Source organism: Rhodococcus sp. 06-1474-1B (assembly GCF_002258885.1).
GTDB lineage: Bacteria > Actinomycetota > Actinomycetes > Mycobacteriales > Mycobacteriaceae > Rhodococcoides > Rhodococcoides fascians.
The window spans coordinates 402613-460283 of the sequence record NZ_NOYR01000023.1; the positions used below are offsets into that span (position 1 = coordinate 402613).

Sequence of the window (57671 nt, forward strand, 5' to 3'; positions counted from 1 at the left end):
GATCGGTGCCCCGGCACCGCTTCCGGTTCAGACAGGATGCACCGTATGACAGACACAGATGGACCCGATCGCGTCGTACCCTCGCGAACCGCCGAGGAACTCGGACGAACCGAGCGGGCGGTGATGACCGAGCTGGATCCGGGAGCGCGAGCCATGGTCGTGGCCGGGCTGGTGCTGGTCCTGTTGGTCACGTTCGCGTTGCCGCACACCGGATCGGCCACCGGCTTCGACGTGCTGACGGGCAGCGACGCAGCAGCCGCGGAATCGATTGCCCTGCCGTCGCGCGTTTTCGTCGTGCTGGTGCTGACGTTCGGTGTGGTGATGTCGGTGCTGGCGCTGGTCACCCGCGTCTGGGCGCTGGCCTGGGCCGCCCTCGCCGGGTGTGCGGTGTCGTCGGTGTACGGGATGCTCTCGATATGGACGCGGCAGACCGTGCCGGACAACCTGCAGGGCGGCGGACCGGGCATCGGTCTCGTCATTGCGTGGATCGCGGTTATGGTGCTGACGTTCCATTGGCTCAAAGCCGTATGGAACAAGACCAACTCTCAGCTCGCCGCTCAGGAACAGCGCCGTATCGCGGCGGCGTCGGGCGAGCAGAAGCTACGCCTGTGGGACGGCCACTCGAACCCCTGAGTTCGTGTGGCCGCCCGCACCGCAGGTCACAACTCGTCGACAGCACTTTCCGCGGCATCGGCCCATTCACGCCACTGCTGGGCCTGCGCACGCGCCCGCTCGGCGTCCTTGGTCTTGCCTGCCGCCGTCGCCTTGGCCGCTTGATCCTCGAACTGGGCCACTCGCTCACGGAACTGAGCCGCGCGGGCAACCGCCTCGGGGTCGGACCGACGCCACTGAGACTCCACGGCGTCGTGGACGGACTTCTCGATCGCGCGGAGCTTGCCTTCGAGTTCCTGCATCTTCTCGCGCGGAACCTTGCCGATGGCGTCCCACTTGTCCTGCAGATCGCGCAGCGCCGCACGAGCAGCGTCGAGGTCCTTGCTCGGATCGATATATGTCTTCGCCAACAACGCTTCCTTGGCCTCGGCGTTGGCCTCGAATTCCGCGTCGCGCTCCGACGCCGCGGCGTTGCGTGCCGCGAAGAACACGTCCTGGGCGGCCTTGAAGTTCTTCCACAATGCGTCGTCGGCGTCCCGCGGAGCTCGGCCCGACGCTTTCCACTCCACCAACAGGTCTCGGAATGCGGCTGCAGTGGGACCCCAATCGGTGGACGAGGACAACGCTTTTGCGCGCTCGACCAGCTCTTCCTTGCGGGTCTTGGCTGCTCCTCGCTCCCGATCGAGATCGGCGAAATGCGCACCACGACGCCGGTTGAAGTTCTCCCTGGCCTTCGAGTACCGCTTCCACAGCGCATCGTCGATCTTTCGATCCACCCCGCGGATCGTCTTCCATTCGTCCAGAATTTCGCGCAGCCGATCCCCGGCATGCTTCCACTGCGTCGATTCACTGCCGATCTGCTCGGCTTCGGCGGCGAGGGCTTCCTTGCGGGCAGTGTGCTCGGCGCGTTCGAGCTCTCTCTCCTGCTTGGCGACCGCCGCTGCTGCGTCGGAGTGCTCGACGACGGCGTGGAGTCGGCGAGCCAGCAGATCGAGGTCGCCGATCACCGCAGCCGTCGGCAGGCTCTCCAGTAGCGCCGAGGCCGCAGCCTTGGTTTTCTTGGCATCACCGGTACCCGACGTCAGTCGGGCTTCGAGCAGTCCGACCTCGGTGGCCAGATCGTCGTAGCGCCGCCCGAAATGCGCGAGGCCTTCCGCTGCGTCGCCCGCTTGCCAGGAGCCGACCTGACGCTCGCCGTCCGAGGTGCTCACCCACGCGGTGCCGTCGTCGTCGACCCGGCCGTACTTGCTCGGATCGCTCGCCGGCGCGACCACGGTGGGCACATGCGCGGCCGTCGGGTGTGGCTTGGCTGCCGAGGAGCCACCGGGGCGGGGTGCGCCGGGACGAGGAGAAGCAGAACTCGGTCCGCCGGGCTTCGGTCCGCCGCCGGGCTTGGGGCCGCCACCTGGCTTGGGTCCTCCGGTCGGAGGTGTACCGGTCGCGTCACCGCCGGAGTGATCGGCGGGTGCAACCGACGACGGGGCGTCGGGGGTGGTGGGGGTGCCGGCGTTCGGGTCGGTCATTGTTCCTCATCTCTGCCGCGCGTCACGGCTGCCTACGATCGCGATCTGGACACCATTGAACTCGGTGACGACCGATCGGACCATTGAAACAGCTCAGACGGTTCGAGGTGGACTCGTCCGGCCAAGTCGCGTCACCGACTAGCGTGATACGTGTGTTCTGTGCCGCGGCCCTGGTGCCCTCTCCGCCGTTACTGGTCCCCGAACTGATGGGCCGGGCAGCCGCCGAGGCAACCGAGCTTCGGGCCGCTGCTGTGTCTGCCGTCGAGCAGCTGTCCTCGGTGGCCGACCGGTGGCTGGCGGTCGGCGTCGACGACGGCGAGGGGCGTTACGACGAGACGACGGTAGGCACCATGCGTGGGTACGGCGTCGATGTGGAGGTGCGGCTGTCAGGTTCGCCGGCACGGTCCGGGCCGGACCCCGAGTTGCCGCCGGCGGTTCTCCTCGCCGGCTGGCTGCGCGGTGCGGCGGCGGCCGACAGGGCAATCGAGGTCCGCACGGTACCCGCGGACGCGAGCGCACGGTGGTGCTCGCACACCGGGATGGAACTGCGCCGCGAACTCGACGCGTCCGACGACAGGTGGGGAGTGTTGGTGCTGGCAGACGGCGCGAACACCCTCACCCCGAAGGCACCGGGGTCGTTCGATTCGCGCGCCGCGGACGTGCAGCGTCGCATCGACGATGCTCTTGCCACCGCCGACGTCGACGCCCTCGCGGAGCTCGACGAGGGCCTCTGCGCAGCCATCGGCGTGCGGGGCCGACCGGCCTGGCAGATGCTCGCAGCACTCGCGGGAACCGACGCCGTCTCGACGACCGAGCTGTATCGGGGCGCACCGTTCGGTGTCGGATACTTCGTCGGAGTCTGGTCCCGTGGCTGACGGAACCGACGCGACTGCCGGGGATTCGGCCACGACACCGGTGGCGGTGATCGGACCGACTGCTGCAGGCAAGTCGGATCTGGCGCTGGACCTGGCCGAGGAGCTGGGCGGGGAGATCGTCAACATCGACGCGATGCAGCAGTACCGGGGGATGGACATCGGTACCGCGAAAGTGACCGTGCCGGAGCGCCGCGGCATCGTGCACCATCAGCTCGATGTGCTCGAGGTCACCGATATCGCGACGGTGGCGCGTTATCAATCGGCTGCAGTCGCCGACGTCGAGAACATTCGATCCCGTGGCCGTCGGCCGATCATCGTGGGCGGTTCGATGATGTACGTCCAATCACTGCTCGACGAATGGGCCTTTCCCGCCACGGACCCGGTCGTCCGGGCCAAGTGGGAGGCGGTGCTCGAACGCGACGGAGTCGACGCGATCCACCGCGCTCTGACGGAGGTCGATCCGGACGCTGCCGCGTCGATCCTGCCCACGGACGGACGGCGGATGGTGCGGGCCTTGGAAGTGGTCGAATTGACCGGTCGGCCGTTCGCGGCCTCGGCCCCCGTCATCGGTGAACCGCGCTGGGGCACGGTGGTGCTCGGCGTCGACCGTGAGACCGCAGAGTTGGACGAAAGGATCGATCTGCGTACTCGGCGCATGTTCGATTCCGGGTTGCTCGACGAGGTCGAAGCGTTGCTGGAGCTCGGCCTGCGCGACGGAGTGACGGCGTCACGGGCGATCGGATACGCCCAGGCGCTCGATGTGCTGGCCGGGGAGTACGACGTCGACCATGCGCGGGAGCGGACGTTCATCGGCACCAGGCGCTATGTGCGTCGCCAGCGGTCGTGGTTCCGCCGCGACGAACGAGTGCGGTGGCTCGACGGCGCATCGCCCACCCTGCGGTCGGATGCGCTGTCCGCGATCGAACTCGGCTAGGTCGGTCCCCGTAGACTCGCCGACATGGAATTCGCCAAGGGCCACGGAACGCAGAACGATTTCGTCGTGCTGCCGGATCCCGGTGCCGAGCTCGAACTCACCCGCTCGGCGGTCGCGGTGCTGTGTGATCGACGGCAGGGGATCGGTGCCGACGGGATACTGCGCGTCGCGCGCGCCGGGGTGCTGCGGGACGCGGGTGTGCTCGATCGAATCCCGGCCGGTGTCGAGGCCGACGACTGGTTCATGGACTACCGCAACGGTGACGGCACCATCGCCGAGATGTGCGGAAACGGGGTCCGAGTCTTCGCGCACTACCTGCGAGTCCACGATCTCGAGCAGCGCGACCAGTTCGTGGTCGGCTCCCGCGCAGGCGCACGTGCGGTGACGGTGCATTCGTACGACGAAAGCGATGCCGACGTGACCGTGGCCATGGGCGATGTCACCCTGCTGGGTTCGAGCGCGACGACCCTGGCCGGTGCAGCGTACGAGGGGATCGGTGTCGATGTCGGGAACCCGCATCTGGCCTGCGTCGATCCCGCGCTGAACCGCACCGCGTTGCGAGCATTGGACTTCACGGCTCCGCCGACTCTCGATACCGAGTTCTTCCCCCACGGTGCGAACGTCGAGATTCTGACCCGGCTCGACGACGGCGCAGTCGAGATGCGCGTCTTCGAACGCGGCGTCGGAGAGACACGCTCGTGTGGCACCGGAACCGTCGCTGCCGCCGCTGCCGCGCTCAGTTACGAGGGGCTCGAGACCGGAGACGTGAGTGTCGGTGTGCTCGGCGGTCGGGTCCGAGTGGCCATCGACCACGTCGGTGCAACCCTGCGCGGACCGTCGGTACTGCTCGCCCGGGGAGAGGTCGACGACCGTTGGTTCGCCGGTCAGTCCTGAACGTCGCGCCGGCTCCGAGCGAAACCCGCGTGCACACGCTGGGCTTTTCGTGGATCATGGGTGTTGTATGACGAACTCACATGAAACATCACCTGCGGGCGAACCGGTCGACCATGATGCCGACGGTTCACCCGATACCGCATCTGCATGGACCCGCGAGGAGTCCGACGCATGGTCGAGGCGGCTGGCGCGCTCACCCCTCGACGACGACTCCCCGTCCTCGGGCGATATGCAACTCGAGGAGCGGACTGCGCTGCGACGAGTCGCCGGACTGTCGACCGAGCTCGCCGACGTCACCGAGGTCGAGTACCGGCAGTTGCGCCTCGAACGCGTCGTACTGGTCGGAGTATGGACCACCGGTACTGCGGCACAGGCCGAATCCAGCATGACCGAACTGGCCGCGCTCGCCGAGACTGCAGGCTCCGAAGTACTCGAGGCGCTGATGCAGCGTCGGGACAAACCCGACGCGGCTACCTACATCGGCTCGGGCAAAGCCAAGGAACTGCGCGACATCGTGCTCGCGACCGGGGCCGATACCGTGATCTGCGACGGCGAACTGACGCCCGCCCAGCTCAATGCGCTGGAAAAGGTCGTCAAGGTCAAGGTCATCGATCGAACCGCACTGATCCTCGACATCTTCGCGCAGCACGCGACGTCACGAGAAGGCAAGGCACAGGTCGCCTTCGCCCAGATGGAATACATGTTGCCCAGGCTCCGCGGCTGGGGTGAATCCATGTCGCGTCAGGCCGGTGGACGCGCCGGTAGCAACGGCGGCGTGGGTCTTCGTGGACCGGGTGAGACGAAGATCGAGACCGATCGCCGACGCATCCGTGAGCGCATGGCCAAGCTCCGCCGTGAGATCAAAGGCATGAAGCAGGCTCGCGACACCAAACGCGAGCAGCGGCTCAGTGGCACGGTGCCGTCGATCGCGATCGTCGGTTACACCAATGCGGGCAAGTCGAGTCTGTTGAACGCGCTGACCGGTTCCGGTGTGCTGGTTCAGAATGCGCTGTTCGCAACCCTCGATCCGACGACCCGGCAGTCGACGCTCGAAGACGGCCGCGCGATCGTGCTGACCGATACCGTCGGATTCGTCCGGCATTTGCCGACCCAGCTGGTCGAGGCCTTCCGCTCCACGCTGGAGGAAGTGACCGACGCCGACCTGCTGCTGCACGTGGTCGACGGTTCCGATCCGCTACCGATCGATCAAATCAAAGCAGTACGCGAAGTGATCACCGAGGTGGTCCGCGAGCAGGACGCGAAGATGCCACCGGAGTTGTTGGTGGTCAACAAGATCGACGCCGCAGATCCGGTCCAGCTGACGCAGTTGCGTGGCCTGCTCGACGGCGCGCGATTCGTCTCGGCCAAGACCGGTGAAGGCATCGATGCGCTGCGGGATCACCTCGGCGACATTCTGTCCGAGCCCGATGTGTTGGTCGACGTCCTCGTCCCGTACACCCGCGGCGACCTGGTCGCCCGGATCCACACCGACGGCCGAATAGTGTCGTCGACGCACGAGGCGGACGGCACGCGCGTCGAAGCTCGTGTGCCGCACTCACTTGCGGCCGCCCTCGTCGAGTTCACCGCGACCGTACCCAGCGCCTGAGTTCGGTGAATCCGCGCGCAGTGGTGCGTGGTGGTGCCGCGGCCGTGGTCGGCACGGCGATCGTGCTGACCTGTGCATCGACCGCCCTGGCCGCGCCGGTCGACGTTGCAACCTACTGTCTACCAACCGATCCCGGACTCGAAGAGCTGTCCGGTGCGACGGTGCTCGACGGCACCGTGTACGGGATCGGCGACAGCGGTGCCGACGATCGGGTCGCGGTGCTCGACGCGAATTGTGCGGTGCAGCGCTGGATCGACGTTCCCGTCGACCCGTACGACGTGGAGGACATGGCGTCGTACGACGGCTCACTGTGGTTGGCCGACATCGGCGACAATCAGTTGCGCCGCGACACTGTGGCACTGACGCGAATGGACCCGGAAACAGGCGCGGGCGAGCTGTATCGACTGGCCTACCCCGACGGCGCACACGACGCCGAGACACTGCTCATCGAACCCGGCGGTCGGCCGGTGATCGTCACCAAGGAACTCTCGGGTGTCAGCGGGGTATACGTACCGACCGGAGACGAATCCGTCACCGATCTGAGCAGTCCGGGCCCGACGCCGCTGCGCAAGGTCGGTGAGACGGCTTTCACGGCCACCGGTACGGCCGGTGGGCCGCCGTTCGTGGTCGGCTCGATCCTGGCGACCGGGGGAGCGATGAGTGCAGACGGATCGACCGCCGTGGTGCGCACGTACACCGATGCGTATGTGTTCCGTCCGCCCGACGGGGACGTCGCGTCGGCGCTGGTCGACCCCGCCTCACCCCGAGCCGTCGTCGCGCTACCGGCTCAGCCGCAGGGCGAGGCGGCGACGTTCCTGGACGACGGTTCCCTTCTGCTCGCGTCGGAAGCCGGGTTCGGACCGACCGACGGAACGCTGCCGCCCATTCTGCAGATTCCGAACGTGACGTCGGTGGAGCTGTCGACACCCGCATCCGTCTCAGCTGCGCCGGCGTCGCCGACCCTCGATCCTGCTGCTCCTGCGGCTCCTGCACAGACGACGACAGCGACGGACTCGGAATGGGAATTCCGAGCTGCCGTCGCTGCCGGGGTGGTGCTGATCGCCGGAGCGGTGGGATTCACCGTCCGGCGATCGATGCGCTCTGGTTAGGCGTCCAGGTCTGCTTCGACGAGTGCTGCAACTTTGTCGAGTGCTGCTCGGTCGTCGCTCGTGACGGTGACTTCGGTGCCCTTGGTGGCGCCGAGGGTCATGATCATCAGCGCCGAACCGGCGTCCACCGGCTCGGAGTCCGCTGTTGCCAGTGTGACGTCGACTCCGGCTTCGGCTACGGCATCGGCGATCAGTGCTGCGGGGCGGGCGTGCAGGCCGATCGAGGATCCGACTGCGACTGTGGTGCTGGGCATGTGCTGCTCCTTGCGTAGTGGGTTCGTTGGATCGTATCGAGCGTCAGACGGTGGCGAGTGCCGGGTCGAGTTCGGCGTCGGTCGGTGCGTTCTTGCCCTTGATGAACTGCTTGGCGGAGACCACCAGGAACGCGGAGACGATGGTGCCCACGGCCAGCGACACGATGAACCACAGGATGTTTCCGATGGCGAAGAACACGAAGATGCCGCCGTGGGGCGCACTGAGGGTCACGTTGAAGGCCATGATCATGGCCCCGGTGACTGCGCCACCGGCCATCATCGACGGGATGACGCGGAACGGATCGGCCGCGGCGAACGGAATTGCCCCCTCGGAGATGAATGCTGCTCCGAGGAACCATGCAGCCTTACCGTTCTCGCGCTCGGCCTCGGTGAACAGACGCGAACGAACGGTCGAGGCCAGTGCCATGGCCAGGGGCGGCACCATTCCTGCGGCCATGACCGCTGCCATGATGCGCAGTGAGGCGGTGTCGGTGACCGACAGGCCTGCAGTGGCGAATGCGTAGGCCGCCTTGTTGACCGGTCCGCCGAGGTCGAAGCACATCATCAGGCCGAGAATGATGCCGAGGATGATCACCGAGGAACCGCTGAGTCCGTTGAGCCAGTCGGTCAGTCCGCTGGTGATGGCGGCGAGCGGCTTGCCGAGCAGCAGGAACATGATGGCACCGACGATGAGTGTTGCGAACAGCGGAATGATGACAACCGGCATCAGGCCGCGCAGAACTGCGGGGATCTTCCACTTGCTGATCCACAGTGCGACGAAGCCGGCGATCAGGCCACCGACGAGACCGCCGATGAAGCCTGCGCCCACGAGCACGGCCACTGCGCCGGCGGTGAAACCTGGTGCCAGACCTGGTCTGTCGGCAATGGCATAGGAAATGTAACCGGCCAGCGCGGGCACCAGGAAGCTGAAGGACAGCGCGCCGATCTGGAACAGCACGGCACCGAGGTAGGCGGCGATTCCGCCTTCGGGCAGCGAAGTGATGGAGTTGTTGACGACGATGTCCTCGGCGACATCCTTGATTTCGTACCCACCGAGCAGGAATCCGAGGGCGATCAGGAGTCCACCGGCGGCGACGAACGGAATCATGTAGCTGACACCGGTCAGCAGGATCTGACGCAGGCGGGTGCCCCATCCGAGCTCACCGGCAGAGTCGGTGGAGCCGGCCGCGACAGCGGTGCCGCCGACGCGAGCAGCATCCGGATTGAGAGCTGCGCGGAGCGCTTCGGTGACCATGACGTCGGGCTCGTTGATGGCGCGCTTGACGCCGGAAGAGATGACTGGCTTACCGGCGAATCGCTCACGGCCCTTGACGCCCACGTCGGTGGCGAAGATGACGGCCTCGGCACCGGCGATGAGTGCGGGGTCGAGGGGCGTGCTGCCGCTCGAGCCCTGAGTCTCCACGTGCACCGTGACGCCCGCGCGCTCGCCTGCGGCGACGAGTGAATCGGCAGCCATGTAGGTGTGCGCAATTCCGGTGGGGCAGGCGGTGATTGCCACGATGTGCTTGGGCGAGGCGGTTGTTGCCGTCTCGGGGGTGGCTGCAGGCGCACTGTGTTTCGCGGTGTCGACCGGCGCAGCTGCAGCGGTTGCGGCAACCGGCTTGGCGGCCGGGTTGATGACTCCGTCGACCAGCGAGACGATCTCGGCGGGCGAGGACGCGTTGCGCAGTGAGGTGACGAACTCGGGCTTGACCAGTGCCCGAGCCAGGCTCGAGAGCAGCTTCATGTGCGCCGAACCGGCTCCGGCCGGTGCAGCGATGAGGAAGACGAGGTCGGCGGGGCCGTCGGGGGCGCCGAAGTCGACCTTGGGGTTCAGGCGGGCGAAGCCGAGCGAGGCGCTCGTGACCGCCTCGGAACGGCAGTGTGGAATTGCGATGCCGCCGGGCAGGCCGGTGGCCGACTGAGCTTCGCGAGCAAGGGCTGCGTCGCGCAGGGCGTCGGTGTCGGTTGTGCGACCCGCGTGGGCCAGCACGCCTGCGAGGCGTTCGATGACGGCAGCTTTGGATTCGCCCAGATCGGCGTCGAGGAGGATCAGATCCTCGGCGATGATCGGCTGATCTTCGGTGGGGGTGGACATGGGGGCTCCTAGAGACGGTTCGAAGAAGGGGAGAGCGTGGACGGGGTGACGGACGTGGAGATGTCGAGCGCGCGAACCGTCACCGAAGTCGGATGGGTCTGCTCGGGCAGGGGAAGCGTGGTGCCTGGAAGTGCGGTGGCTGCCGTTCCGTAGGCGACGGCGCGGCGAAGTTTGTCTGCGTCGGAACAGTTCTCGACGTCGGCCAGAATGTAGCCGGCCAGCGAGGAGTCTCCTGCGCCGACGGTGCTGACGGCGGTGATCGGAGGTGGGCTGGCGTACCAGGCACCGCCCTGGGTGACCAGGACTGCTCCGGCGCTGCCGAGCGTCGCCAGTACGGCACCTACTCCTCGGCCGAGAAGAATCGTTGCGGCGGCGACAGCGGCCGATGGATCACCCTGTGCCGCAGCGCTTTCCAGCTCCACGGAATCGTACCCGGTGAGCTGGGCGAGTTCCTCCGAATTGGGCTTGATCAGGTCGGGTGCCGATTCCGGAAACCGATCCGCGAGAGCGAGCAGCGGCTCGTCGGAGGTGTCCACCGCAACTTTGGCCGTGGTAGCGCGAAGGGCGACAACCAGTTCCGCGTACCACTCTACGGGCAGGCCGGGAGGAAGCGAACCCGACAGCACCACCCACTCGGCATCGACAGCGAGCGTGAGAATCCGGTCTCGCAGCTCGGCGCGTGTCTGCTCCGACACCGTTGCACCCGGCTCGTTGATCTTGGTGGTCGTGCCACCGATTTCGCTGACGGTGATGTTGGTGCGCGCCGGTCCGGACGTCGGAACTGCGGAGTATCGAACGCCTTTGGCGGACATCGCGTCGAGTAATGGATCGCCGACGTTGGCCGGCAGGACGGCCAGCGCCTCTACTCCCGATCCGCCGATGACGCGAGCGACGTTGACGCCCTTGCCACCCGGGTCGACGGCCGAGGACGACGCCCGGTGCACTCCGCCGCGGGTCAGTGGCGTCTCGAGCGTGACCGTGCGGTCCATGCTCGGATTGGCCGTGAGCGTGACCATCATGCGATCACCACCTCGATTCCTTTGTTGCTGAGTTGTTTACGGTCTTCGTTCGAGATGTCGCTGTCGGTGACGATGACGTCGATGGTGTCTACTCGGGCGAAACTCACCAGGTGCTCGCGGCCGATCTTCGACGAATCTGCCAGCACGACAACATGGTTCGCGGCGTCGACCATGGCGCGCTTGACCGCGGCTTCGTCGCTGTCGGGGGTGGACAGTCCGTGTCCGACGCTGATGGCGTTGGTTCCGATGAACGCAACGTCCACCCGTAGCCATTCGAGGGCGCGCAGTGCCTCGTCGCCCACAGCGGCCTGTGTCGTTCCTCGAACACGCCCGCCGAGCAATCGAAGACTGATGCTCGGCATGGTTGCGGCCCGGGCTGCGATCGGTACGGAATTGGTGACCATGGTGAGTTCGCGATCGTGCGGTAGCAGTCCCGCCAGGCGGCCGGTGGTGGTGCCCGCATCGAAGACCGCACTGCCGCCGACGGGTGGGAGGAACGACAACGCAGCCGTTGCGATCGCGTCCTTCTGGTCCGCGCGGGTGAACTCTCGTTCCGAGACGCCCGGCTCGAGTGTGGTCAACGCCGAGGCGGGTACCGCTCCACCGTGCACGCGGCGTACCACTCCCAGTCGATCGAGGGTGGCCAGATCGCGTCGCACGGTCTCGGTGGTGACGCCGTAGTTGGCGGCCAGGTCGTTGACGGAGACGCGTCCTTGCGTGCTGATCAGCTCAGCGATGGCGTGCTGTCTTTCTTCTGCGTACACCTGCGTCTCCTTCCCGGTTGATGTTGCTTTATGTTGTTTTACGCCCGTGTGTGTTGACATGTCAAGGGTTTGGAGTAATCTCGGTCACAACATCATCGGGAAGCCAGGTGCGGCACACTCATCTGACATCCGGGACGACAGACGTACACGCAGGATCCGAGGAGGACCACATGACGGGATCGGTCAGCACCGCATCGACCGGACACACCGATGCAGCACCTGCTGCAGATGGGACGTCGTCGATCGGAGCGGAGTCCACGACACTGCGCGGCACACCCGTCGTGCCCGGAGTCGGCTACGGACCCGTCATCCGTCCCGGGGCACGTCCGGCCATCCCGGCCGACACCGGTGAGGTGGCCGAAGCCGATCGGGAGTCCGAGAAGGCTGTGTTCGATGCAGCGGCGAACGCCGTCGCCACTCGATTGCGCGGACGCGCGGAGCTGGCGACGGGAGCCGCTTCGGAGGTGCTGTCGGCCAACGCCGCGATGGCAACCGACCGCGGATGGCTCGGTGCCGCTCGCGCCTCGATCGCCAAGGGCAGCACCGCCGTCACCGCCACTGCTGCCGCGACCGAGAAGTTCGCCGCCATGTTCACCCAGCTCGGCGGATTGATGGCCGAACGAGTGACCGATCTGCGCGACATTCGCGATCGCGTCATCGCCGAAATTCTCGGTGTGCCCGAGCCGGGTGTTCCCGTGCCGGCCGAACCGTCGGTACTGTTCGCCGACGACCTGGCACCCGCCGACACCGCGGGCCTCGACCCCACCCTCATCGTCGGCCTCGCCACCTCACTGGGCGGCCCGACCAGTCACACCGCGATCATCGCGCGGCAGCTGGGGATTCCCTGCATCGTGGCCGTCGCAGGCCTCGACGACATCGCCGCCGGCACGCATGCATCCGTGGACGGAACCAGCGGACGCATCGAACTGGAACCGGATGCCGACACCGCCCGCGCAGCAGTCGTCTCGGCCAGGGACGAATTGGACCGAGTGTCTCGGTGGACCGGGCCGGGCGCGACCTCCGACGGACATTCCGTCGATATCCTCGCCAACGTCCAGGACGGAGCCGGTGCCCGCGCAGCGCGCTCCAGCGCAGCCGACGGGGTGGGATTGTTCCGCACCGAACTGTGCTTCCTGGACCGCGATTCCGAACCGACCGTCGACGAGCAAGCCGAGATCTACGGCCAGGTCCTCGACGCGTTCGCAGGTAAGAAGGTCGTCGTCCGCACCCTCGACGCCGGCTCGGACAAACCACTTCGATTCGCCAACCACCCCGACGAGGCCAATCCGGCGCTCGGCATCCGCGGTATCCGTATCGCCGAAGCCGACCGCGGCATCCTGTACCGCCAGCTCGACGGCATCGCCGCGGCAGCCAAGGCGACCGAGTCCTCGCCGTGGGTGATGGCACCGATGATCGCCACCGCGCAGGAAGCACAGGACTTCGCCGCGGATGTACGCGAACGCGGACTGACCCCGGGCGTCATGATCGAGATTCCCGCTGCCGCTCTGCTCGCCGAGCACATCCTCGAGCACGTGGACTTTCTGTCCATCGGTACCAACGACCTGGCTCAGTACACGATGGCCGCCGACAGGATGTCGGCGCAGCTGGCCGGTCTGACCGATCCGTGGCAACCGGCCGTGCTCGCACTGGTGGCGCACACGGCCGCGGCCGGCGCGAAGGTGGGCAAGCCCGTCGGTGTCTGCGGCGAGGCTGCCGCCGACCCCCTGCTGGCCTGTGTGCTGGTAGGAATGGGCATCACGTCGTTGTCCGCGGCCTCCGCCGCCGTCGCCCACGTCGGGTCCAAGTTGGCGACCGTGACCCTCGATCAGTGCAAGGCCGCCGCTGCCGCTGCACTGAAGACCGACAGCACCGCCGCAGCCCGTGAGGCAGTGAGCGCGATCCTCGGGTGACGCAATAGTCTCTTCCCATCATGAGAACTATGGGTTGGACGCTGCACGGAAACGGACGAACCGTCGACGCTGGGGCGGTGGTCGCACCGGACGAACGGTTGTCGTGGCCACGCACTGTCGGCATCGGGATGCAGCACGTCGTCGCGATGTTCGGGGCGACACTGTTGGTTCCGACCATCACCGGGTTCCCGGTCTCGACGACGCTGCTGTTCTCGGGCATCGGTACTGCGCTGTTCCTGATCATCACGCGCGGGCGGGTGCCGAGCTACCTCGGGTCGTCGTTCGCCTTCCTGGCCCCGCTCGGTGCGACCGCAGCCGACGGACCCGCCGCGCAGCTCGGTGCCGTTCTTTGTGTCGGCGTCGTGCTGGCTGCGATCGGCTTCGTCGTGAAGTTCGCCGGAGCGCGGGTACTCGACGCAGCGATGCCGCCCGTCGTCACCGGCGCGGTGGTCGTATTGATCGGGCTCAATCTGGCCCCTGCCGCGACGACCTCGTTCGAGGCGCAACCGCTCGTCGCGGCCGTCACCCTGGTGGCGATTCTCCTCGCGACGGCCGTCGGTCCCGGTCTGGTGGGTCGGCTCGGAATCCTGCTCGGTGTCGTCGTGGGCTGGGTATTCGCTGCCGTCACCGGCGGTATCGCGCAACCACGACTCGATGCTCTGAGCGCCGCGAGCTGGATCGGGTTACCCGAGTTCCGTGGCCCATCCTTCCAGCTGTCGGTGATTCTGGTGGCGCTGCCGGTGGTGATCGTCCTCGTCGCCGAGAACGTCGGACACGTCAAAGCCGTCGCGGCGATGACCGGAAAGAACCTCGACGACGTCGCCGGTGACGCTCTGATCGCCGATGGGTTGGCGACCACCCTCGCCGGTGCGGCCGGTGGATCGGGAACCACCACGTACGCGGAGAACATCGGCGTCATGGCCGCCACCCGCGTGTACTCGACCGCCGCGTACTGGGTTGCCGCGATCACCGCGATCGTGTTGGCGTTCTCGCCCAAGTTCGGTGCGCTGATCTTCACCGTCCCGGACGGTGTCATCGGTGGAGCGACACTCGTGCTCTACGGACTCATCGGACTGCTCGGCGTTCGAATCTGGACCGATGCCAAGGTGGATTTCACCGATCCGGTGAACCTCACCGTCGTCGCCGCCGCACTCGTCGCCGGAATCGGCGACCTGACGCTCTCCGTCGGATCGGTCGAACTCGGTGGTATCGCGTGGGGATCGCTGGGCATCCTCGTGGGATACCCGATCGTCTCGGCGTTGGCCCGAGGGAGAACGACCCGACGACGCTAGCAGGGGCGGTCACGGATCGCGCACGTTTTGGTCATCGACCCCCGGTGCACCGCGAACGTACTGTTGAACCGTGACGTCAGTCGCACCGACGACCGCGCTGTGACACCCCTTTCTCGCGGTCAACGACGGTGCGCACCGAACAAGGAGACCCGCGTGGAACGCACACTTTTCGAGCCCGAGCACGAGCTGTTCCGGGAGTCGTACCGGAAGTTTCTCGAACAGCACGTAGCCCCCAATCACGCGAAATGGGAAGAGCAGAACATCGTCGACCGCGGCGTCTGGGTAGAGGCCGGCAAGCAGGGCTTCCTCGGGACTGCCGCACCGGAGGAGTTCGGCGGCGGCGGCGTCAAGGACTTCCGCTACAACGCCATCGTCACCGAGGAAACCACCCGCGGCGGCTACAGCGGCATCGGCTTCACCCTGCACAACGACGTCGTCGCGCCGTACTTCATCGAGTTGGCCAACGACGAGCAGAAGCAGCGGTGGCTGCCCGGATTCTGCTCCGGTGAGCTGATCACCGCGATCGCCATGACCGAGCCGGGTACCGGTAGCGACCTGCAGGGCATCAAGACCAAGGCCGTTCGGGACGGCGACGACTGGGTACTGAACGGCTCGAAGACGTTCATCACCAACGGCATCAATGCCGATCTGATCATCGTCGTAGCGTGCACCGACCCCGAGAAAGGTGCCCAGGGCTTCAGCCTGTTGGTCGTAGAGCGCGACATGCCCGGATTCGAGCGTGGCCGCAACCTCGACAAGATCGGCATGAAGGCCCAGGACACCGCGGAACTCAGCTTCACCGACGTTCGGGTTCCTGCAGCCAACCTGCTCGGCGAAGAAGGCATGGGCTTCATCTACCTGATGCAGAACTTGCCTCAGGAGCGGCTCTCGATTGCCGTCGTCGCCGCTGCGGCCATGGAATCGGCACTGGAGATGACCATCCAGTACTGCCGTGACCGCAAGGCATTCGGTAAGTCGATCGGAAAGTTCCAGAACACGCGATTCGTGTTGGCGGAACTCGCTACCGAAACCACCGCCACCCGCATCATGGTCGACAAATTCATCGAACTGCTCAACGACGGCAAGTTGACCGTGCAGGAAGCTGCCATGGCCAAGTGGTGGACCACCGAGAACCAGGTCAAGCTCATCGACCGATGCCTTCAGCTGCACGGTGGGTATGGCTACATGAAGGAGTACCCGATTGCCAAGGCGTACATGGATTCTCGGGTACAGACCATCTACGGCGGCACCACGGAGATCATGAAGGAGATCATCGGTCGCGGACTGAATCTCTGATTCTGCCGATCGTTCAGGACCGACGAGAAGGGCCGCAGCATCTGTGCTGCGGCCCTTCTTCGTTGTGTCGGAACAGAGTTCAGAGCTTGCGCATCACGGTGACGACCTTGCCGAGAATGGCGGCATTGTTGCCCGGGATCGGCTCGAACAGTGGGTTGTGCGGCATGAGCCACACCTCACCCTTGGAACGCTTGAACGTCTTGACCGTGGCCTCACCCTCGATCATCGCCGCGACGATGTCGCCGTTGTCGGCCACGGACTGTTGACGCACCACCACCCAGTCGCCGTCGCAGATCGCCGCGTCGATCATGGACTCGCCGACGACCTTGAGCAAGAACAACGATCCCTGACCGACCAACTCGCGGGGGAGTGGGAACACGTCCTCGACGGCTTCTTCCGCCAGAATCGGTCCACCCGCGGCGATCCGTCCGAGAACCGGCACGAACGTCGGCGTCGGCAACCGATCCTGCTCGTCGGACGCTGCCGAACCGTCCACCGCCGCCGCGGCCTGGTCGGCCTGCACCTCGTCCAGGCCGCGGACGTCCACAGCGCGAGGGCGGTTGGCGTCGCGCCGCAGGAACCCCTTGCGTTCGAGGGTGCGAAGCTGATGTGCGACGGACGACGTCGACGTCAGGCCCACGGCATCGCCGATCTCTCGAATGCTGGGTGGGTATCCGCGCTCGGTGACCGAGGCCCGGATGACCTCCAACACCTTCCGTTGGCGCTCGGTGAGCCCTGCACTGATGTCGGTGCCCACCTCCATGGCCTTCGGGGTCGGCTCGGCAGCCGGCTTTCCGGCTGCAGCCTTGCCGACCGTCGAGGATCCGGCTCGCGTGGAACCAGCTTTCGTGGAACCCGTCGTACTGGAACCGGTGATGGACCTCGTCGAGGTCTCGTCCTTCATGCTGTCGGCCTCCTGCTGATGCGGCTGGATTCGGTCTACGCGGTATCGATCCACGCGGACTGGAGTTGATGATGTCGACTCGTGTGGCGTGTGGTTTCTGACACGAATCTAGCGTGTATCAGCTGTTGAATCAAACATCTGTTCGACTCGTGTCGCGTTTTCTACAGACTTTGTCGGAGGCGCGTGATAGAACTTCGAACAAGCGTCCATCGAACGCCTGATCGAACAATCGATCCAACGAGCGAAGACGAGGTTCCGATGACCATCACCACCGATCGTCCCACCACTGCCGGTATGCGTTCGCGATCCGGTGTCGTCGAGCGTCGTCGGCGCTCGCGGCCCGTGCTGCAGAACCACGCGCGTCGGACGCAGAACGGCCCGTGCTTGCCTGTCGTGGACGAGTCCTGGACCGACATCACCGATCGCGAGATGGCGGATCGAGACTTCGACGACACCTCGGCCCATTTCGCGAGCCAGACCGTGCGCCCACGCTCTCTCGTTCTGTGGATGTTGGCTGTGGTCGTCGTGGCCGGCGGTCTGATCGGCATCGCGAATCTGAGCGCGACCACACCCGACGCGGCCACTCAGCCCGCCGGCGCGGTCATGGTTCACGACGGAGCGCTCGTCGAGTACGCACCCAGCAGATGACCACCGGCACCATGGTGCCCAGCGTGGCTGAGTATCCTCGAAGACTGCCCCGACGCGCACGTTCGTCGTCGGAGTATCGGCTACGACGGAGGCTCCCTCATGCATTGCCCGTTCTGCAGGCACCCCGACTCACGCGTGGTGGATTCGCGTGAAATGGACGAGGGTCAGGCAATACGGCGACGCCGGTCCTGCCCCGAGTGCGGTCGACGCTTCACCACAGTGGAGGCTGCCGTGCTCGCCGTCGTGAAACGCAGTGGTGTGACCGAGCCGTTCAGTCGGGAGAAGGTCGTCAAAGGAGTTCGTCGCGCCTGCCAGGGCAGAGACGTCGACAACGACGCGCTGAACCTGCTGGCTCAGCAGGTCGAAGACAATATTCGCGCGGCCGGTTCGGCCGAGATTCCCAGCAACGAAGTGGGCCTGGCCATTCTCGGACCGCTACGCGATCTCGACGAAGTGGCCTACCTGCGTTTCGCATCGGTCTACCGGTCGTTCAGTTCGGCAGAGGACTTCGAGAAGGAAATTCACGAACTTCGCAAACATCGAGAGTCCGCCGACGTCGAGTGAACCGCGGGCCGATCAGCGAGACTGATCGGCGATCGCCTTCTCGATGCGCTTCTCCGATACCGGATACGCGGTACGAATTCCCTGCGCGAACAGCCCCACCCGCAGCTCCTCGATCATCCAGAACAGCTCCTGCACACCCGGGCTGTTCTTCCTACTCTCCGGAAGCGAATCCAACAGCCGCCCGTACGAGCCATACACCCGGTCGAGAACGTCCATCGCCGCAGCGTCGCGGCCCGCGCTGCTCGGCAGCGTGGACAGTCGCTTCGTCGCCGCAGCGAGATAGCGTGGCAGATCGGCCAACCGTCGAGAACCGAATTCGGTGACGAAACCGCGAAAGATCAAGCCGTCGAGCTGTTCTCGAACATCGTCGGCCGGCTCACCCGATGCGCTCTGCAACTGGGCCGACAGAGCCAACGCGGCCGTCAGGACCGGTCGAACCAGTGCGAGAACAGCAGCAGTACGCCGCGGAACCTCCGCGTCCACCAGTGCCCTGAGCTTGTCGAACTCGGCCGGATCGCGAACCGGTCCGCCGTGCGCGTCCATCGCTTCTTCCACAGCGAGCGCACGGCATTCCTCGAGCAGCGCATCGACGCCGCCGTACGGGTTCTGGCCGAGCGCAAGACGTTCGGCGGTCGGCAGCCCGGCCAACAGCGCCTTCGTTCCCTTCGGTGCCGTGGCGAGCAGCAGAGTACGGGTGCCCGCGCGCATGGCTGCTCGTTGCTGGGCGGGGGTACTGAGCACTCGCACCGCCACGCCCGAACCCTCGGGCACCAACGCCGGGTACCCGGTGACCTTCTGCCCACCCACGTCTCGGGTGACCGTGGGTTCCAAGCGGCCCAACGTGCCCGAGGTCCACGCCAGCGTCGGGGCGCGCTCCGCGTCGCCGACCGCACGTGCGACCTGACGGCCGACCTCACCGGCCAGACCGGCGCGCAACGCAGTCAGATCCTTGTTGCTGCCGAGCACGGTCCCGGACGGGTCGACCGCGGCGAACGTCATTCGCAGGTGATCGGGTAGCGCCGCAGTGTCGAAGTCCTTCGCGGTGATGTGGCACTGTGCGGCCCGTGAGAGTTCTCGGGCCAGAGCCGTCACGAGTGTTTCGGCCCGCGGTTTCATCACTGCCAACGCTGCCGCAGCGAAGTCCGGAGCCGGAACCACGTTGCGTCGCAATGCCTTCGGTAGCGTCTTGATCAAGGCGGTGACGAGCTCGGCGCGCATCCCGGGCACCAGCCAGTCGAAGCCGACCGGCTGTACCTGAGCGAGCAGTGCGATGGGAATCCGCGCGGTGACGCCATCAGCGGCCGTGCCGGGCTCGAATTGATACGTCAGTGGGAATTGAATGTCACCCTGTCGCCACGCGTCCGGATACGCACCCGTCAGTACCGACGCGGCGTCCGAGTTGACGACGGTGTCCGTAGTGAAGTCGAGCAGGGACGGATCTTGCCGGCGGGCCTTCTTCCACCAGGTGTCGAAGTGTCGCGCAGACACGGCTTCCGGGGCGATGCGGGCATCGTAGAAATCGAACAGTGCGTCGTCGTCGACGACGATGTCCCGTCGCCGAGCACGATGTTCGAGCTCGCCGACGTCGTCGAGCAGAGCCCTGTTCTTGTGAAAGAACCCGTGCTGGGTCTTCCATTCGCCCTGAACCAGTGCATGCCTGATGAAGAGCTCACGAGACGCCTCGGGATCGATGCGGTGATAGTTGACCGGGCGCTGCGTCACCAACGGGATGCCGTACAACGTCACCCGTTCGTAGGCCAGCGCCGATTCACGCTTTATCGACCAGTGTGGTTCGGAATACGTGCGCTTCACCAGATGCGGTGCCAACCGTTCGGCCCATTCCGGTTCGATGCGGGCGGCCATCCGGCCCCACAGTCGTCCGGTCTCGACCAGTTCTGCAGCCATGACCCAGCGCGGTGGCTTCTTGAACAGACCTGACCCGGGGAAGATCGCGAAATGTGCTCCGCGGGCACCCAGAAATTCACGCTTGTCGCCCTCTCTGAGGCCGACGTGCGAGAGCAGGCCGGACAGCAGGGACTGATGCAGTGCGTTCTCGCTCGACTCTGCGTCGGGCACTGTCCATCCGAGGCCGCGAGTGATCTGGCGGAGTTGTCCGTGCAGGTCCTGCCATTCGCGGATCCGCAGGTAGTGCAGGAACTCGGTGCGGCACATGCGTCGGAACTGATTGGAAGACAGCTCGTCTCGCTGCTGCCGCAGGTACTTCCACAGCTGCACGTACGCCAGGAAGTCCGAATTCTCGACGGCGAAACGGGCATGCTTCTCGTCTGCAGCCTGTTGGTGCTCGGCGGGACGCTCCCGCACGTCCTGAATCGACAACGCCGCCACCACCACCAGCGCGTCACGAAGCGATCCGTTGCCGTTGGCCTCGACCAACATTCGTGCCATTCGAGGATCGACAGGAAGGGCGGACAGTTCGCGACCGATCGGGGTGAGCTCGGCAGTGCCGTCCTTCGTGGCCGGCTTCAGTGCTCCGAGTTCTTCCAGCAAGCCGGTACCGTCGCGGATGCTGCGTGGATCCGGCGGCTCGACGAAGGGAAACGCGTCGATCTTGCCCAATCCGAGCGCGGTCATCTGCAGAATGACCGAGGCCAGATTGGTGCGCAGAATCTCCGGCTCGGTGAACTGCGGACGAGACTCGAAATCCTCCTCCGAGTACAACCGGATACAGATCCCGTCGGCGACGCGTCCGCAGCGACCCGCCCGCTGGCGCGCAGACGCCTGTGAAATCGGTTCGATGGGCAGCCGCTGCACCTTGGTGCGCAACGAGTATCGCGAGATGCGCGCGGTGCCCGGGTCCACGACGTAGCGGATGCCGGGGACCGTCAGCGACGTTTCTGCCACGTTCGTCGACAGCACGACCCGGCGTCCCGAGTGCGGTGAGAACACCCGATGCTGTTCGGCGGCAGAGAGTCTGGCATACAGCGGCACGATCTCGGTGTTGCGGAGATTGCGATCGGCCAGCGCGTCCGCGGTATCGCGAATTTCGCGTTCACCGGACAGGAACACCAAGATGTCGCCGTCACCCTCGGACATCAGCTCGTCGACGGCCTGGCAGGTGGCATCGACGGGATCGAGGTCGATCGTCGTTTCTCCCGCGTCGACCGTCAGAGGTCGATACCGCATCTCGACCGGGAACGTACGGCCGGATACCTCGATGATCGGTGCTGCGACCCCGTCGCGTGCGAAGTGTTGCGCGAATCGCTCCGGATCGATGGTCGCCGACGTGATGACGATCTTGAGATCGGGTCGCCGGGGGAGCAGTTGCGCGAGGTATCCCAGGATGAAGTCGATGTTCAGGCTGCGCTCGTGCGCCTCGTCGATGATGAGGGTGTCGTACTGGCGGAGCAGTCGGTCGCGTTGGATCTCGGCCAGCAGAATGCCGTCGGTCATCAGCTTGACGAGGGTCGAATCGGAGGACTGGTCGGTGAATCGAACCTTGTAGCCGATCGATTCGCCCAGTGGTTGACCCACCTCCTCGGCGATGCGCTCGGCAACGGTGCGCGCCGCCAACCTTCGCGGCTGTGTGTGACCGATCGAGCCGCGGATTCCGCGCCCCAGTTCGAGGCAGATCTTGGGAATCTGGGTGGTTTTGCCGGACCCGGTTTCACCGGCGACGATGACGACCTGGTGGGCAGCGATCGCTGCGGCGATATCGTCCTTGCGCGCGCTGACGGGCAACGCCTGCGGATATTCGAGGGTGGGCACTGCCGCCTGGCGTGTGGAGATGACGGCTTCTGCGCGAGCTACATCGCGTTCGAGCGCGGCGACGGCGTCCTCGGTGCGGGCCTTGTCGAGACGTCGTCGGAGCCGGTTCTCGTCGCGGATGGTGAGCTGTGCAACACGTGCGGCGAGTGCTCGTCGATCACCGGACGAATTCGAGGTAGACATACTCGTACCAGGATATCCGTTACGCGGTACTCGCCCGAACTCCGTCCGGGAACGAACCGATGCACTCGCCGAATTCGACGTGACTACTGTGTAGCGCATGTCTTCCGACCTCGATTCAGCCGCCTCCACACACACCTCCGCTCTGTGGCACGGCTTCGCCGACATGGGCAACGTCACCGCCAATGGGCCGTTCGTCGTCTCGCGAGGCGAGGGTGCGTACATCTTCGACAACGAGGGCAACCGATACCTCGACGCCACCGCCGGTCTGTGGTTCACCAACGTCGGTCACGGTCGCCGCGAGATCGCCGACGCCGTTGCCGCGCAGCTGAGCTCGATCGCGCACTACTCCAACTTCGGCGATTTCGTGCCCGAGACCACGTTGGCACTGGCCGATCGTCTCGCCGCCATCGCACCGGTGCCGGGCAGCAAGATCTTCTTCACCTCGGGCGGATCGGACTCCATCGACACCGCGGCGAAGCTTGCGCGCCGCTACTGGGTCGAAATGGGACGGCCGTCCAAGAAAATCATCGTCGGACGGCAGAAGGCCTACCACGGCATGCACGTCGCCGGCACCGCGCTGGCCGGCATTCCGGTCAACAAGGAGAACTACGGCGAGCTGATGCCCGACGCCAGAACAGTGGCGTGGGACGACGCGAAATCGCTTCTCGCGCTGATCGAAGAGGTCGGAGCCGAGAACGTCGCCGCCTTCTTCTGCGAACCGGTGATCGGAGCGGGTGGAATCTACTTGCCGCCCGAGGGCTACCTACGCGAGGTACGGCAGATCTGCCGCGACAACGACGTGCTGTTCGTCGCCGACGAAGTGGTGACCGGATTCGGCCGGATCGGCGGTAGTTGGTTCGCCTCCACCCGCTTCGAGCTCGAACCCGACCTGATGACGACCGCCAAGGGGTTGACGTCGGGCTACGTCCCGATGGGCGCAGTGTTCATCGCTCCGAAGATCGCCGAACCGTTCTTCGCAGGCGGAGTCTGGTGGCGTCACGGCTACACCTACGGTGGCCACGCAGGTGCAGCCGCCGCAGCGATGGCCAACCTCGACATCATCGAGCGCGAGGACCTGCTGAGTCACTCCAAGCGCATCGAAGCCGCACTGCACACCCACCTCGCGCCGCTGGCCGACCACGAGCGGGTCGCGGAAGTCCGCAGCGGCATCGGCGCTGTCGCTGCCGTTCAGCTCGCCGACCCGGCGGAGGCATTACCGTTCGTGAAAACGTTGAGAGCTCATGGTGTTTCGGGCCGCGCGGCCGGACAGGGTGCAATGCAGATCTCGCCGGCGTTCGTCATGACCGACGCCGAGATCGAGGATATGGCCTCGCGCATCCTCAGTGCGCTCGGCTGAACCGGAGTCTGCTCAACAGCTGCTTCCCCCGCGAGAGCGGGGGAGCAGGTTCGGGTTCCGGCTCGGCGGAGATCGCGGCGAACCGCCGGTGCAGCTGATCGCGCACTTCGTCGGGCGCATACGCGCGCCGCTTGCGCTCGGACCGCACCACCAACGCCCCGGTGGCCGCAACCCCGGCCATCCCGGCGAGACCGAGAGCTTTCCAGACGTTCATGCGGCAACCGTACCGCCACGAGATCTAGGGTTGGTCCATGAATCCGTCGCGAGTCAGCCTCGATACCGCTGTGGATGCCACCAGAACCGGCGATATCTGGATCTTCCGTGGCCATTCTTCGGCGGACCGCGCAATTCAGGCTCTGACGAACAGCCCGGTCAATCACGTCGGTATGGCCGTCGTCCTGGACGACCTGCCGCCGCTGATGTGGCATGCAGAGCTCGGAAAGTCGTTGCAGGACATGTGGACCGGAAACTTCCAGCGTGGAGTGCAGCTGCACGACCTACGCGCTGCCGTCACGCACTGGGCCCAGCGGTATCAACAGCGTTGTTGGCTGCGGCAATTGGACGGATACGCCGGTCGTTCCCCAGGCTCCACTCCGGCCGTGACGAAGGAGCAGGAAGACGCGCTGCTTCGCACCATCGCGCGGATGGACGGAACGGCTTTTCCGACCACCGCGGCGCTCGCCGGTCGGTGGTTCCGTGGACGCGTGCCGGCGCTCCGAAAGAACGCGCAGGAGAGCGCTGCGCTCGAAACCGCGTACTGCGCCGAAGTTGTTGCGATGACCTACGACTCGATGGGTCTGTTGACGGGAAACAAGAAAGCCAACTGGTTCGATCCAGGAAAGTTCTGGAGCGGCGACCGTCTCCCACTGGCGGAAGGGGTGCGTCTGGGTGAGGAAATCGAAGTGGACGTGCCCGTCACACCGTGATCGAGTCGTCGTCGACGCTTCGGCCCCCGAGCTCCACCCACCCGTCCTCGTCGACGGTGGTCCACAGCGCAGACCCCGCACCCTGGACGATGTTCAGGCCCCGACCGAGCTCGGCAGTGAGCCGGACGGCGGCAGCACCTGTTGCCTCGTCCTCGGCGATTCCCATCATCGGCGCGAACATGCGCGAGCGCAGTTCGGCGCGCTGCTCGTCGGTCCAGGCCCAGATGTAGTGGTGGCCACTGTCGTAGGTGTTCGGATCTGCCGCTGCCACCTCGGCTGCGTCGTGGACCTGATGAAACGTGAACTGCGGAGTCCACTCGGCGCGTGCACGCACCCAGGTGAGCTCGCCGTCGTAGCGGATGTCGAGCGTGGCAGCGGGGACGGCGAGCGTCTGCACCGAATGTCCGTTGTTGCGAAGCCACCACGACAGTCCGACCGTCGGATGTCCGGCGAACGGGAGCTGCGTAGCCGGGGTGTAGATCGTTGCCGACGCGGTACCAGGTGACGAGCGATCGACGAACACCGTCTCGCTGAAACCCAACTGCCTAGCAACATCCTGCCTGTCGCTCTCGCCTACAGCCTGTGCGTCAACGATGCCCAGTGGATTACCGAACCTGCCGTCGGCATCGGTGAACACTCGGACGACGGACACTTCGATAGCCATGCGGGGACGTTACCAATACGTCGTCGGGGCGTCTCGATCGACGACGAACGGGGACCCGCCGCAGCGGATCCCCGTTTCGACCTGTTCAGCGGAACCTCAGACGGAGGCACCGTCGAGTACGCGGCCGGCCTCGACGGCCTGCGCGACACCCGCGACGATCGATGCGGCGCGAATCGCCTCGAAGATCTTCTCGCGGTCGACGCCCTCGGCGCGCAGAGTCTTCTCGTGCGCCTCGAGGCAGTGGTTGCATCCGTTGACGGCCGAGACCGCGAGCGACCACAGCTCGAAATCGGCTTTCTCGACGCCAGGGTTGCCGATGATGTTCATGCGCAAGCCGGCGCGTAGATCGTCGTACTTTCCGTCCAGGTAGCCCTTGGTGCGGTAGAAGACGTTGTTCATACCCATGATCGACGCGGCACCCAGAGCGGCGTTGTACGCCTCGGCCGACAACGAGTCGGCGGCGTCCTCGGCGATCTCCTTCAACGTGGTCGCGGACTTCGACGCGGCGGCCACCGAAAGCAATGTGCCCCAGAGCTGTTGCTCGCTGAGCACGGTGGACCGCACCATCGAACCGAGGTTGAGCTTGAGATCCTTCGCGTATTCGGGGACGGCGTTCTTCAAATTGTCGATCGACATGTCAGACGCTCGCCGTCAGTAGTTCGCCGGCGTCGATGGTGGGATCGCCCTTCTTCCAGTTGCAGGCGCACAGCTCATCCGACTGCAGTGCGTCCAGTACTCGAAGAACCTCGTCCACATTTCGACCGACCGATCCGGCGGTGACCGAGACGAACTGGATCTCGTTGTTCGGGTCCACGATGAAAGTGGCCCGGTCGGCGACGCCGTCGGCATTGAGAACACCGGTGGCAGCGGCCAATTCGCGCTTGAGATCCGAGAGCATCGGGAAGGGGAGCGTCTTGAGCTCGTCGTGCTGCGCGCGCCACTGGAAGTGCACGAATTCGTTGTCGACGGAGGCGCCGAGGACCTGCGCGTCGCGATCTTCGAACTCGTCGTTGAGCTTGCCGAATGCTGCGATCTCGGTGGGGCACACGAACGTGAAGTCCTTGGGCCAGAAGAAGACGATGCGCCACTTTCCGGCGTGGTCGTCGCTGGTGACGGTGGTGAAGTAGTCGTCGGGCTGCTGCGCGTTCACCTTGGACAGGTCGCCGCCGATGACGGCGGTGAGATTGTATGCGGGGAACTGGTCGCCGATTGTCAACAGTGCCATGTGGTCTCCTCGTGTCGAAATGATCGCGTCGGTTCCGTCGGGAAGCGGCTCGGCTCGGTGGCGATTGTGCAGCCGCACGAGCTCGACCGACCTGGACGAGTGTGCCAAAAATGGGCCGAAAGGTAAACGTGATGAGTGGCACTGGACCGACAGGCGTGCCCGATCGACGCTGTCGACCGACGCAGTCTTGTGCGCGCTCCGTTCATTACCGCCACTTCGTAACGGCGACAACGCAATTGAAGTCGACCCCGTTTCGAGTCGTCGAATACTCGGTACCTGTCCAACCTGCCGAATGTACGGAGCATTTCGTCTCCGTCGTACTGTCCGGTCGTGTACTCGGCGGACGCCCCCCGACCTTTGCCGCGCAACGCAATTCGGGTCGAGAGCACGGAACGGGTCGGCCATAGCCGACTTCGCCACGCTCGCAGGCCTTCTCGCGCACGAGGCGCATGCATCAGCCGGGCGTGACGACGATCTCGTCGAACACGATTTCTCCGGCCGCGTCGGATTCGGCGAGGTCGATGACAGCATCGAGGGACCAGCCGTGGTCGCCGTCCGGATCTTCGAGTACTTGGCGGACCGTGGTGGATTCCGCACCGACGTTCAGGGTGAACAGCGCCGGCCCGCGAGCCGAGGGGCCGGTGCCGATGAACCCGTACTCGGCGAAGAACGGCTCCAATTCCTCCTCCCAATCCGGCCCGTCGTCCAGGTCGTCGAGCGCGTTCCATTGACGACGCGCCGCCAGATCGACCCTTCGAAAGATCGCGTTACGGGCCAGGATTCGGAAAGCCCGTGGATTCGCCGAGATCGGACGCGGCGCATCGGACCCGTACGCCTCGACCAGGGCTTCCGGTTCGGCACCGGGATCGGTCAGGTTCTCCCACTCGTCGAGCAGGCTGGAATCGACTTGCCGAACCAGCTCGCCCAGCCACTCGGTGATGTCTTGGACCTCCTCGGTGCGCGATTCCGGCGGAACCGTCTGGCGCAGAGTGCGGTACGCGTCGGCGAGGTAGCGCAGTACCAAGCCCTCCGAGCGCATGAGGCCGTAGTGACTGATCAGCTCCGCGAAGGTCATCGCGCGCTCGACCATGTCACGGACGACGGACTTGGGCGACAGGCCCACCTCGGAGAGCCACGGGTGAGACCCGCGGTAGATCTCGAAGGCCGGAACGAGCAGCTCGGCAAGGGGTTTCGGCCAGGTGACCTCTTCGAGGAGTTCCATCCGCTCGTCGTACTCGATGCCGTCGGCCTTCATCTGGGCCACCGCTTCGCCGCGTGCGGCATGTTGCTGCGCCATCAACACCTGCCGAGGATCGTCGAGCGTCGACTCGATGATCGACACCACGTCGAGCGCGTGGGTGGGGGAGTCGACGTCGAGCAACTCGAACGAGGCCACCGCGAACGTCGACAACGGCTGATTGAGCGCGAAGTCCGGCTGCAAGTCCACCGTCAGCCTGGCATGGCGCCCGTCCGCGTCCGGCTCGGCCAACTGTTCGACGATTCCGGCCTCCACCAGGCCGCGGTACAGCGACAGCGCACGCAGGATGTGCTTGCGCTGAGCCGGCCGGGTCTCGTGGTTGTCCTCGAGCAGATGACGCATCGCGTGGAAGCAATTGCCCGGCCGCGCAATGACATTGAGCAACATCGCATTGCTGACCGAGAACCGGGACGTCAACGGCTCCGGGCTCGCCGCGATGATGCGCTCGAACGTCGGCTCGCCCCACGAGACGAAGCCGTCGGGTGCCTTCTTGCGCTGTACCCGCTTGAGCTTCTTCGGGTCGTCACCGGCTTTGGCCACGAGCCGCGCATTCTCGATGTCGTGCTCGGGTGCCTCGACCACGACGGTGCCGAGGGTGTCGTACCCCGCGCGGCCCGCGCGTCCCGCGATCTGATGGAACTCGCGCGCTCGAAGCTTGCGTGTTCTGATGCCGTCGTATTTGGTGAGTCCGGTGAACAGCACGGTCCGGATGGGAACGTTGATGCCCACGCCCAACGTGTCGGTACCGCAGATCACCTTCAACAGACCGTCCTGCGCCAGTTTCTCCACCAGCCTGCGGTACTTGGGAAGCATGCCGGCGTGATGCACCCCGATACCGTGACGAACCAGTCTGGACAGCGTCGACCCGAAGCCGGTGGTGAAGCGGAAATTGCCGATGGCCTCGGCTATCGCGGCCTTCTCTTGCTTGGACGCGACATTGATGCTCGTCAGGGCCTGAGCGCGTTCGAGTGCCGCTGCCTGGGTGAAGTGCACGACGTACACCGGTGCCAGGTGCGTCTGCACCAGCTCCTCGATCGTTTCGCCGATCGGGGTGGTGACATACGAGAACATCAACGGGACAGGCCGCTCGGTACCGGAGACGACGGTGGTCGTGCGGCCGGTACGTCGGGTCAGATCGTCGCGGAAGAACGAGACGTCGCCCAACGTCGCCGACATGAGCAAGAACTGGGCGTTCGGCAGTTCGATCAGAGGTACCTGCCAGGCCCACCCCCGGTCCGGCTCGGAGTAGTAGTGGAACTCGTCCATGATCACTTGGCCGATGTCGGAGTCGGCGCCCTGCCGCAGTGCCAGGTTCGCGACGATCTCGGCAGTGGCGCAGATGATCGGCGCACCGGAATTGACCGACGCGTCGCCGGTCATCATGCCGACGTTCTGCGCTCCGAAGATCTCGCACAGGGCAAAGAACTTCTCGCTGACGAGCGCCTTGATCGGCGCGGTGTAGAAACTGCGAATGCCTGCGGCCATGGCCGCGAAGTGGGCGCCGATGGCGACCATGGACTTTCCGGAACCGGTCGGCGTGGCCAGGATGACGTTGGATCCCGACACCAGCTCGATCAGCGCCTCTTCCTGCGCGGGATACAGCGTCAGGCCCCGGTCCGAAGCCCAGGTGGTGAACGTATCGAACAGGACGTCCGGGTCCACGCCGTCGGAGGTGGCGGCGGAAACGTCGGGTATCAGTTCGGTGAGGAGCACCTCTACAGGCTATGTGTCGGTGACGGCGGTTCCCGAATCGACACCGAACGCCTGCGACGGGAGCGTCAGGTCGCGCTTCGCTCGTCGGACCCCATGGCCCCGAGCACGGCCATCCTGGTGCTCGAGCTGCCGCTGATCATGTCCTCGCCGACGCCGGTGATGAGCAGGTTGCGCCAGCGCACCTCGTCGAAACTGAGCGAGGGAGTCGAGTCGATGAAGTCCTCGAGGACCTGAAGGAAGCGCATCGGATCGTCGCGAAACGGGAAGTGTCCGGAATTGTCGAACACTTCCAGCTTCGAACCGGGCATGGCGGAATGAGCCAGCCGGGCGTGCGCCACCGGGATCACCGAGTCCTGTTCACCCCAGACCAGCAGCACCGGCAGGTTCTCGGTGAGATAGCAGCGGTCCAGCATCGTGACCACCTGGCCACGCCAGTCCACCACGGCACGCAACGTCCGTAGGTAGGCCTCGTACGTCGTCGGTGCAGGCAGTTCGCTCAGCACTCGGATCAGATCGGGGGTGTCGTGCAGCATCGACCCCGGTCGCAGTGGGGAGCTGTGCAGTTTGCTCAACAGGCCGCCGGCCAGCTTGACCGCCGGTATCGCGCCCGGCAAGCGCAGCAGCTTCACCGCCTCGGACAGGAACGGCATCGACGCCAGTCGCAGAAGGGGGTGCACGTCCTTGGTCACTCCGCCCGAGGACACCAACGCGAGGCGATCGACCATGTGCGGGAACTGATAGGCGAACTGCATCGCCACCCCGCCGCCGAGCGAGTGGCCCACCACGGTGACGTGCTCGATGCCCAGAACGGACATCAGATCGCGCATACCGTTGGCGTACGCGGCAACGGAGTAGTCGGCCCGAGGTTTGTCGGAGCGGCCGTGGCCCAGGAGATCGGGTGCGATCACCGTGTAGCTCTTGGCGAGGTGCGGGATGACCTCGTTCCACGTCTCGGAATTGTCACCGATCCCGTGGATCAGCAGCAGCACAGGGCCTTCACCGGCCATGCGAAAGGCCCGCCGATAGCCGTGAATGGTCCGAAAGATCAGCCGCGGTTCCTCGTCGGGAACCGGCCGGAGCTTACGACTGCGCGGAGTAGTGGACATTCGCGCCTCCTGATTCCCTGGTGCGCCGACGTACGGCGCAGTACGGCGTCGCTGCTCACGAGAGCGCAGCAACACAGACGACGGTTGTGTGTTGCTACGACTCTCGCACGAGATCGCGCTCGGGGCAGAGCATCGGGCGTATTGCGGGTTACAGGTATGTTGCGATCCGCCGGGGCTGTCGCATATGACTGGATCCCACTGCTTTCGCTGTGACCAGCTCCACAACTACCGGGGTGCTTGCCCGTCTCCGTCGTCGAGGCCGGCCTGCTCGGCCAGGAACCGCTCGAACTCGGCACCCAGCTCGTCGCCGCTGGGGAGCGGCTCGTCACTGGCCAACAGCGTGGACTGTTGTTCCTGCGCGGCGACATACGTGTCGTACTGGCGCTCGAGTGCCTGTACGACCGACTGCACTTCCTCGTTTCCGGTGATGTGCTCGTTGACCTGCTCCCGGACGCGAGCCGCGGCCTCGCCCAACGCTGCCAACGGTAGATCGAGCTCGGCGGCCTCACCGACGTTCTCGAGCAGCGTTTCCGCAGCCCCCGGGTAGTCCGTCTGCGCGAGATAATGCGGGACGTGTACCGAGAACCCCATCGATTCGTGGCCGTGCTGTGCCATCCGTAGTTCGAGCAAGGACGACGCACTACCGGGCACCTGCAGCTCGCCCGCCCAGCTGTTGCCTTCCTTGACCAACGCCCTGTCGCTCGCGTGCGCGGTGACGCCCAGCGGGCGGGTGTGCGGAATGGCCATCGGAATGGAGCCGAGACCGATCGTGCGCCGCACTCCGAGCTGCTCGGCAAGCAGTCGCACTGCCGTCGTGAACTTCTCCCATCGCAGATCGGGCTCCATGCCTGCCAGAAGAAGGAAGGGGGTCCCCACGTTGTCCTTGACGGCGTACAAGTTGAGCTCGGGAGCGTCGTAATCCGAGAAATGATCGGACTTGAACGTCATGGTCGGCCGACGGGACCGGTAATCGATCAACTCGTCGACATCGAAGGAGGCCACCAGCTCGGTTTCGAGACTCTCCCGCAGATGGGTCGTCGCAAGCTTCACGGCATGGCCGGCGTCGGAGAATCCTTCCAGCCCGTGCACCAGCACGGGCCCGACTCCGTCGTTGGAGAAAATCTGAGGTGCCGGAAATTCCAGCTCGTACATCTTCGACTGTTCGGTCATGGCCGGGCCCCTTTCGGATCGACTCGTCGATGCCTCGACGCGAGCATCGGGTCAGAATACGCGGACCGTCTGCTCGAGCCGCATACACGCCGACGTCGATCGTGGTGAATCACTACCCGACAGAACAACCGCGGAACCGTCGTTCATTCCCGGTCGGCGATTCGGCCCCCGCGTCGACGCATCAGCGGTCGAAATTTGCCAGGGCTCGGATCTTGTTGGTGACGTCCAGTGCGGCGACCTTGTACGCCTCGGACAACGTCGGGTAGTTGAAGACCGCATCGACCAGGTAGTCGACGGTGCCGCCGCACCCCATGACGGCCTGACCTATGTGCACCAGATCCGTGCCTCCCGAACCGAAGATGTGCACGCCGAGAATCGAACGGTCCTCGGTGGAGACGAGCAACTTGAGCATCCCGTACGAGTCCCCGGCGATCTGGCCACGGGCGAGTTCGCGGTATCGCGACACACCGACCTCGTAAGGAATGGATCCCTTCGTCAGATCGACCTCCGTCGCGCCGACGTACGAGACCTCGGGGATGGAGTAGATGCCGATCGGTTGGACGTCGGTGAGCTGCGCGCTCGGTTCCCCGAACGCGTGATACGCCGCCAACCTGCCCTGATCCATCGACGTCGCCGCCAACGCCGGAAACCCGATGACGTCGCCGACGGCATAGATGTGGTCCACCTTGGTCTGAAAATGCTCGTCGACGAAGATGCGCCCACGGGCGTCCGCTTCGAGGCCCGCGTTCTCGAGTTCGAGGGGCGTGGTCAGCCCCTGGCGACCCGCCGAGTACATCACCGTCTCCGCCGGGATGCGTTTGCCGCTGGCAAGGGTCGTCACCGTGCCGTTCGGCCCGACGTCCACCGCGGTGACTGCTTCACCGAAGCGGAACGTCACCGCGAGATCGCGGAGGTGGAACTGCAGGGATTCGATGATCTCGCGATCGCAGAAGTCGAGCATCGAATCGCGTTTCTCGACGACGGTCACCTTGGTGCCCAGGGCGGCGAACATCGAGGCGTACTCGATGCCGATCACGCCGGCACCCACGACGACCATCGACGCCGGGATGAACTCCAAGTTCAGAATGCCGTCGGAGTCCAACACCCGGTAGTCGTCGAATGCGACGTCGGCGGGTCGCGCGGGGGCGGTGCCGGTGGCGATCACCACGTTGGCGGCCGAGACCGTGATGCGCTCGCCCCGGGCCTCGTCCTCGATGACGATGGTGTGTGCATCCAGAAACCTGCCGACCCCGGTGATCAGCTCGATGCGGTTACGGAGCAGTTGCGAGCGCACCACCTCGATTTCCTTACCGATCACATGCTGGGTTCGGGCCAGCAGGTCGGCGGGAGTGATGTCGGCCTTGACGCGGTAGCTCGCGCCGTACAGCTCTCGCTGATTCATCCCCGTCAGATAGAGAACGGCTTCTCGGAGTGTCTTGGACGGAATGGTTCCGGTGTTGACGCACACGCCGCCGAGCATGTGGCCCTTCTCCACGATCGCCACTCGCTTTCCGAGCTTCGCGGCCGCGATCGCGGCCTTCTGGCCGCCGGGGCCCGAGCCGATGACCACCAGGTCGTATTCCATGGGTGCAGACATCGTTCATAGGTACCGCTCGCACGAGAAGACTGTGTGCCCGCTCGGTCACGAGCGTGTGAATTCCGCGGCTCGTCCCACCGAACGAATGCAGATGTCGCCACGTGACGATGCGTTGTGCGAGGCTGAACCGAGCACGCAACACACGATTTTCAGTGGAGGAATACATGCCGCAGCAGGTCCGCGCCGTCGTCGCCAAGAGCAAAGGCGAGCCCGTCTCGATCGAGACGATCACCATTCCCGATCCCGGCCCGAACGATGTCGTGGTCACCATCGCCGCGTGCGGGGTGTGTCATACCGATCTGCATTACCGCGAGGGCGGCATCAACGACGAGTTCCCGTTCCTGCTCGGCCACGAAGCCGCAGGCACCGTCGAAGCGATCGGCGACGCTGTCACTCATGTCGAGGTCGGTGATGTCGTGGTGTTGAACTGGCGGGCGGTGTGCGGGGAATGCCGAGCCTGCAAGAAGGGCACCCCCTGGTATTGCTTCGACACCCACAATGCGTCGCAGAAGATGACTCTCGCCGACGGCACCGAACTCTCTCCGGCGTTGGGGATCGGGGCGTTCGCCGACAAGACCCTCGTCCACGAAGGCCAGTGCACCAAGGTCGACCCGGACTCCGATCCGGCGGTGGTGGGGTTGCTCGGGTGCGGGGTGATGGCCGGGTTGGGTGCGGCGATGAACACCGGGAACGTTTCCCGCGGGGATTCGGTGGCGGTGATCGGGTGCGGCGGTGTCGGTGATGCTGCGATCGCCGGGGCCCGCCTGGCGGGGGCGTCGACGATCATCGCCGTCGACCGCGACAAGAAGAAACTCGACTGGGCTCTCGATCTCGGTGCCACGCACACGGTCGATGCCTCGCAGGTCGATGCCGTCGAGGCCATCCAGGAGCTGACGGGTGGGTTCGGGGCGGATGTGGTCATCGATGCCGTCGGTCGTCCGGAGACGTGGAAGCAGGCGTTCTACGCCCGCGATCTCGCCGGGACCGTCGTCCTCGTCGGGGTGCCGACGCCGGAGATGACGGTGGAGATGCCGTTGATCGATTTCTTTTCCCGGGGTGGGTCGTTGAAGTCGTCGTGGTACGGCGATTGTCTGCCGGAGCGGGATTTTCCGATGTTGGTCGATCTGTACGAGCAGGGTCGGTTGCCGCTCGAGAAGTTCGTGACCGAACGGATCGGTCTCGGTGATATCGAGGCTGCGTTCGAGAAGATGCATCAGGGCACGGTGCTGCGTTCGGTGGTGGTCCTGTGAGTTGGCAGTTGCGGGTCGAGAAGGTGGTCACGTCGGGGACGTTCGCGCTCGATGGTGGCGAGTGGGAGGTCGACAACAACATCTGGTTGGTCGGTGACGACGACGAGGTGGTGATCGTCGATGCTGCGCATACGGCCGGTCCGATCGTCGATGCTGTCGCCGGTCGGCAGGTGCGGGCGATCGTGTGTACGCATGGTCACAACGATCATGTGACGGTCGCGCCGCAGTTGTCGGGGGAGTTGGATGCGCCGATTCTGCTGCATCCGGCCGATGACGTGTTGTGGGAGCAGACGCATCCGGGCATCGGGCATTCGGTGCTCGAGGACGGTCAGCGGATCACCGTCGCGGGGACGGAGATCGTGGCGTTGCACACTCCCGGTCATTCGCCGGGGTCGAGTTGTCTGTATCTGCCCGAGGCCGGTCAGTTGTTCTCGGGGGACACGTTGTTCTCCGGTGGGCCCGGTGCGACGGGTCGGTCGTATTCGGATTTCCCGACGATCATCGGCTCGATCCGGGATCGGTTGTTCGCGTTGCCCGCCGAGACCCGGGTCAACACCGGGCACGGAGACGGGACGAGTATCGGGGACGAGTCCCCGCACCTGGAGGAATGGATAGCCCGCGGGAACTGACACCGACGACACTGCCGTAGCTCGCCTGCCGCGTTCGAGGTAGGTGGAATGAGACAGTGGTGGGGACGCCGAAGCGCTCGCTGCGGCGTCCCCACGAACTCGAAGAGGACTTCACGTGAGCCGCGCCGCACAGACCCGCCTGACCATCGCTGCCACGTCGGCGGCGATCGGAGCATTCGTGCTGGTGGGGTGCAGCTCGACCGTCACCGGAACAGCCGAGCCCACTGCCGGTGGCACCACCGCATCGCAGCCCGACACGGACCTGAACACACTGCTCATCGACCCGGCGAGCTTCCCGGCCCCGTACGACGCGTTGGTTTTGCCTCAGCAGGCCATCTCGCAGGCCGCTCCCGATCTCAGCGGAATACCGGCCGGCGCCGAGGTCAGCCCGGCGGGGTGCAAACCAGCGGACCAGGACTTCGGCCCGACCGGTACGGCGATGATCGTCGGCACCGACAACGACAGTCGATCCACGATCTCCATCGAACTGACCGCTGTCGACCAGCCGCTCTCGGCGCGCAAAGAGCAGCTCGAACAGTGCGGCGAAGTGACCGCAACCAAGTCCGGTGCCACCTCCACGGTCACGTCCACGCTGACACCCGCACCGCCGATAGACGCTGACGACACACTCGCCGTGCGGCAGACCGTCTCGTCGGGCACCGGCGGGGATGCCGTCACCCAGTCGATGTTGACCCTGATGGCGCAGGTCGACGACGTGCGGATCTCGGCGACATTCATGTCCTTCGGGTCCGCCACACCTGATGCAATGACGTTGGACGAGCTGTTCACGGCCGCGGTGCAGAAGGTGAACCAGAGCTGACGTTCTCCCGCCGCGGTGGCGGCCTCTCTAGCAGAGCCGACCGACACGGTCCGCTCGGCGGAGGCGGGTGGACGCCGTTTCATCCACAGAGAGTCCGGCATGCACAGGGTGCTGCTCGGCCCCTGGTCGAGCCGGGAAGGCACCACGGAGCCTCGTAAGACTTCGAGGCATGTACACACCGACGAACTCCCACGACCCCTTCTCCGGTCGACACCGCGTACGGATCGGTGACGCGAGCGAACTGTTGGCCGCGATCCCGGCGATGCTCGGCTTCGATCCCCATCGATCGATGGTGCTGATCGCGCTCGAGGACGGCGGCACCAGCATCGGCCCGACGATGCGGCACGACCTCGTGCTGGCCGGCGAACACACCGATCGACGTGCGGGTAGCGACACTCGCGCCACGCCGGACATGCTCGACGTCATCGACTACCTGGCGGGCTACTGCGCATTCGAGAACATCGTCTCGGTGATCGCTGTGTTCGTCGACGACAGACTCGGCCGCAACGAGCGAACGCACTACACACTCGACGTTCAGGATCTGGTGAACGAGCTCGAGGTCACCCTCCCGACGTTCGGTGTGCGGCTCGAAGCCGCCTTCGCAACCTCGGCCATTGCCGATGCCGCGCACTGGTGGTCGCTACAGGGACCACGGCAGCACGGTCGTATGGCCGATCCGACGGCATCGCCGCTGACGGTGGCCAGAGTGCTGGACGGCTATCCGGTGCGACGCTCGAGAGACGAGCTCGCCGAATTCATCGCACCCGGCCCGGTCGAGACGGTGCAGGCAGTCGCCGCCGAGATGGCAAGGTTTCGGCGCAGCGGTGCACTGTCGCTGACCGACCACCTGACAGCGGTGTTGTCCTACCTCGCGCGGTCTCCCTACGACTCCGAGCTCGAGACCACCGACTTCGCGCGGGTCGCCGTCGCGATCGGGCATGTGCAAGTCCGGGACGCGGTGCTGGCACTGACTCTCGGTGAGGATGCAGATGTCGTCGAGGAATTCTGGGCGCACCTCGTCCGTGTGGTTCCGAACCGCGAAAGAGCAATAGCAGCAACACTTCTCGCGTTCAGTTCCTACGTGCGAGGAGACGGACCGATGGCCCGAATCGCGATCGATGCGGCCCTGAAGGCAGACAGCTCCCACAGTTTGGCGTCGCTGTTGGACCGGTCGCTCAGTGTCGGTGCCAGTCCTGCCCTGGTTCGCGAAGTCGCCGAGAGTGGGTTCGCCTGTGCGCGAGCCTGTGGCATTCGGCTACCGGGCGACCCGTTCGGTCGACGCTGATCTGGAATCTGCTCAGCGAGCCGCGTGAGAACGGTCGCCGAGCTGCTGCAGAAAGTCCCACGCATCGGACACGATGCGATCGAGATCGGTCAACTCCGGCGTCCAATGCAGTTCCTCGACGGCACGGGCGCTCGATGCGATCAGCACGGCCGGATCACCGAGCCTGCGGGGCGCATGTTCGACGGCAATGGGCAGTCCGGTGACGCGCTTGCACGACGAGATGACCTCGTCGACGGAGAATCCCGTTCCGCTGCCGAGGTTGTAGATGGAGTGCCGACCGGGCTGGGCGGCATCGACGGCGAGGATGTGTGCTTCGGCGAGATCGGCGACGTGGATGTAATCGCGGACGGCTGTGCCGTCGGGAGTGGGCCAGTCCGTGCCGAACACCGAGATCTTCTCTCGCTGACCGAGGGCGACCTGTAATACGAGGGGGATGAGATGGGTCTCGACGACGCGGTTCTCACCGAAACCCTTGTATGCGCCGGCCACGTTGAAGTACCTCAGACTGGTAGCGGCGAGACCGTAGGCCGCTGCATACGAGGTGATGGCGTGGTCGATCGCGAGTTTCGTCGCACCGTACGGGTTGGTGGGACGGGTGGGGTCGTCCTCGGTGATGGGAGTCTTCTCGGGCTCACCGTAGGTGGCCGCGGTGGAGGAGAACACCAACTTGGGGGTGCCGGAGGACCGGATCGCGTCCAGAAGAGCCAGGGACGTCACTACGTTCCCACTCCAGTACTTGTCCGGCGACACAACCGACTCGCCCACCAACGACTGCGCTGCGAAATGCAGAACTGCATCGAAGTCGCCGCCCGTCAATACTTCCGCCGCGACGTCTTTGATGTCACCCTCGACGAAAGTGACCCCGGCGGGAACGGCATCCCGATTACCGGTGGACAGGTTGTCCACGACGACGACCTCATGGCCGCGTTCGTCGAGTACCGCCGCGCACACACTGCCGACGTACCCTGCACCACCGGTAACGAGAAGCTTCACTGTTCGATCTCCCTCACACGCGGCAGAGGCCGTCCGTGGGAAGAGATCAGACCTTCTTCACCTGAACGGCATGCGCCATTTCGTCGGATATGTCGACACCACTGTGTCCTGGCACCGTGATCGTCACCGACCCGGGCTTGGCTTCGACTGTAACCCGGGCATCGGGAACCACGCCCGCCTCGCGTAGCTGAGCGATGACCTCGGGGTCGGACTGAACGTGCTCGGCCAAGCGGCGAACGACGACCGCCGTAGGCTCGCCGAGCGGTACGTCGGTGAGACGAATGAGAGCCTCCGGTGCCAGTGTCGTCTGACCCAGGCCCAGCTCCGCCAGACCAGGGATCGGATTACCGTAGGGCGAGGTCGTCGGGTTGTTCAACACGGTGACCAAGCGGCGCTCGACCTCCTCGCTCATCACGTGTTCCCAACGGCACGCCTCGGCGTGCACATCTTCCCAGCGCAGTCCGATGATGTCGACGAGCAGACGCTCCGCGAGACGGTGCTTGCGCATGACCGCGACGGCCAAGCTGCGGCCCTTCTCGGTCAGCTCCAGATGCCGGTCGCCGGCGACGGACAGAAGACCGTCGCGCTCCATTCGGGCGACGGTCTGACTGACGGTGGGACCACTCTGCTCCAGCCGCTCGGCGATCCGCGCGCGGAGCGGGATGACGCCTTCTTCTTCCAAATCGTAGATCGTCCGGAGGTACATCTCCGTGGTGTCGACCAGATCCTTCACACTCAACCCCTTCGTCGGGTTCGATCCTACCGTCAGCGGCTCTGAATCGGCGCTGCACCCGATGGCGGCGGGCGCGGCGCATCACAACCCCGGAAGCCGCTCGCCGTGGCGCGTCACAACCGGGTACCGAAGACAACACCGGAACCCGGCAACACCATCCCGCGCGGCAACGTAGTTTTGTCCGTATGTCTGATCAGGCGACACGCGCCGCCGTATCCATTCCGAACCGTCCCGAGGACATCGTCGTGTGGAGCGCGGACTATCTCGGTTACCGGTGGAGCGACGACCATCCGATGAACCCGACGCGGCTCGATCTGACGATGGCCCTCGCCACCGATCTCGGTGTGTTGGCGGGCGTGGAGCTCGTCGAACCGTCGGCGGCACCGGACTCGGAGCTGCTGCGCTTTCATACCAGCGCGTACATCGAGGCCGTCAAGCGCGCGCCGTCGCAGGGTCCGGCCCTGCGAGACCCCGACGACGTCGTCCACGGTCTCGGTTCCGACGACAACCCGGTGTTCGAGCACATGCACGAAGCCAGCGCGATGCTGACCGGCGGCTCCTTGGCGGCCGCGCGGGAGATCGCGTCGGGGCGGGCCAGGAGAGCCGTGAGTATCGGCGGTGGAATGCACCACGCGATGGCCGATTGGGCCTCGGGCTTCTGCGTCTACAACGACGCCGCCATCGCGATTTCGTGGTTGCTGGACAACGGGTTCGATCGCATCGCCTACATCGACGTCGACGCACACCACGGCGACGGCGTCCAAGCAGCGTTTCTCGGTGATCCTCGGGTTCTGACGGTTTCGCTGCACCAGCACCCGGCAACACTGTGGCCGAACACCGGATGGTCGACGGAGGTAGGAACCGAACGCGGCGAGGGTTCCTCGATCAACGTCCCGCTGCTGCCCGGTACCGCGGATCGGCTCTGGCTCCGTGCATTTCATGCGATCGTTCCGGGCGCGATCGGAGCGTTCCGGCCGCAGATCATCGTCAGTCAATGCGGCGTCGACAGTCACCGCGAGGATCCGCTTGCAGATCTCGCGCTCACCGTCGACGGGCAGAATGCGGCCTTCCTGGCGATGCGCGACCTTGCGGACCGATACTCGGAGGGTCGGTGGTTGGCCGTCGGGGGAGGCGGGTACGGCCTCGTTCGGGTGGTTCCACGGGCCTGGACTCATCTGATCGCCGCTGCCCTCGGCCGCGACATCGATCCGATGGCACCCCTACCCGACACCTGGCGCGAGCGAGTGAGAACCATGGCACCGAGCGTGGATCTGCCCCAGACCATGGGCGACGGTGGGGATGTCGACTATCCCGCCTGGGACGGTCCCGGCGGATCGTTGGCCGGAACGGACGGCACCGACCGGGCACTCGAACGCGTCGACTCGGCCATCATCGCCACTCGTCGAGCAGTGTTTCCGCTGCTCGGACTCGATCCGGAGGACCCGCGTGACTGATTCCACCGGTACCGACCCGGCCGCCGAACAGGCCGCCGCGACAGACGAGAAGAGCAGCAAGGAACTGGCGCGAGAGCGCGCGGAAACAGAGTTTCCGCGGCACTGGGTCGCCGACGTTCTCACGTCGGACGGCGGCGTCGTGCACCTGCGGCCCATCGTGCCCTCGGACTCCGAGGCCATCGTGGCTTTTCACGGACGACTGTCGGAGCGCACCAGATACCTTCGGTACTTCGGCCCCTATCCGACGATGCCGCAGCGGGACGTTCTGAACTTCACCACTGTCGACCATCACGACCGCGTGGCCTTCGTTGCAGTACTGGGCGACGACATCATCGCGGTCGGCCGTTACGAGCGGCTACCCGAGGGCGACGGCAACTCGGCCGAGGTTGCATTCGTCGTCGCCGACGCCCACCAGGGCCGCGGACTCGGACCCATCCTGCTCGAGCACCTTGCGGGAGCGGCCGCCGAGAACGGCGTCAACATGTTCGTCGCCGAGGTACTTGCCGAAAACCGCAACATGGTCACCGTGTTCCGGGAGGCCGGATATCAGGTCAGCCGTTCCTTCGAGGGCGGCGTCCTACGGCTGGAATTCGCGATCGATCCGAGCGAGGCATTGCTGTCGGTGCGAAACTCTCGCGAGCGCGCAGCCGAGGCCCGTAGCGTTCGCAACGTACTCAGCCCTCGATCGGTCGCCGTGATCGGCGCATCGACCGACAGCTCCAAGGTGGGCAACGCGGTGCTGGCGAACCTGCTCGCCGGTAACTTCACGGGCCCGGTGTACCCCGTCAACGCCGACCACCGCTCGGTGCGCGGTGTGCGCGCGTACGCCACGGTGCACGACATCCCGGACCCGGTCGACCTTGCTATCGCGGCGGTTCCGGCCGATGCCATCGACGCGGTGCTCGACGACTGCCTGGACAAAGGTGTCAAAGCGCTGCTCGTGGTGTCGGGTGGATTCGGCGAGACCGGGCCTGCGGGGCAGGAGAGCGAGCGCAGGCTGGTGCTCGCCGCCCGTGCCCACGGGATGCGATTGATCGGGCCCAACGCGCTCGGCGTCGCGAACACCGACCCTGAGTTCGGGTTGAACGCCACATTGGCGCCGCATCTGCCGACCCCGGGCAACGTCGGCTTCTTCTGCCAGTCCGGCGCGCTCGGCATCGCAATTCTCGACGAGGCAGCCAATCGCCGACTGGGTCTGTCGACGTTCGTCTCTGCCGGCAACCGAGCGGACGTCTCGGGCAACGACCTGTTGCAGTACTGGGACTCCGACCCGGCGACCGAGGTGATCCTGCTGTACCTGGAGAGCTTCGGAAATCCCCGCAAATTCACCCGAATCGCTCGACGGGTCGCGCGCAGCAAGCCGATCATCGCGGTCAAGAGCGGCCGCGGAGCCGTACCACCCGCACACGCCATCGGTGCCGACATCGACGATTCCATCGTCCGAGCGTTGTTCGCCCAAGCCGGAGTGATCCAGGTCGACACCATCTCTGAACTGTTCGACTGTGCAGTACTGTTCGGCAACCAACCCTTGCCGGCCGGCCCACGCGTGGCCGTCGTGGGCAACTCCACGGCCCTGGGAGTCCTGGCCGTCGACGCCGCTCGCGCCAAAGGCTTGCATGCCGATATCCCGACCGACGTCGGACCGCAGGCCGGTCCCGAGGATTTTGCCGCGGCCGTCTCGTCGGCACTGGCCGCCTCCGACATCGATGCAGTGATCGTCGTGTTCGTGCCCCCGGTCGCGGTCGAGGTAGAACCGTTCGCGACTGCGCTGGGCAATGCGGTCCGGGGATCCGACAAGCCGGTGCTGTCGACATTCCTTGCCACCGAAGGTATCCCGGATGTGCTGGCTGTACGCGGGCCCGGCGGGCACCCGGTTCGGGGCTCGGTTCCGTCGTACTCGAGCCCCGAACGAGCCGTGGCGGCACTCGCTGCCGCGTGGCGGTATTCGTCGTGGCGCTCACGGCCGGTGTCGAATCTGGTTCGGCCCAAGAGCATCGACGGCGATCGCGCCAAGCAGCTGGTCCGGGATTGGCGTTCGGCAGGTGGCCAAGGGCGCTGGCTGTCGGATTTCGAGACTGCCGAGCTGTTGGCCTGTTACGGCCTCGATGTCGTGGCGTTCCGCGCCGTCACCGACGAGAACGAGGCCGTCGCGGCGGCCGACGAACTGGGGTACCCGGTTGCCGTGAAGGCGACAGGGAAGCGGTGGCGGCACCGGCCCGATCTGGGCGGTGTTCGCTTGGACGTCGCCGACGCCTCGGCAGTCCGTGTGGCATACCGCAACCTGGCGGCCGAGTCCGGAGAGCCGCTACTGCACGTCCAGCGCATGGCAGTCAAGGGAATCGGCTGCGTGGTGCGGGTTCAGGACGACCCGTCGTTCGGATCGCTCATCTCGTTCGGTCTGGCCGGAGTGATCTCGGATCTGTTGGGCGACCGTGCCTACCGTGTGCTGCCGTTGACCGAGGACGAAGCGGCACAGTTGATCGACGCGCCGAAGGCTGCTCCGCTGTTGTCGGGCTACCGAAACGCCGTGCCGGTCAACAAGAGTGCGCTGATCGACCTCGTCCAGCGCATATCTGCGCTGGCCGAGGACATTCCCGACATCCGTGAGATTTCTTGCGAACCGGTGCTGGCATCCGCCGACGGCGCATACATCACCGATGCGCGAGTACGAATCGGGCCCGAACCGACGAAGGCAGACCTGGGTCCTCGACGATTGCGTTGACGAGGACTGCGTCGCCGAAAACGAGAGAAGCGGCGACCGAGCCGACGTCCCGAAGGGAAAGAACGTCGGTTCGGCCACCGCGTCGGATGGCGCGAACGGGAGTGGTCACCGTCGCTCCACCGGTCGGAGAACCGGAATCAGCTGGCGTACGAACGCAACTTCTCGGCGCGGTCACCCTGGCGAAGCTTGACCATCACCTCGCGCTCGATCTGACGTACGCGCTCGCGAGACAGTCCGAAGAGCTTGCCGATCTGATCGAGGGTGCGCGGCTGGCCGTCGTCCAAGCCGTAGCGCAGACGAATGACCTGCTGCTCACGTTCGTCGAGGGTACCGAGCACGACGCGAACATCGCTGTGCAGCAGCCCGGCGATGACGGCGTTCTCGGCGGACGTGGCTTCCGAGTCCTCGATGAAGTCACCCAGCGGCGCTTCCTCGTCGCTACCCACCGGCATGTCGAGGCTGACCGGATCCCGGCTGTGGTCGAGCAGATCCGCAATCTTCTCGACTGCGATGCCCGATTCACTCGACAGCTCTTCGTCGGTTGCCTCGCGTCCGAGCTGCTGATGCAGCTCCCGCTTGATCCGGGCGAGTTTGTTGACCTGCTCGACGAGGTGGACAGGGAGCCGAATCGTTCGGCTCTGATCTGCCATGCCGCGAGTGATGGCCTGACGGATCCACCACGTTGCGTAGGTCGAGAACTTGAAGCCCTTCGCGTAGTCGAACTTTTCCATGGCGCGAATCAGGCCCAGGTTGCCCTCCTGGATCAGGTCGAGCAACGGCATTCCGCGACCTGTGTAGCGCTTGGCGAGCGAGACGACCAACCGGAGGTTTGCTTCGAGCAGATGGCTGCGCGCCGCGCTTCCGTCCCGCACGATGATGGCCAGGTTGCGCTTCTTGACTGCGCTCAACCGTTTCGTGTTCTCGAGAACCTGCTTGGCGTACAGACCTGCCTCGATCCTCTTGGCCAGGTCGACCTCTTCTTCAGCCGTCAGCAACGCGGTGCGGCCGATGCCGTTGAGGTACACGCGAACGAGATCGGCTGCTGGGCTCTGGGCGTCCAGATCGGCATCGGTGGGCCGCGGACGAATCGTGGTGCTGGGGCTGGTCATGACTTGCCTCCTGGTCGGTGGTGTCTCACAGGTTCAACGCTCGGGACACTCCGATAAGTTCCCACGCCGATCCTTGTGATACCCGCCTGACCAGGGAATACGGCGGGTCCGTCCTGAGAAGTTGCTGAGAACGTTCGCAGCGGGAACGGCAGCGCAGCCCCAGGCCCGTTCAGCGAGCCGGCAACACGAGTCCGTGCCGCACCAGACCCTGCATCAGCGTCACCGCATGCCCCGCCAGTTCGTCGGCATCCTCACCGTGCGCGGCGGCGAGCAGCTCGACCAGTTCGCCCACCGCGAGCCCATCCGGACGCAGGCCCGCCAGAAGCGCGGCACCGAGCTCGTCGACGTCGTGCTGCCACTGTGGTCCGTTTCCCCGGTGGACACGGATCGCCACTGGAGCCCAGCCCTCGTCGCCGGGAAGAAACACCCGTTCGAGCGCGGTGTTGGGGTCGAGAGTCAGTACCGAGTCGAGAATGTCGTTGTCACGGAGCCACTCGAGCCGAGAGAAATACTCGAGCGACTCGTTCCCGAGCGGGTCGGAGAACCCGTGCGTCAACTCCTCGGCGAGCAGATCCGTCGGAGAGTCCGTCTTGCGTAGATAGACGAACCCGAAACCGACGCCCTCGACACCCGCGGCGGCGAAATGATCGAGCCAGGACTGGGCCACCGCGGCCGCATCGGGGTCGCGCGGGTCCAAACCGCCGTCGCGCATCCAGGTGCCCACATACAGAGCGGGGTCTGCCACGTCACGCTCGACCACCCAGGCGTCGACGCCGTGGGCGGGAAGCCAGGACGCCACTCTCGTACGCCAGTCCTCGCCCTCGATGTGCACCCACGACGCGAGGATGGCAGCAGTCCCACCGAGGGTGAGGTGCTCGGGTGCCTGGGCGATCATCAATGCGCTCGCGCCGTCGAGGTCGAGGCCGGAATCTCGGTACGAGTGCAGTACTTCGGCTCGTCCCACGACGAACGGGGGATTGGCGACGATCCGATCGAACGTACGTCCGGCCACCGGCTCGAACCACGAACCGTGCAGCAATTCGACGTCGAGACCGTTGAGGGCCGTCGTCGCTGCCGCCAGATCCATCGAACGCGGGCTGATGTCGGTCGCGGTGACCGTCGTTGCGTAGTCGCACGCGTGGACGGCTTGGACGCCGCATCCGGTTCCGACGTCGAGGACGGTGTCCACTGGCGAGGTCGGTGTACCGCGCAACAACGACAGCGACGCCTGGCCGACGCCGAGCACATGATCGGTGGCCGTGTCGGCGACGCGCATGCTGCCGTCGGGATCGGAGACGATCCACCGGGTTCCGTGCCCGGCGTCGAGGGGCCGGATGTCGAGCAGGGTGCGCACCGTGGATCCGGTACGAGTGAGAATGCCGGCCGAGATGGCTTCGGGGACGGTCAGCGGTGCGAGAGCGGCCGCGACCTCGTCCTCGGGGCAGTCGTCGACCAGCAGGAACAATCGCACCAGGACACCCAGATCTCCGCCGCCGAGGCTCGCATTGCGGACCGGTACCGGTTCGCTGCGTCCCAGTGCGGCGTGGGCGTCGGAGCCCAGCAACCTCAGGACGCCGTCGGCGTCGTAACCCGCGCGATCGAAGGCTTCACGGAGGGCAGCGGCGGCAGCGACCAGTGGGGAGAGAGAAATCTGTGCGTTCACCGAGCAAGTGTCGCACCGCCTGTCGGCTTCCTGTCAGTCCTCGCCGGCTTCGATCACGCGGTGATTGCTCGATTCGATGGCCGGACTGTCGATGGTCCGGTAGTCGTACCGGCTCATTTCGTCCTTGGTACGCGGCGGCCGATCGTTCGCGATCAACACCGCCATCCATGGGAGCGGAATGGACAGACCGACGATCGCCATGGATATCCATGGGTTCATCCACATTCCGTATGCCAGTGCAGCGAGCACCAAGGCCGGTATGCGGAAGGACATGATGAACATGTACTTGCGGACACGCGCTTTGTGCTGCTCTTCCACCGACTGTTGCGCCTCGGTGATCAGGACGGGCCCATCCGGCGAGTCGCTGTACGCGCTTCCGTCGAACCCTGGGGTTCTCGTCATACCTCCACTGTGGCACTACCGCTCACAGATTGCATACGACGAGCTGTGCGACCGGTTCGAACACAGTGTGGCGACGGATTAATCTGTGTTCATGAGCACTCAGACGAAGGACCGTCCCGACATCGCTCCGGACGAAACCACCGACGATGACCGGCCGAAATTCTTCCATTACGTCAAGAAGAACAAGATCGCCGAGAGCGCCGTCATGGGTACCCATGTGGTAGCGCTGTGCGGCGAGGTGTTTCCGGTCACCAAGTCTGCAAAACCGGGCTCACCGGTGTGCCCGGACTGCAAGAAGGTCTACGAGGGCCTCAAGAAGGGCGAGTGACGGCTCACGTTCGAGGGTGACTCCGCCGGACCCGACCGTCACTGAGACGGTTCGGGCCGGTCGGATCGCTGCCGATCGCCGACCACTTTGATCGGGCCTGTGGCCAGACGCCGCGCTACCGCGGTCACCGGTCCCGACGGCTTGTCGTCCGCCGCTGCCTGCGCTGCGAGCCACTCACGCATTTGATCCATTCGGGTTGCTCTGGCCGGCCAGAACTCCTGGATCGTCGCGTTGAACTCGGCTCCGAGGACCACGGCGAAGCCGAGAAAGAACGTGAAGAGCAGAAACGCGATCGGAGTTGCCAGCGCACCGTAGGTGTAGCCGGTGCTGGTGACCCAGGTCAGGTACCGGCGGAGTACGGCGCTGGCAATCATGAAGAACACCCCGGCCAGCAGTGCTCCGCCGAGCAGACGATGCCAGGGCAGTGACGTGTGCAACGCCAGCTTGTACAACGTGGTCAGTCCGATGATCAGCAGCAAGCCGACGGCCGGGTAGTACAGGAAGTCGACGAGTTCGCTGCCGACGGTCAGCCACGAATCGGGCAATATCTGCTGGACGTACACCGGTCCGAGTGCGACGAGCGGAAGCACGAACACCGCGATGATCAGGAAGCCGACGTACAGGAGCAGCGCGAAGAACCGCTGCCAGACGGGATTTCGAGCGTCGGCCTGCCCGTGTGCTTCGACGATGGAGTCCACGAACGTCGAGATCGCCGACGAGCCCGCCCACAGCGAGAGCAGAAAGCCGACCGAGACGATTTCACCGCTGCCCTGTGCGAGGACGTCTCGGACGGTCGGCGCGATGATCTGATCGACGACACTGCTGCTGAAGAGCGTGTTGCTGAAGGTGATGATCTTCGACTCGATGATGTCGACGGTGTTGGGGCCGAACCATCCTCCGACGAAACCGAGACTGCCCAGCACCCCGAGCAGAAGGGGAGGTAGCGACAGCGTCTGCCAGAAGGCGGCGGTCGCGGCCTTGCTGAAGATCGAATCGTCCCAGGCCTTGCCGAGCGTGCGCAGAGTCACTTTCCACACCGCACGTAGCGGGTTTCTCGCCGACAATCGCGGCGGTGTGGGAGTTGGGCCTGCAGACTCGCTCATGGTGCCTCCAGCATTCCTGACCGATGCCGACTTCGCCTAACGACCGACGCGCCGTGTCGCGTCCGACATCACCCCAGCGATGCGGGATCCGTCGGTACGGAGCGATAGGCTCCTCGGCGGACACTGCAGGGCTACCGAGAGCGCGAGGAATTTACATCGATGCCAGGAACCGGCGGCCAGTGAGCGCTGACATGTTCGATCCCACACCACCATCCACCGATCAGACGGCTGCGCCCGTCGCCGGCGGGGCACCGCTACGTGCCTGGCAGCGACGCGCGCTGACGAAGTATCTCGTCGCCTCGCCCAAGGATTTCCTGGCGGTGGCGACCCCGGGTGCAGGTAAGACCACGTTCGCCCTGCGCGTCGCCGCCGAACTGCTCGCGCACCGCACCGTCGATCAGGTGACGGTGGTGGCACCCACCGAGCACCTCAAGCATCAGTGGGCCGAGTCGGCGGCGCGGGTGGGCATCGCGTTGGACTCGCGCTTCTCCAACTCGACCGGGCAGACCTCGAGTGACTACCACGGTGTGGTGGTGACCTACGCGCAGATCGCCTCGCATCCGTTCAAGCACCGAGTGCGCACGGAGGCCCGCAAGACTCTGGTGATCCTCGACGAGATCCACCACGGTGGTGACGCGAAGAGCTGGGGCGAGGGCATCCGCGAAGCGTTCGGCGACGCCACCCGACGCCTTGCGTTGACGGGTACTCCGTTCCGCAGCGACGACAGTCCCATTCCGTTCGTCAATTACGAACCGGATCAGGACGGCCTGATGCGGTCGAAGGCCGATCACGCGTACGGCTACTCCGACGCCCTCGCCGACGGAGTCGTTCGCCCGGTCGTCTTCCTCGCGTATTCCGGGGAGGCACGGTGGCGGGACAGCGCAGGCGAGGAGTACACCGCTCGGTTGGGCGAGCCGCTGAATGCGGAGCAGACCGCACGGGCGTGGCGTACCGCCCTCGACCCGCAGGGCGACTGGATGCCCGCGGTGCTGTTGGCTGCGAACACACGATTGGCACAGTTGCGGTCGGGCGGTATGCCCGACGCAGGTGGTCTCGTGATCGCAACCGACCAGACGGTGGCGCGGGCCTACGCCAAGCTGATCGAGGTGATCACGGGGGAGACGCCGACCCTCGTCCTCTCCGACGACCCCACATCCTCGGCTCGTATCGCCGAGTTCGGCAAGAGTGATCAGCGGTGGATGGTTGCCGTTCGCATGGTGTCCGAGGGTGTCGACGTTCCGCGTCTCGCCGTCGGCGTCTACGCCACCAGTGCATCAACTCCGCTGTACTTCGCGCAGGCAATCGGCCGTTTCGTGCGATCACGCCGCAAGGGCGAGACGGCGAGCGTCTTCCTGCCGTCGGTACCGGTCCTCCTCGACCTCGCCTCACAGCTCGAGGCTCAGCGCGACCATATTCTCGGCAAGCCCCACCGCGAGAAGGACGGCTTCGACGACGAGCTGCTGGCCGACGCCAACAAGCAGAAGGACGAGCTGGGCGAGGAAGAGAAGGCGTACACCTCCCTCGGCGCGGATGCCGAGCTCGATCAGGTGATCTACGACGGGTCCTCGTTCGGGACCGCGACGTTCTCGGGCAGCGACGAAGAAGCCGACTATCTCGGGCTCCCCGGCCTGCTCGACGCGACGCAGATGCGCGACCTGCTTCGCCAGCGTCAGCAGGAGCAGATCGACAAACCCGCTGCGGGCCCGGCGGTACCCGCGCCTGCCGTCGTCAACGACAGGGCCACCAGTGCCGGCCAGTTGGCCGGCCTGAGGCGGGAATTGAACAGTTTGGTTGCGGTGTACCACCACCGGACGGGGAAGCCGCACGGCGTCATTCACGGCGATCTGCGTCGAATCTGCGGTGGCCCGCCGACGGCGATGGCATCGGCGGAGCAGCTGGGTGAGCGAATCGCGCAGTTGCGCAAGATGTAGCACCTGACGGACGAGTGCTGCCGGCGAACTGAGCCGGTGACACGACAACGACGGACGGTCCAGAGACCGTCCGTCGTTGTGATCGTGCGTTGATGCAGTTGTATCGGTACAGCTGTGGCGAACTGGCGTCCCCCGACGAGTCGGTGGGTTACACCGTGGAGTCCGATTCGGTCATCACCGTTGCGTTCACTTCACGCAAGCGGGCTTCGTGCTCGGTGGCGTGGTGACCGCAGAAGAGAAGCTCTCCACCGGTCGAGAGCACGACACGCGCGCGAGCCCCTGCACCGCACCGGTCGCACCGGTCCGCTGCTGTCAATTGTGGGCTGGTCAATGTTCCGGGCATGACTCCTCCGTACTGGCTTCCGGGTATGTCCCGTTCGCCTGGGGCCGGTCCGCCGCGTCGGTATGGCGCGGTTCGTTCACTCTGTCAGACGTATGGCGGTCACGCGTTGTTCCCGAGCGCGTTTCTTTGTGTTGTCACTAACACGAAACATGTCCTACGAGCAGGAACGCCGTGGATCCTGTTCGCTGACAGCTGATACGGAATCGGACGGGTGGCGGCAGTAGGGTCCCGGTGTGGCTTCGACTTCTTTCTCGCTGTCCGGCGCTTCGAGGCTGGGTATCCCGTCGCTGTTCGTGATCGGTGCCGTATGCATGTACGTCGGTGCGGCCATCGGAGTGTTCCTGTTCGACACGGTGAACCCGGCTGCGGTGGCCTGGCTGCGGGGCTTCGGTGCCGCTGTCGTCCTGATCGCCTGGCGTAGGCCGTGGCGTCGACGCGGCGGTGCCGGATCCGTATGGACGGTACGACGCGCGGTGACCGCCGCCGCGTTCGGAGCGGCCACCATCGGCATGAACGTGATGTTCTACGAGGCCATCGCTCGGCTGCCCCTCGGTGCGGCGGTCGCCATCGAGTTTCTGGGCCCCATCGTCGTGGCCGCAGCAGGATCTCGGAAGCTCACCGATGCACTCGCGGTCGTTCTGGTGGTCGCCGGCGTTGCTGCCATCGCGTCGGCTCAGTTCGAGGGCGGCGAGGTGGGATTGATCGGAATCGCGTTCGCGCTCGGTTCGGCGGCTCTGTGGGCGGCGTACATCGTGCTGGGCAAGTCCGTGGCCGACGCCGGGCAGGGGCTCGACGACATGGCTGCCGGTTTCGGAATCGCATCGGTGGTTCTCGCCGTGCCGCTGTTCGCACCGTTCGCATTCGCGCACACCGACGTTCTGAGCGACTGGCGCATCTGGGTTCTGGGCCTGGGCGTCGGATTGCTGTCGAGCGTCGTTCCGTACGTTCTCGACCAGTACGTCCTGGTCCGAGTGGGTCGGGCTCGCTTCGCGTTGCTGTTGGCGTTGCTGCCCGCGACCGCGACTGTCGTCGGTGCCGTGGTGCTGACCCAGGTGCCGACGCTGCTCGAGTCCCTGGGAATCCTTGCCGTCATCGCCGCAGTGGTGCTCGGCGGCCTGCCGGGCCGAACGCGCGGTGGGGCACCCACGCTGCCCCCGCCCTGACTTCCAGGACACGGCTCGGGGACGCGCGGGGTAGGGGACACGAGGCCCCGAGAACCCGGCACAATGGCGGTGTGACCGAACGAACCGACGTCCTCGTACATCTGTGCACCACGGAGGAGTGGTCGAGAATCCGGGGCGGTACCGAGTACACGCCGGAGTCGTTCGCCGAACTGGGTTTCGTTCACCTCTCCACGCCCGAGCAGGTGCATCTGCCCGCGAACCGGCTCTTCCCAGGACGCACCGATCTGGTGCTGCTGGCGCTGGACCCAGCGCGGTTGGGTGCGCCGGTGCAGTGGGAGCCGGGTGTGCCGTCCGACCCGCAGTCGATGCTGTTTCCGCACCTGTATGGACCGCTACCGCTCGAGGCCGTCACTGTCGCCGTCGAGTACCGACCGGGGCCCGCCGGGGATTTCGGGACGCCCGTGCTCTGACCGAAAGCCTGGCAGTCGCCAGCAACGAGAAGCGACCGCCGATCCGAAGATCGACGGTCGCTTGTCGTTCGAAGATTGTCAGTCCAGGTAGTCGCGCAGAACCTGGGACCGCGACGGGTGCCGCAGCTTCGACATCGTCTTGGACTCGATCTGACGAATCCGCTCGCGGGTGACTCCGTACACCTGCCCGATCTCGTCGAGGGTGCGGGGCTGTCCATCGGTGAGGCCGAAGCGCAGGCGGACCACGCCTGCTTCTCGCTCGGAGAGCGTCTCGAGCACCGACTGAAGCTGATCCTGCAGAAGCGTGAACGACACCGCGTCGACCGCGACGACAGCCTCGGAGTCTTCGATGAAGTCCCCGAGCTGGCTGTCACCCTCGTCACCGATGGTCTGGTCGAGGGAAATCGGCTCGCGAGCGTACTGCTGGATCTCCAGCACCTTCTCGGGCGTGATGTCCATCTCCTTGGCGAGTTCCTCCGGAGTGGGCTCGCGGCCCAGATCCTGCAGGAGCTCACGCTGGATGCGTCCGAGCTTGTTGATGACCTCGACCATGTGCACCGGGATACGAATGGTCCGGGCCTGGTCTGCCATGGCACGGGTGATGGCCTGGCGGATCCACCAGGTGGCGTACGTCGAGAACTTGTAGCCCTTGGTGTAGTCGAACTTCTCGACCGCGCGGATCAGACCCAGGTTGCCCTCCTGGATGAGATCCAGGAACGCCATGCCGCGGCCCGTGTAGCGCTTGGCCAGCGAGACGACGAGGCGGAGGTTTGCCTCGAGCAGGTGGTTCTTGGCGCGGTTGCCGTCACGGCAGATCCAGGTCATGTCACGCCGCTGGGCGACGGGGAGCTTCTCGCCCTTCTCCGCGGACTCGCGCATCTTCTCGACGGCGAACAGTCCTGCCTCGATGCGCTTGGCGAGCTCGACCTCTTCCTCGGCGTTGAGGAGGGCGACCTTGCCGATCTGCTTGAGGTACGCGCGAACCGAGTCCGCTGATGCGGTGAGCTCGGCGTCCTTGCGGGCCTGACGCAGGGCTTCGGATTCCTCTTCGTCCCAGACGAAGTCGCCCGACGCCTTGTCCTCGGCGGTCGGCTCGCTCGTTGCGTCTTCTTCGGTGTCGTCGCCTGCGGCGACGACCTCGACGACGTCGTTCGCTGCGGCGGCAAGATCACCTTCGGAGATGTCGATGTCTTCGATTCCCGGGGTGCTCTCGTCGACGTCATCGCCGGTGGCGGGAGCTGCTGTCTTCTTCGCTGCGGCCTTCTTGGCCGGTGCCTTCTTGGCGGCGGCGCGTTTGGCCGGTGCCTTCTTAGCCGGTGCCTTCGCGGCGGGTGCCTTGACAGCAGGTTCAGGTGTCGCAGTTCCAGGTTCGGAATCTACGGTCTGACGGATATCGGTGGCTGCCACGTACGCCCTTTCGTGACGAAGTCGTGCGGCGTCACGCCAGAGTTGTTTCCGGCGGAGAGGTCTTCGGATTCGGCCGGCTGCGTACCGGCACACACCATTGTAACGACCTCTCAGGAGTTTGTTACCTACCCTCGTCCTTCGCAGGTGGCGACACCGCGTGTCAGTGCGGTGATCCAGCCGAGGTACCGGTCTCGGCGGACGCGACGGCACTGTCCGCAGCGAGGGCCGCTCCGACGATCCCCGCCGTGTTCAGCAGGGTCGCGGGGACCACCGGAGTTCGGTTGGTCAGGTGTGGAATCCACTTCTCGCTCTTGCGACTGATTCCGCCACCGGCGATGAACAGGTCGGGCCACAGCAGCGCCTCGAACGTTGCGAGCACGGTGGAGACCTCTTTGGCCCATTCCTTGTAGGACAGCCCCTTGTTCTCCTTCACCGAGGACGCCGCGCGATGCTCGGCTTCCTTGCCGCCGATCTCCATGTGTCCGAATTCGGTGTTCGGCAGCAGAACTCCGTTGTGCAGAACGGCGGAACCGATGCCGGTGCCGAACGTGAGCAGAACGACGACCCCGTCCTTGCCCTTGCCGCCGCCGTACTTGTCCTCGGCGACCCCGGCGGCATCCGCGTCGTTGAGGACGGTGATGTTCTCGTTTCCGATGGCCTTCGCGAACAATGCTCGCGCATCGGTGTCGATCCAGCTCTTGTCGATGTTCGCGGCCGAACGCGCCACACCGTTGGTGACCACCGCAGGCAGGGTGACGCCGATCGGCCCGGTCCACTCGAAATGCGAGACGATCTCGGCCACGGTCCGCGCGACGGCGTCGGGGGTCGAAGGCTGAGGCGTCTCGATCTTGTAGCGATCGCCCACGAGCTCACCGGTGTTCAGGTCGACGATGCCGCCCTTGATGCCGCTGCCACCGACGTCGACGCCGAACCCGTGACGCTCGGCCGTCGCCGCGGTGCTGTTGTCCGAACCTGGCTGTGTCATGTCGATGCCGCTCCTGGCCTGATCGAATTCGTGTGTGCCGTCGCTTCGGAACAATAGTGCCGTCCGTTCGTCGGCGTGACGCCGACGCTGTAGCGGACGGCCCGCCGAGTGCCGCGGTGGTGCCGCGCCGGCGAAGTGTGTTGCGATGTACGCGTGCCGAAACATGACGGAACGCAGACCCACACCGCCACTGAGCAATTGCCGCAGACGCCGGCAACCGTAGAACGGTCGGATACCGAACCGACGACACGTGATGCGGAGGTACTGCGCGGAGTTGCCGTTCGGGTTGCCACGGAGGCAGCCGAGCACGTCCGAACGCGTCGTCCGCAGGTGTTCGGTGACAGTGCCGACGCGGAGGCAGAGGCCGTGCAGACGAAAAGCACACCGACCGATCTGGTCACCGTCGTGGACACCGAAACCGAACGTGTTCTTCGCGAATTGCTGGCGCAGCTGCGTCCGGGCGATGCCGTCCTCGGCGAGGAGGAAGGTGGCGGGGACGAATCCGTCGCCGGAGTTCGATGGGTGCTGGATCCGATCGACGGAACCGTCAACTTCATGTACGGAATTCCTGCGTACGCGGTCTCTGTTGCGGTGCAGATCGACGGAGTGAGCGTGGCAGGGGCCGTCGTCGACGTGGCCCGCGATGTGGTCTATTCGGCCGCGCAGGGGCATGGGGCGACGGCTCGGTACGCAGACGGTCGTATCGAACGGCTGCAGTGTTCGGGTGTGACCGAATTGTCGATGACGTTGCTGGCCACCGGATTCGGGTACGGATCACGACGCCGCGCGGCGCAGGGCGCGATCATCGCCGAACTGCTGCCGAAGGTGCGAGATATTCGCCGAATCGGTTCTGCAGCACTGGATCTGTGCATGGTCGCGTCCGGTGCCGTCGACGCACACTTCGAGCACGGGCTCAGCCCGTGGGACTGGGCGGCGGGGTCGCTGATCGCTGCCGAGGCCGGAGCCCTCGTCGATGTGCCCGCAGCGACGTCGTCGAGTGCGGACGGGGTCGTCACCGTGGCGATGGCCCCGGGAATCGCCGAACCCCTGACTGCCGCCCTACGACTCGTCGGCGCACTCGATCCGATTCCGAGCTGACGGACTGGTCCGACTCAGTAGCGCGATCGTCTCAGCAGCGCGATCGACTCAGCAACGAGACTGACGCGCGGCGGCGAGCAGATCGGGGTCGAGGGGCTGCGGCGCGGCACCGGGTGCTGCGCCCGCCAGCGTGCGTAGCACTTCCTCTGCGTCGTCGTTCGGCTGAATCTCGCTGAAGTAGGTGCCGAGTGCCAGATCCACCGAGTCGTCGGTCCTCGAGTCCTCGATGAGTTCTGCACACGGTGCGAGGAGCCACACTGCGCTCGCGGCACCGATACCCGCGGATCCGAATCGGATCTGGCCCTGGCACTGCATGTTCTGGTCGACGTAGACGGGATCGTTGCCCACCTGCACGTCCGGAGCACTCGCGAAGCCGTAGTCACTGAGCTGAGCCGCCACGTGTGCAGCTTGGCCGCGTTCGCCGTTGGCGTTGAACACTCGTACCTTCGATGCCGACAGGGCGGCAGGCTCGACGTCGAGAAGTGTCGTCGGGTCGACCTCCTCGCCGAGGGCAACCGGCTGCGTTCCGTCGGTGGCAGCGGTCGTGGTTGGGGTGTTGCATTCGGCAGTGGCCGATGTCGTCTCGGTGGTGGTGAACACCTTGACCCACACGACCACGGCGAGCAGAGCGAGTACTGCGAACACGGCGATGATCGGAAGTGCGCGGCGTCGACGGAACGGACGGCCGCGGTCGTCGACCGGCTGGCCTTCGGTGATCAGAGAAACCACAGTGATTCTTCGCCTTTCCGTCGGCAGTCGCCGAGACCGGTACACGGAGTCGGTTCACACCGACGCGTGCCTACTGTAGATCCCCGCGGTCCTCGGCGACGGCACACTCGGCCGCGAGCTCGCCGAAAGCAGTGCACGCGACTCGTTTGCACCGCGAAAACCAGCAGCAGAACTGCTTCTGCGGACTGCGGAATGAAGCCGGTGATCTCGGTGTTGATGCGGCGTGCACGGAGGCAATGAAGTGATCGGCGATTCGGTTTCGGCTTTGGGGTCGGCGTCGGCTATTGTCTGGCGGCCGCAGTGCTTAAGAAACAGAAAGCTGCCGGTGAATCGTCGATCAGGTGAGCGAAATCTCGATCGAGTTTCAACCGGCGGAATTCGGGAACTACCCGGTGTAGTTTCCGGCACCGCGTGATGAACCTGTTCGATCGAGAATCAAATCGGTGGGAGCGAGCAAGCGCCCTCTTCACAGCCGACGGCCACAAGCCGACCACACCGGCAGCTTCCACCACACACACGTACGAAGATGAGGGGTTACGAGAACAATGGCAACCGATTACGACGCTCCGAGAAGAACAGAATCCGACGACGTCTCGGAGGACTCTCTCGAAGAATTGAAGGCTCGCCGCAACGAGGCGCAGTCCGCAGTCGTCGACGTGGACGAGTCAGACACCGCCGAGTCCTTCGAGCTCCCGGGTGCCGACCTGTCCGGCGAAGAGCTTTCGGTCCGGGTGGTTCCCAAGCAGGCGGACGAATTCACCTGTTCGAGCTGCTTCCTGGTGCACCACCGCAGTCGACTGGCCAGCGATGCCAACGGCGTCCTCATGTGCCGGGACTGCGCTGCCTGATCGACGGCAGGCCCTGATCGAGGGCAGGCGATGCCCGGCCGAGCGGCCGGGCAGTGAGGTTTCGCAGCGAGAGCCCGACGGCTGGGTCAGCGAGCTTCCACGCCGTGGGCACTGAGCACGGCGAGTAGATCCTCCGGCCGCTTGGTGCTGATCAACCAGTAGGGCGTCGGGTCGTCCGGGTCGTCCAGTACGACGATCACCATCTGTTTCACCCAGGTGCGGTGCTGTACGAAGGCAAGCGGGTCCAGCTGCCTTCCCAGCGCCGCACTTTTTGCTGTCGCGGGCACCACGGCTGCCTTGGATGCGACATCGAGAGGGAGATGCGCTTTGCCGACCCGTAGCTCGAGGCCGGCGGACGACGACTCGGCCGAGTCCGAGCTCGGATCGGTGGCCACCACCTGCACACGTAGCCTGCTGAACGCCACCAGAGCCCAGGCGACCAGGGGCAGGAGCAACACGTAGGGCAGCCAGGCGCGAACACCGGGGGCACCCATGTGTACTTCCGCTGCAAGTAGTACCGCCAGCGCTGCGCCGGCCACCCACCACCAGAGGGGTACCCACAGTCGTTCGGCGTAGAGCACCGACTCCGAGCCGGGGGAACCGGCACGCGAGGTGGGGTCGTCGGACTCGGGGTTCGCCCGATCGGCCTGTCGATCTGCAGTCACCCGACCCAGGGTAGTCGCCGCGCCGACGGCGAAGCAGATCAGCGTAGTCTCGTTCGACGTGAGTGACGAAGTCATCGAGTCCCGCAACACGCTTTCCGGCGACCAGCTCGAGGTGCCCCCGGACCGCCCCGGGGAGGTTCGACTTCGCCGGTTGGACCCAGATCTACCGGTGCCCACGCGTGCGCACGAGGGTGACGCGGGTGTGGATCTGCGGATCACCGCGCCAGTGACGATCGCTCCCGGCGAACGGGTTCTCGTGGGCACGGGGATTGCGGTGGCCTTGCCCCTCGGGATGGTGGGGCTGATCCACCCGCGCTCGGGCCTGGCGGCCAAATCGGGACTGTCGGTCGTCA

At 65.5% G+C, this 57671-nt stretch carries 53 protein-coding genes (2 of these 53 only partly in view); 27 read left to right on the forward strand and 26 right to left on the reverse strand.

Features of this window, described 5'->3' with window-relative positions; all coding sequences use genetic code 11:
- A protein-coding gene (gene miaB / locus CH266_RS12145; RefSeq protein WP_072692104.1) for a tRNA (N6-isopentenyl adenosine(37)-C2)-methylthiotransferase MiaB crosses the window boundary here: on the forward strand, positions 1-49 show its final stretch. Its footprint begins 1502 nt before the window's first position; only the last 49 of its 1551 coding nucleotides appear in the window; its start codon lies off the left edge, out of view; the stop codon is at positions 47-49.
- The gene (locus CH266_RS12150) at positions 46-633 is read left to right on the forward strand and encodes an Rv2732c family membrane protein (RefSeq protein ID WP_027496841.1); all 588 of its coding nucleotides are present in this window, start codon (positions 46-48) and stop codon (positions 631-633) included. The genes miaB and CH266_RS12150 overlap by 4 nt, the downstream gene beginning before the upstream one ends.
- 26 nt (positions 634-659) lie before the next feature.
- On the opposite strand, the gene CH266_RS12155 is transcribed toward CH266_RS12150, so the two are convergent.
- The gene (locus CH266_RS12155) at positions 660-2135 is read right to left on the reverse strand and encodes a DUF349 domain-containing protein (protein ID WP_032383350.1); all 1476 of its coding nucleotides are present in this window, start codon (positions 2133-2135) and stop codon (positions 660-662) included.
- A gap of 152 nt (positions 2136-2287) precedes the next feature.
- Between CH266_RS12155 and CH266_RS12160 the strand changes: the two genes are divergently transcribed.
- The 5 genes from CH266_RS12160 to CH266_RS12180 all read left to right on the forward strand — a co-directional run bounded on the left by CH266_RS12160 (position 2288) and on the right by CH266_RS12180 (position 7553).
- Positions 2288-3010 carry a class III extradiol dioxygenase subunit B-like domain-containing protein gene (locus tag CH266_RS12160; RefSeq protein WP_032383349.1) on the forward strand — a complete coding sequence of 241 codons (723 nt, stop codon included), beginning with the start codon at positions 2288-2290 and terminating at the stop codon, positions 3008-3010.
- Entirely contained in the window at positions 3003-3944 is a 942-nt protein-coding gene (gene miaA, locus CH266_RS12165) for a tRNA (adenosine(37)-N6)-dimethylallyltransferase MiaA (protein ID WP_052054997.1), read from the forward strand. Before CH266_RS12160 ends, miaA begins: the two co-directional genes overlap by 8 nt.
- Before the next feature lie 24 nt (positions 3945-3968).
- Positions 3969-4838 carry a diaminopimelate epimerase gene (gene dapF, locus CH266_RS12170; RefSeq protein ID WP_094715349.1) on the forward strand — a complete coding sequence of 290 codons (870 nt, stop codon included), beginning with the start codon at positions 3969-3971 and terminating at the stop codon, positions 4836-4838.
- Positions 4839-4905: 67 nt separating this feature from the next.
- Positions 4906-6444 carry a GTPase HflX gene (hflX, locus tag CH266_RS12175; RefSeq protein ID WP_094715350.1) on the forward strand — a complete coding sequence of 513 codons (1539 nt, stop codon included), beginning with the start codon at positions 4906-4908 and terminating at the stop codon, positions 6442-6444.
- A gap of 5 nt (positions 6445-6449) precedes the next feature.
- Positions 6450-7553, forward strand: a complete 1104-nt coding sequence (locus CH266_RS12180; RefSeq protein ID WP_094715351.1) for a hypothetical protein — start codon at positions 6450-6452, stop codon at positions 7551-7553.
- Here CH266_RS12180 and CH266_RS12185 read toward each other — a convergent pair.
- The 4 genes from CH266_RS12185 to CH266_RS12200 are packed head-to-tail and all read right to left on the reverse strand — an operon-like array spanning position 7550 to position 11688.
- Entirely contained in the window at positions 7550-7807 is a 258-nt protein-coding gene (locus tag CH266_RS12185; RefSeq protein WP_094715352.1) for an HPr family phosphocarrier protein, read from the reverse strand. The two genes, CH266_RS12180 and CH266_RS12185, sit on opposite strands and share 4 nt — an antisense overlap.
- Before the next feature lie 43 nt (positions 7808-7850).
- Complete coding sequence (locus tag CH266_RS12190) at positions 7851-9905, reverse strand: PTS fructose transporter subunit IIABC (protein WP_032391492.1); 2055 nt, start codon at positions 9903-9905, stop codon at positions 7851-7853.
- Positions 9906-9913: 8 nt separating this feature from the next.
- On the reverse strand, positions 9914-10924 hold the full coding sequence (locus CH266_RS12195) for a 1-phosphofructokinase family hexose kinase (protein WP_094652939.1): 1011 nt from the start codon (positions 10922-10924) through the stop codon (positions 9914-9916).
- On the reverse strand, positions 10921-11688 hold the full coding sequence (locus CH266_RS12200; RefSeq protein ID WP_094715353.1) for a DeoR/GlpR family DNA-binding transcription regulator: 768 nt from the start codon (positions 11686-11688) through the stop codon (positions 10921-10923). The genes CH266_RS12195 and CH266_RS12200 overlap by 4 nt, the downstream gene beginning before the upstream one ends.
- Before the next feature lie 242 nt (positions 11689-11930).
- Here CH266_RS12200 and ptsP point away from each other — a divergent pair, with 242 nt between their 5' ends.
- The 3 genes from ptsP (at position 11931) to CH266_RS12215 (ending at position 16186) form a co-directional block, all read left to right on the forward strand.
- Complete coding sequence (ptsP, locus tag CH266_RS12205; protein WP_032407126.1) at positions 11931-13598, forward strand: phosphoenolpyruvate--protein phosphotransferase; 1668 nt, start codon at positions 11931-11933, stop codon at positions 13596-13598.
- Positions 13599-13618: 20 nt separating this feature from the next.
- Positions 13619-14890 carry a uracil-xanthine permease family protein gene (locus CH266_RS12210; RefSeq protein ID WP_032400221.1) on the forward strand — a complete coding sequence of 424 codons (1272 nt, stop codon included), beginning with the start codon at positions 13619-13621 and terminating at the stop codon, positions 14888-14890.
- Between the two features lie 153 nt (positions 14891-15043).
- Entirely contained in the window at positions 15044-16186 is a 1143-nt protein-coding gene (locus CH266_RS12215) for an acyl-CoA dehydrogenase family protein (RefSeq protein WP_027496854.1), read from the forward strand.
- A 79-nt stretch (positions 16187-16265) separates the two neighbouring features.
- Here CH266_RS12215 and lexA read toward each other — a convergent pair whose 3' ends face one another.
- Positions 16266-16949: a transcriptional repressor LexA gene (gene lexA, locus CH266_RS12220; protein WP_027496855.1), complete on the reverse strand. Its 684-nt coding sequence runs from the start codon at positions 16947-16949 to the stop codon at positions 16266-16268.
- A 399-nt stretch (positions 16950-17348) separates the two neighbouring features.
- On the opposite strand from lexA, the gene CH266_RS12225 reads away from it, so the two are divergent.
- Together CH266_RS12225 and nrdR are read left to right on the forward strand one after the other, a co-directional pair.
- Positions 17349-17738: a hypothetical protein gene (locus tag CH266_RS12225; protein WP_094715354.1), complete on the forward strand. Its 390-nt coding sequence runs from the start codon at positions 17349-17351 to the stop codon at positions 17736-17738.
- 99 nt (positions 17739-17837) lie between these two features.
- Positions 17838-18302 carry a transcriptional regulator NrdR gene (gene nrdR, locus CH266_RS12230; RefSeq protein ID WP_027496857.1) on the forward strand — a complete coding sequence of 155 codons (465 nt, stop codon included), beginning with the start codon at positions 17838-17840 and terminating at the stop codon, positions 18300-18302.
- Between the two features lie 12 nt (positions 18303-18314).
- Here the strand turns inward: nrdR and hrpA are convergent, their stop codons facing one another.
- Complete coding sequence (gene hrpA, locus CH266_RS12235; RefSeq protein WP_094715355.1) at positions 18315-22211, reverse strand: ATP-dependent RNA helicase HrpA; 3897 nt, start codon at positions 22209-22211, stop codon at positions 18315-18317.
- A 97-nt stretch (positions 22212-22308) separates the two neighbouring features.
- Here hrpA and CH266_RS12240 point away from each other — a divergent pair, with 97 nt between their 5' ends.
- The gene (locus CH266_RS12240) at positions 22309-23568 is read left to right on the forward strand and encodes an aminotransferase family protein (RefSeq protein ID WP_094715356.1); all 1260 of its coding nucleotides are present in this window, start codon (positions 22309-22311) and stop codon (positions 23566-23568) included.
- Here CH266_RS12240 and CH266_RS12245 read toward each other — a convergent pair.
- A complete protein-coding gene (locus CH266_RS12245; protein ID WP_027496860.1) occupies positions 23552-23782 on the reverse strand; it encodes a hypothetical protein in 231 nt (76 codons plus the stop codon). The genes CH266_RS12240 and CH266_RS12245 overlap by 17 nt on opposite strands.
- Before the next feature lie 37 nt (positions 23783-23819).
- Between CH266_RS12245 and CH266_RS12250 the strand changes: the two genes are divergently transcribed.
- Positions 23820-24494, forward strand: a complete 675-nt coding sequence (locus CH266_RS12250; protein WP_032383676.1) for a hypothetical protein — start codon at positions 23820-23822, stop codon at positions 24492-24494.
- On the opposite strand, the gene CH266_RS12255 is transcribed toward CH266_RS12250, so the two are convergent.
- The 7 genes from CH266_RS12255 to sthA all read right to left on the reverse strand — a co-directional run bounded on the left by CH266_RS12255 (position 24484) and on the right by sthA (position 33227).
- The gene (locus CH266_RS12255) at positions 24484-25158 is read right to left on the reverse strand and encodes a PhzF family phenazine biosynthesis protein (protein WP_027496862.1); all 675 of its coding nucleotides are present in this window, start codon (positions 25156-25158) and stop codon (positions 24484-24486) included. The genes CH266_RS12250 and CH266_RS12255 overlap by 11 nt on opposite strands.
- Positions 25159-25254: 96 nt before the next feature.
- Positions 25255-25794 (reverse strand): carboxymuconolactone decarboxylase family protein, encoded by a 540-nt coding sequence (locus CH266_RS12260; RefSeq protein WP_032387291.1) that lies wholly within the window; start codon positions 25792-25794, stop codon positions 25255-25257.
- A 1-nt stretch (position 25795) separates the two neighbouring features.
- Entirely contained in the window at positions 25796-26383 is a 588-nt protein-coding gene (locus CH266_RS12265; RefSeq protein WP_032366622.1) for a peroxiredoxin, read from the reverse strand.
- 454 nt (positions 26384-26837) lie between these two features.
- Complete coding sequence (locus CH266_RS12270; protein WP_027496866.1) at positions 26838-29354, reverse strand: DEAD/DEAH box helicase; 2517 nt, start codon at positions 29352-29354, stop codon at positions 26838-26840.
- Between the two features lie 65 nt (positions 29355-29419).
- Complete coding sequence (locus CH266_RS12275; protein ID WP_094715357.1) at positions 29420-30460, reverse strand: alpha/beta fold hydrolase; 1041 nt, start codon at positions 30458-30460, stop codon at positions 29420-29422.
- Between the two features lie 225 nt (positions 30461-30685).
- The gene (locus CH266_RS12280; protein ID WP_027496868.1) at positions 30686-31630 is read right to left on the reverse strand and encodes a proteasome assembly chaperone family protein; all 945 of its coding nucleotides are present in this window, start codon (positions 31628-31630) and stop codon (positions 30686-30688) included.
- Positions 31631-31811: 181 nt separating this feature from the next.
- Positions 31812-33227 (reverse strand): Si-specific NAD(P)(+) transhydrogenase, encoded by a 1416-nt coding sequence (gene sthA, locus CH266_RS12285; RefSeq protein WP_094715358.1) that lies wholly within the window; start codon positions 33225-33227, stop codon positions 31812-31814.
- A 164-nt stretch (positions 33228-33391) separates the two neighbouring features.
- Here sthA and CH266_RS12290 point away from each other — a divergent pair, with 164 nt between their 5' ends.
- The 4 genes from CH266_RS12290 (at position 33392) to CH266_RS12305 (ending at position 37211) form a co-directional block, all read left to right on the forward strand.
- On the forward strand, positions 33392-34477 hold the full coding sequence (locus CH266_RS12290; protein WP_094715515.1) for an S-(hydroxymethyl)mycothiol dehydrogenase: 1086 nt from the start codon (positions 33392-33394) through the stop codon (positions 34475-34477).
- Positions 34474-35106 (forward strand): MBL fold metallo-hydrolase, encoded by a 633-nt coding sequence (locus tag CH266_RS12295; protein ID WP_094715359.1) that lies wholly within the window; start codon positions 34474-34476, stop codon positions 35104-35106. Before CH266_RS12290 ends, CH266_RS12295 begins: the two co-directional genes overlap by 4 nt.
- Positions 35107-35251: 145 nt before the next feature.
- Positions 35252-35926 (forward strand): DUF5642 family protein, encoded by a 675-nt coding sequence (locus tag CH266_RS12300; protein ID WP_397516347.1) that lies wholly within the window; start codon positions 35252-35254, stop codon positions 35924-35926.
- Between the two features lie 169 nt (positions 35927-36095).
- Positions 36096-37211, forward strand: coding sequence for a DUF4192 domain-containing protein (locus CH266_RS12305; RefSeq protein WP_094715360.1), 1116 nt, complete (start codon positions 36096-36098; stop codon positions 37209-37211).
- Between the two features lie 12 nt (positions 37212-37223).
- On the opposite strand, the gene galE is transcribed toward CH266_RS12305, so the two are convergent.
- Both galE and CH266_RS12315 read right to left on the reverse strand, forming a co-directional pair.
- Positions 37224-38204: a UDP-glucose 4-epimerase GalE gene (galE, locus tag CH266_RS12310; protein ID WP_027496874.1), complete on the reverse strand. Its 981-nt coding sequence runs from the start codon at positions 38202-38204 to the stop codon at positions 37224-37226.
- Between the two features lie 46 nt (positions 38205-38250).
- Positions 38251-38937 carry a metal-dependent transcriptional regulator gene (locus tag CH266_RS12315; RefSeq protein ID WP_027496875.1) on the reverse strand — a complete coding sequence of 229 codons (687 nt, stop codon included), beginning with the start codon at positions 38935-38937 and terminating at the stop codon, positions 38251-38253.
- 185 nt (positions 38938-39122) lie between these two features.
- Here CH266_RS12315 and CH266_RS12320 point away from each other — a divergent pair, with 185 nt between their 5' ends.
- Entirely contained in the window at positions 39123-40391 is a 1269-nt protein-coding gene (locus CH266_RS12320; protein ID WP_052054723.1) for an acetoin utilization protein AcuC, read from the forward strand.
- A gap of 64 nt (positions 40392-40455) precedes the next feature.
- Positions 40456-43113 carry a bifunctional acetate--CoA ligase family protein/GNAT family N-acetyltransferase gene (locus CH266_RS12325; RefSeq protein ID WP_027496877.1) on the forward strand — a complete coding sequence of 886 codons (2658 nt, stop codon included), beginning with the start codon at positions 40456-40458 and terminating at the stop codon, positions 43111-43113.
- 137 nt (positions 43114-43250) lie between these two features.
- Here CH266_RS12325 and CH266_RS12330 read toward each other — a convergent pair whose 3' ends face one another.
- From CH266_RS12330 to CH266_RS12340, 3 genes are all read right to left on the reverse strand, one after another.
- On the reverse strand, positions 43251-44222 hold the full coding sequence (locus tag CH266_RS12330; protein ID WP_027496878.1) for a sigma-70 family RNA polymerase sigma factor: 972 nt from the start codon (positions 44220-44222) through the stop codon (positions 43251-43253).
- 169 nt (positions 44223-44391) lie between these two features.
- Positions 44392-45873, reverse strand: coding sequence for a N5-glutamine methyltransferase family protein (locus tag CH266_RS12335; protein WP_032382154.1), 1482 nt, complete (start codon positions 45871-45873; stop codon positions 44392-44394).
- Positions 45874-45918: 45 nt separating this feature from the next.
- Entirely contained in the window at positions 45919-46287 is a 369-nt protein-coding gene (locus CH266_RS12340; RefSeq protein ID WP_027496880.1) for a DUF3099 domain-containing protein, read from the reverse strand.
- A gap of 91 nt (positions 46288-46378) precedes the next feature.
- Between CH266_RS12340 and CH266_RS12345 the strand changes: the two genes are divergently transcribed.
- Positions 46379-46615 (forward strand): DUF3039 domain-containing protein, encoded by a 237-nt coding sequence (locus tag CH266_RS12345; protein ID WP_027496881.1) that lies wholly within the window; start codon positions 46379-46381, stop codon positions 46613-46615.
- Between the two features lie 38 nt (positions 46616-46653).
- Here CH266_RS12345 and CH266_RS12350 read toward each other — a convergent pair whose 3' ends face one another.
- Positions 46654-47718: a YihY/virulence factor BrkB family protein gene (locus tag CH266_RS12350; RefSeq protein ID WP_045841788.1), complete on the reverse strand. Its 1065-nt coding sequence runs from the start codon at positions 47716-47718 to the stop codon at positions 46654-46656.
- Positions 47719-47909: 191 nt separating this feature from the next.
- On the opposite strand from CH266_RS12350, the gene CH266_RS12355 reads away from it, so the two are divergent.
- Positions 47910-49649 carry a DEAD/DEAH box helicase gene (locus CH266_RS12355; protein ID WP_027496883.1) on the forward strand — a complete coding sequence of 580 codons (1740 nt, stop codon included), beginning with the start codon at positions 47910-47912 and terminating at the stop codon, positions 49647-49649.
- A 148-nt stretch (positions 49650-49797) separates the two neighbouring features.
- Here the strand turns inward: CH266_RS12355 and CH266_RS12360 are convergent, their stop codons facing one another.
- Positions 49798-49992 carry a DUF7455 domain-containing protein gene (locus tag CH266_RS12360; RefSeq protein WP_027496884.1) on the reverse strand — a complete coding sequence of 65 codons (195 nt, stop codon included), beginning with the start codon at positions 49990-49992 and terminating at the stop codon, positions 49798-49800.
- Positions 49993-50225: 233 nt separating this feature from the next.
- Here CH266_RS12360 and CH266_RS12365 point away from each other — a divergent pair, with 233 nt between their 5' ends.
- Together CH266_RS12365 and CH266_RS12370 are read left to right on the forward strand one after the other, a co-directional pair.
- Positions 50226-51155: an EamA family transporter gene (locus CH266_RS12365; RefSeq protein WP_045841787.1), complete on the forward strand. Its 930-nt coding sequence runs from the start codon at positions 50226-50228 to the stop codon at positions 51153-51155.
- A gap of 71 nt (positions 51156-51226) precedes the next feature.
- Positions 51227-51586, forward strand: coding sequence for a DUF952 domain-containing protein (locus CH266_RS12370; protein ID WP_094715361.1), 360 nt, complete (start codon positions 51227-51229; stop codon positions 51584-51586).
- A gap of 78 nt (positions 51587-51664) precedes the next feature.
- On the opposite strand, the gene CH266_RS12375 is transcribed toward CH266_RS12370, so the two are convergent.
- Positions 51665-52993, reverse strand: coding sequence for an RNA polymerase sigma factor (locus CH266_RS12375; protein WP_032365052.1), 1329 nt, complete (start codon positions 52991-52993; stop codon positions 51665-51667).
- Positions 52994-53153: 160 nt separating this feature from the next.
- A complete protein-coding gene (ppgK, locus tag CH266_RS12380; RefSeq protein ID WP_052057356.1) occupies positions 53154-53978 on the reverse strand; it encodes a polyphosphate--glucose phosphotransferase in 825 nt (274 codons plus the stop codon).
- Between the two features lie 198 nt (positions 53979-54176).
- On the opposite strand from ppgK, the gene CH266_RS12385 reads away from it, so the two are divergent.
- Positions 54177-55076: an inositol monophosphatase family protein gene (locus CH266_RS12385; protein WP_441347055.1), complete on the forward strand. Its 900-nt coding sequence runs from the start codon at positions 54177-54179 to the stop codon at positions 55074-55076.
- Positions 55077-55124: 48 nt separating this feature from the next.
- On the opposite strand, the gene cei is transcribed toward CH266_RS12385, so the two are convergent.
- Entirely contained in the window at positions 55125-55805 is a 681-nt protein-coding gene (gene cei, locus CH266_RS12390; RefSeq protein ID WP_027496890.1) for an envelope integrity protein Cei, read from the reverse strand.
- Between the two features lie 545 nt (positions 55806-56350).
- On the opposite strand from cei, the gene CH266_RS12395 reads away from it, so the two are divergent.
- The gene (locus CH266_RS12395; protein WP_027496891.1) at positions 56351-56653 is read left to right on the forward strand and encodes a DUF4193 domain-containing protein; all 303 of its coding nucleotides are present in this window, start codon (positions 56351-56353) and stop codon (positions 56651-56653) included.
- A gap of 86 nt (positions 56654-56739) precedes the next feature.
- On the opposite strand, the gene CH266_RS12400 is transcribed toward CH266_RS12395, so the two are convergent.
- Positions 56740-57234 carry a DUF3093 domain-containing protein gene (locus CH266_RS12400; RefSeq protein WP_032400856.1) on the reverse strand — a complete coding sequence of 165 codons (495 nt, stop codon included), beginning with the start codon at positions 57232-57234 and terminating at the stop codon, positions 56740-56742.
- 196 nt (positions 57235-57430) lie between these two features.
- Here CH266_RS12400 and dut point away from each other — a divergent pair, with 196 nt between their 5' ends.
- Positions 57431-57671: the 5' portion of a dUTP diphosphatase gene (gene dut, locus CH266_RS12405; protein WP_027496893.1), read on the forward strand. It continues 227 nt past the right edge of the window; 241 of the gene's 468 nt are visible here — the first part of the coding sequence; its start codon is at positions 57431-57433; its stop codon lies off the right edge, out of view.

What these genes read in the sequence shown, in the direction of transcription:
- CH266_RS12275 (WP_094715357.1), bottom strand. Translation starts at nt 30,460, where the DNA reads ATGTCCACTACTCCGCGCAGTCGTAAGCTCCGGCCGGTTCCCGACGAG.
- CH266_RS12150 (WP_027496841.1), top strand. Translation starts at nt 46, where the DNA reads ATGACAGACACAGATGGACCCGATCGCGTCGTACCCTCGCGAACCGCC.
- nrdR (WP_027496857.1), top strand. Translation starts at nt 17,838, where the DNA reads ATGCATTGCCCGTTCTGCAGGCACCCCGACTCACGCGTGGTGGATTCG.
- CH266_RS12265 (WP_032366622.1), bottom strand. Translation starts at nt 26,383, where the DNA reads ATGGCACTGTTGACAATCGGCGACCAGTTCCCCGCATACAATCTCACC.
- CH266_RS12320 (WP_052054723.1), top strand. Translation starts at nt 39,123, where the DNA reads ATGTCTGATCAGGCGACACGCGCCGCCGTATCCATTCCGAACCGTCCC.
- CH266_RS12260 (WP_032387291.1), bottom strand. Translation starts at nt 25,794, where the DNA reads ATGTCGATCGACAATTTGAAGAACGCCGTCCCCGAATACGCGAAGGAT.
- CH266_RS12305 (WP_094715360.1), top strand. Translation starts at nt 36,096, where the DNA reads ATGTACACACCGACGAACTCCCACGACCCCTTCTCCGGTCGACACCGC.
- dapF (WP_094715349.1), top strand. Translation starts at nt 3,969, where the DNA reads ATGGAATTCGCCAAGGGCCACGGAACGCAGAACGATTTCGTCGTGCTG.
- CH266_RS12225 (WP_094715354.1), top strand. Translation starts at nt 17,349, where the DNA reads ATGACCATCACCACCGATCGTCCCACCACTGCCGGTATGCGTTCGCGA.
- hflX (WP_094715350.1), top strand. Translation starts at nt 4,906, where the DNA reads ATGACGAACTCACATGAAACATCACCTGCGGGCGAACCGGTCGACCAT.
- CH266_RS12290 (WP_094715515.1), top strand. Translation starts at nt 33,392, where the DNA reads ATGCCGCAGCAGGTCCGCGCCGTCGTCGCCAAGAGCAAAGGCGAGCCC.
- CH266_RS12345 (WP_027496881.1), top strand. Translation starts at nt 46,379, where the DNA reads ATGAGCACTCAGACGAAGGACCGTCCCGACATCGCTCCGGACGAAACC.
- hrpA (WP_094715355.1), bottom strand. Translation starts at nt 22,211, where the DNA reads ATGTCTACCTCGAATTCGTCCGGTGATCGACGAGCACTCGCCGCACGT.
- CH266_RS12360 (WP_027496884.1), bottom strand. Translation starts at nt 49,992, where the DNA reads ATGCCCGGAACATTGACCAGCCCACAATTGACAGCAGCGGACCGGTGC.
- CH266_RS12240 (WP_094715356.1), top strand. Translation starts at nt 22,309, where the DNA reads ATGTCTTCCGACCTCGATTCAGCCGCCTCCACACACACCTCCGCTCTG.
- CH266_RS12190 (WP_032391492.1), bottom strand. Translation starts at nt 9,905, where the DNA reads ATGTCCACCCCCACCGAAGATCAGCCGATCATCGCCGAGGATCTGATC.
- CH266_RS12350 (WP_045841788.1), bottom strand. Translation starts at nt 47,718, where the DNA reads ATGAGCGAGTCTGCAGGCCCAACTCCCACACCGCCGCGATTGTCGGCG.
- CH266_RS12255 (WP_027496862.1), bottom strand. Translation starts at nt 25,158, where the DNA reads ATGGCTATCGAAGTGTCCGTCGTCCGAGTGTTCACCGATGCCGACGGC.
- CH266_RS12245 (WP_027496860.1), bottom strand. Translation starts at nt 23,782, where the DNA reads ATGAACGTCTGGAAAGCTCTCGGTCTCGCCGGGATGGCCGGGGTTGCG.
- sthA (WP_094715358.1), bottom strand. Translation starts at nt 33,227, where the DNA reads ATGTCTGCACCCATGGAATACGACCTGGTGGTCATCGGCTCGGGCCCC.
- CH266_RS12395 (WP_027496891.1), top strand. Translation starts at nt 56,351, where the DNA reads ATGGCAACCGATTACGACGCTCCGAGAAGAACAGAATCCGACGACGTC.
- CH266_RS12250 (WP_032383676.1), top strand. Translation starts at nt 23,820, where the DNA reads ATGAATCCGTCGCGAGTCAGCCTCGATACCGCTGTGGATGCCACCAGA.
- CH266_RS12155 (WP_032383350.1), bottom strand. Translation starts at nt 2,135, where the DNA reads ATGACCGACCCGAACGCCGGCACCCCCACCACCCCCGACGCCCCGTCG.
- lexA (WP_027496855.1), bottom strand. Translation starts at nt 16,949, where the DNA reads ATGGAGGTGGGCACCGACATCAGTGCAGGGCTCACCGAGCGCCAACGG.
- CH266_RS12280 (WP_027496868.1), bottom strand. Translation starts at nt 31,630, where the DNA reads ATGACCGAACAGTCGAAGATGTACGAGCTGGAATTTCCGGCACCTCAG.
- ppgK (WP_052057356.1), bottom strand. Translation starts at nt 53,978, where the DNA reads ATGACACAGCCAGGTTCGGACAACAGCACCGCGGCGACGGCCGAGCGT.
- CH266_RS12340 (WP_027496880.1), bottom strand. Translation starts at nt 46,287, where the DNA reads ATGACGAGAACCCCAGGGTTCGACGGAAGCGCGTACAGCGACTCGCCG.
- CH266_RS12195 (WP_094652939.1), bottom strand. Translation starts at nt 10,924, where the DNA reads ATGATGGTCACGCTCACGGCCAATCCGAGCATGGACCGCACGGTCACG.
- CH266_RS12355 (WP_027496883.1), top strand. Translation starts at nt 47,910, where the DNA reads ATGTTCGATCCCACACCACCATCCACCGATCAGACGGCTGCGCCCGTC.
- CH266_RS12210 (WP_032400221.1), top strand. Translation starts at nt 13,619, where the DNA reads ATGAGAACTATGGGTTGGACGCTGCACGGAAACGGACGAACCGTCGAC.
- CH266_RS12185 (WP_094715352.1), bottom strand. Translation starts at nt 7,807, where the DNA reads ATGCCCAGCACCACAGTCGCAGTCGGATCCTCGATCGGCCTGCACGCC.
- CH266_RS12330 (WP_027496878.1), bottom strand. Translation starts at nt 44,222, where the DNA reads ATGACCAGCCCCAGCACCACGATTCGTCCGCGGCCCACCGATGCCGAT.